The 55735-nt window shown below is 63.1% G+C and carries 56 protein-coding genes and 1 tRNA gene (1 of these 57 cut by a window edge); 27 read left to right on the top strand and 30 right to left on the bottom strand.

All coding sequences use genetic code 11. The annotated features are described in order from the left end of the window. Together BBD46_RS17545 and BBD46_RS17540 are read right to left on the bottom strand one after the other, a co-directional pair. A protein-coding gene (locus BBD46_RS17545; protein WP_071402976.1) for an endonuclease V crosses the window boundary here: on the bottom strand, positions 1-112 show its 5' portion. 761 nt of this gene lie to the left of the window's left edge; only the first 112 of its 873 coding nucleotides appear in the window; the start codon lies at positions 110-112; its stop codon lies beyond the left edge, outside the window. Positions 113-548: 436 nt separating this feature from the next. Continuing rightward, complete coding sequence (locus BBD46_RS17540) at positions 549-1514, bottom strand: rhomboid family intramembrane serine protease (protein WP_071402975.1); 966 nt, start codon at positions 1512-1514, stop codon at positions 549-551. Positions 1515-1852: 338 nt separating this feature from the next. On the opposite strand from BBD46_RS17540, the gene BBD46_RS17535 reads away from it, so the two are divergent. The 4 genes from BBD46_RS17535 to BBD46_RS17520 all read left to right on the top strand — a co-directional run bounded on the left by BBD46_RS17535 (position 1853) and on the right by BBD46_RS17520 (position 5413). Beyond that, a complete protein-coding gene (locus tag BBD46_RS17535; RefSeq protein WP_071403166.1) occupies positions 1853-2293 on the top strand; it encodes a DUF5788 family protein in 441 nt (146 codons plus the stop codon). A 5-nt stretch (positions 2294-2298) separates the two neighbouring features. After that, positions 2299-4050 (top strand): DNA polymerase/3'-5' exonuclease PolX, encoded by a 1752-nt coding sequence (polX, locus tag BBD46_RS17530; RefSeq protein ID WP_071403167.1) that lies wholly within the window; start codon positions 2299-2301, stop codon positions 4048-4050. A gap of 28 nt (positions 4051-4078) precedes the next feature. Further along, positions 4079-4585 (top strand): Mut7-C RNAse domain-containing protein, encoded by a 507-nt coding sequence (locus BBD46_RS17525; RefSeq protein WP_071402974.1) that lies wholly within the window; start codon positions 4079-4081, stop codon positions 4583-4585. A gap of 81 nt (positions 4586-4666) precedes the next feature. Then, positions 4667-5413 carry a 3-oxoacyl-ACP reductase family protein gene (locus tag BBD46_RS17520; RefSeq protein ID WP_071402973.1) on the top strand — a complete coding sequence of 249 codons (747 nt, stop codon included), beginning with the start codon at positions 4667-4669 and terminating at the stop codon, positions 5411-5413. A 33-nt stretch (positions 5414-5446) separates the two neighbouring features. Here BBD46_RS17520 and BBD46_RS17515 read toward each other — a convergent pair whose 3' ends face one another. Further along, positions 5447-6211 carry a PHP domain-containing protein gene (locus BBD46_RS17515; protein ID WP_084777812.1) on the bottom strand — a complete coding sequence of 255 codons (765 nt, stop codon included), beginning with the start codon at positions 6209-6211 and terminating at the stop codon, positions 5447-5449. Positions 6212-6349: 138 nt separating this feature from the next. Between BBD46_RS17515 and BBD46_RS17510 the strand changes: the two genes are divergently transcribed. Next, positions 6350-6649, top strand: coding sequence for a DUF7565 family protein (locus tag BBD46_RS17510; RefSeq protein ID WP_071402971.1), 300 nt, complete (start codon positions 6350-6352; stop codon positions 6647-6649). Positions 6650-6711: 62 nt separating this feature from the next. Here BBD46_RS17510 and BBD46_RS17505 read toward each other — a convergent pair whose 3' ends face one another. Next, a complete protein-coding gene (locus tag BBD46_RS17505; protein WP_006652073.1) occupies positions 6712-7149 on the bottom strand; it encodes a transcription elongation factor Spt5 in 438 nt (145 codons plus the stop codon). Further along, positions 7149-7328, bottom strand: a complete 180-nt coding sequence (locus BBD46_RS17500; protein ID WP_006167833.1) for a protein translocase SEC61 complex subunit gamma — start codon at positions 7326-7328, stop codon at positions 7149-7151. Before BBD46_RS17500 ends, BBD46_RS17505 begins: the two co-directional genes overlap by 1 nt. A gap of 221 nt (positions 7329-7549) precedes the next feature. On the opposite strand from BBD46_RS17500, the gene BBD46_RS17495 reads away from it, so the two are divergent. Then, positions 7550-8347, top strand: coding sequence for an alpha/beta fold hydrolase (locus tag BBD46_RS17495; RefSeq protein WP_071402970.1), 798 nt, complete (start codon positions 7550-7552; stop codon positions 8345-8347). 127 nt (positions 8348-8474) lie between these two features. Here BBD46_RS17495 and BBD46_RS17490 read toward each other — a convergent pair whose 3' ends face one another. Further along, positions 8475-9791, bottom strand: coding sequence for a purple acid phosphatase family protein (locus BBD46_RS17490; RefSeq protein ID WP_071402969.1), 1317 nt, complete (start codon positions 9789-9791; stop codon positions 8475-8477). A gap of 181 nt (positions 9792-9972) precedes the next feature. Between BBD46_RS17490 and BBD46_RS17485 the strand changes: the two genes are divergently transcribed. After that, on the top strand, positions 9973-10197 hold the full coding sequence (locus BBD46_RS17485; RefSeq protein WP_071402968.1) for a hypothetical protein: 225 nt from the start codon (positions 9973-9975) through the stop codon (positions 10195-10197). Positions 10198-10257: 60 nt separating this feature from the next. On the opposite strand, the gene BBD46_RS17480 is transcribed toward BBD46_RS17485, so the two are convergent. Together BBD46_RS17480 and BBD46_RS17475 are read right to left on the bottom strand one after the other, a co-directional pair. Continuing rightward, positions 10258-11214, bottom strand: a complete 957-nt coding sequence (locus BBD46_RS17480) for a TIGR03557 family F420-dependent LLM class oxidoreductase (RefSeq protein ID WP_071402967.1) — start codon at positions 11212-11214, stop codon at positions 10258-10260. Positions 11215-11286: 72 nt separating this feature from the next. Further along, positions 11287-12417, bottom strand: coding sequence for a S1C family serine protease (locus BBD46_RS17475; protein ID WP_071402966.1), 1131 nt, complete (start codon positions 12415-12417; stop codon positions 11287-11289). Positions 12418-12754: 337 nt separating this feature from the next. Here BBD46_RS17475 and BBD46_RS17470 point away from each other — a divergent pair, with 337 nt between their 5' ends. Continuing rightward, positions 12755-14803 (top strand): glycoside hydrolase family 15 protein, encoded by a 2049-nt coding sequence (locus BBD46_RS17470; RefSeq protein WP_071402965.1) that lies wholly within the window; start codon positions 12755-12757, stop codon positions 14801-14803. A gap of 168 nt (positions 14804-14971) precedes the next feature. On the opposite strand, the gene BBD46_RS17465 is transcribed toward BBD46_RS17470, so the two are convergent. From BBD46_RS17465 to BBD46_RS17450, 4 genes are all read right to left on the bottom strand, one after another. After that, complete coding sequence (locus BBD46_RS17465) at positions 14972-16210, bottom strand: mandelate racemase/muconate lactonizing enzyme family protein (protein ID WP_071402964.1); 1239 nt, start codon at positions 16208-16210, stop codon at positions 14972-14974. 122 nt (positions 16211-16332) lie between these two features. Further along, a complete protein-coding gene (locus BBD46_RS17460; RefSeq protein WP_071402963.1) occupies positions 16333-17400 on the bottom strand; it encodes a glucose 1-dehydrogenase in 1068 nt (355 codons plus the stop codon). 384 nt (positions 17401-17784) lie between these two features. Continuing rightward, complete coding sequence (locus tag BBD46_RS17455) at positions 17785-18432, bottom strand: bifunctional 4-hydroxy-2-oxoglutarate aldolase/2-dehydro-3-deoxy-phosphogluconate aldolase (protein WP_071402962.1); 648 nt, start codon at positions 18430-18432, stop codon at positions 17785-17787. Between the two features lie 138 nt (positions 18433-18570). Next, on the bottom strand, positions 18571-19662 hold the full coding sequence (locus tag BBD46_RS17450; RefSeq protein WP_071403165.1) for a TrmB family transcriptional regulator: 1092 nt from the start codon (positions 19660-19662) through the stop codon (positions 18571-18573). Between the two features lie 157 nt (positions 19663-19819). Here BBD46_RS17450 and BBD46_RS17445 point away from each other — a divergent pair, with 157 nt between their 5' ends. Then, the gene (locus BBD46_RS17445; RefSeq protein ID WP_071402961.1) at positions 19820-21958 is read left to right on the top strand and encodes a glucan 1,4-alpha-glucosidase; all 2139 of its coding nucleotides are present in this window, start codon (positions 19820-19822) and stop codon (positions 21956-21958) included. Positions 21959-22077: 119 nt separating this feature from the next. Here BBD46_RS17445 and BBD46_RS17440 read toward each other — a convergent pair whose 3' ends face one another. Then, entirely contained in the window at positions 22078-23217 is a 1140-nt protein-coding gene (locus BBD46_RS17440; RefSeq protein ID WP_071403164.1) for an ABC transporter ATP-binding protein, read from the bottom strand. Between the two features lie 262 nt (positions 23218-23479). Here BBD46_RS17440 and BBD46_RS17435 point away from each other — a divergent pair, with 262 nt between their 5' ends. The 3 genes from BBD46_RS17435 to BBD46_RS17425 are packed head-to-tail and all read left to right on the top strand — an operon-like array spanning position 23480 to position 26726. Beyond that, positions 23480-24676 carry an extracellular solute-binding protein gene (locus tag BBD46_RS17435; RefSeq protein WP_171908244.1) on the top strand — a complete coding sequence of 399 codons (1197 nt, stop codon included), beginning with the start codon at positions 23480-23482 and terminating at the stop codon, positions 24674-24676. 38 nt (positions 24677-24714) lie between these two features. Then, positions 24715-25749, top strand: a complete 1035-nt coding sequence (locus BBD46_RS17430; protein ID WP_071402959.1) for a carbohydrate ABC transporter permease — start codon at positions 24715-24717, stop codon at positions 25747-25749. Then, entirely contained in the window at positions 25746-26726 is a 981-nt protein-coding gene (locus tag BBD46_RS17425; protein ID WP_071402958.1) for a sugar ABC transporter permease, read from the top strand. The genes BBD46_RS17430 and BBD46_RS17425 overlap by 4 nt, the downstream gene beginning before the upstream one ends. Before the next feature lie 78 nt (positions 26727-26804). On the opposite strand, the gene BBD46_RS17420 is transcribed toward BBD46_RS17425, so the two are convergent. The 4 genes from BBD46_RS17420 to BBD46_RS17405 all read right to left on the bottom strand — a co-directional run bounded on the left by BBD46_RS17420 (position 26805) and on the right by BBD46_RS17405 (position 32459). Next, entirely contained in the window at positions 26805-29060 is a 2256-nt protein-coding gene (locus BBD46_RS17420; protein ID WP_071402957.1) for an alpha-amylase family glycosyl hydrolase, read from the bottom strand. Between the two features lie 46 nt (positions 29061-29106). Further along, entirely contained in the window at positions 29107-30345 is a 1239-nt protein-coding gene (locus BBD46_RS17415) for a mandelate racemase/muconate lactonizing enzyme family protein (RefSeq protein ID WP_071402956.1), read from the bottom strand. Between the two features lie 167 nt (positions 30346-30512). Further along, on the bottom strand, positions 30513-31844 hold the full coding sequence (locus tag BBD46_RS17410; protein ID WP_071402955.1) for an alanyl-tRNA editing protein: 1332 nt from the start codon (positions 31842-31844) through the stop codon (positions 30513-30515). A 90-nt stretch (positions 31845-31934) separates the two neighbouring features. Further along, positions 31935-32459 (bottom strand): helix-turn-helix domain-containing protein, encoded by a 525-nt coding sequence (locus BBD46_RS17405; RefSeq protein WP_071402954.1) that lies wholly within the window; start codon positions 32457-32459, stop codon positions 31935-31937. 141 nt (positions 32460-32600) lie between these two features. On the opposite strand from BBD46_RS17405, the gene BBD46_RS17400 reads away from it, so the two are divergent. Next, positions 32601-32685, top strand: a tRNA-Leu gene (locus tag BBD46_RS17400). Positions 32686-32927: 242 nt separating this feature from the next. Then, entirely contained in the window at positions 32928-33491 is a 564-nt protein-coding gene (locus BBD46_RS17395; protein ID WP_071402953.1) for a DUF420 domain-containing protein, read from the top strand. 56 nt (positions 33492-33547) lie between these two features. Here the strand turns inward: BBD46_RS17395 and BBD46_RS22775 are convergent, their stop codons facing one another. The 4 genes from BBD46_RS22775 to BBD46_RS17380 all read right to left on the bottom strand — a co-directional run bounded on the left by BBD46_RS22775 (position 33548) and on the right by BBD46_RS17380 (position 36295). Next, positions 33548-33691 (bottom strand): hypothetical protein, encoded by a 144-nt coding sequence (locus BBD46_RS22775; protein WP_006652051.1) that lies wholly within the window; start codon positions 33689-33691, stop codon positions 33548-33550. Between the two features lie 115 nt (positions 33692-33806). Next, the gene (gene purF, locus BBD46_RS17390; RefSeq protein ID WP_071402952.1) at positions 33807-35279 is read right to left on the bottom strand and encodes an amidophosphoribosyltransferase; all 1473 of its coding nucleotides are present in this window, start codon (positions 35277-35279) and stop codon (positions 33807-33809) included. 146 nt (positions 35280-35425) lie between these two features. Beyond that, positions 35426-35986 (bottom strand): hypothetical protein, encoded by a 561-nt coding sequence (locus tag BBD46_RS17385; protein WP_071402951.1) that lies wholly within the window; start codon positions 35984-35986, stop codon positions 35426-35428. A 111-nt stretch (positions 35987-36097) separates the two neighbouring features. Further along, on the bottom strand, positions 36098-36295 hold the full coding sequence (locus BBD46_RS17380; protein ID WP_071402950.1) for a hypothetical protein: 198 nt from the start codon (positions 36293-36295) through the stop codon (positions 36098-36100). Positions 36296-36417: 122 nt separating this feature from the next. Between BBD46_RS17380 and BBD46_RS17375 the strand changes: the two genes are divergently transcribed. Further along, positions 36418-38343 (top strand): MutS-related protein, encoded by a 1926-nt coding sequence (locus tag BBD46_RS17375; RefSeq protein ID WP_071402949.1) that lies wholly within the window; start codon positions 36418-36420, stop codon positions 38341-38343. A 12-nt stretch (positions 38344-38355) separates the two neighbouring features. On the opposite strand, the gene BBD46_RS17370 is transcribed toward BBD46_RS17375, so the two are convergent. Both BBD46_RS17370 and BBD46_RS23655 read right to left on the bottom strand, forming a co-directional pair. Continuing rightward, positions 38356-39036, bottom strand: coding sequence for a DUF6735 family protein (locus tag BBD46_RS17370; RefSeq protein WP_071402948.1), 681 nt, complete (start codon positions 39034-39036; stop codon positions 38356-38358). A gap of 346 nt (positions 39037-39382) precedes the next feature. Then, entirely contained in the window at positions 39383-39526 is a 144-nt protein-coding gene (locus tag BBD46_RS23655) for a DUF7577 domain-containing protein (RefSeq protein ID WP_420883937.1), read from the bottom strand. Between the two features lie 204 nt (positions 39527-39730). On the opposite strand from BBD46_RS23655, the gene BBD46_RS17365 reads away from it, so the two are divergent. Beyond that, on the top strand, positions 39731-40393 hold the full coding sequence (locus BBD46_RS17365) for an HAD family hydrolase (protein ID WP_071402947.1): 663 nt from the start codon (positions 39731-39733) through the stop codon (positions 40391-40393). A 4-nt stretch (positions 40394-40397) separates the two neighbouring features. Here the strand turns inward: BBD46_RS17365 and BBD46_RS17360 are convergent, their stop codons facing one another. Further along, the gene (locus tag BBD46_RS17360) at positions 40398-40844 is read right to left on the bottom strand and encodes an SRPBCC domain-containing protein (RefSeq protein ID WP_071402946.1); all 447 of its coding nucleotides are present in this window, start codon (positions 40842-40844) and stop codon (positions 40398-40400) included. Between the two features lie 125 nt (positions 40845-40969). Between BBD46_RS17360 and BBD46_RS17355 the strand changes: the two genes are divergently transcribed. From BBD46_RS17355 to BBD46_RS17345, 3 genes are all read left to right on the top strand, one after another. Beyond that, positions 40970-41740 (top strand): NAD-dependent epimerase/dehydratase family protein, encoded by a 771-nt coding sequence (locus tag BBD46_RS17355; protein ID WP_071402945.1) that lies wholly within the window; start codon positions 40970-40972, stop codon positions 41738-41740. 102 nt (positions 41741-41842) lie between these two features. Then, positions 41843-42286: a hypothetical protein gene (locus tag BBD46_RS17350; protein WP_071402944.1), complete on the top strand. Its 444-nt coding sequence runs from the start codon at positions 41843-41845 to the stop codon at positions 42284-42286. A gap of 111 nt (positions 42287-42397) precedes the next feature. Next, positions 42398-42643 (top strand): DUF7535 family protein, encoded by a 246-nt coding sequence (locus tag BBD46_RS17345; RefSeq protein WP_071402943.1) that lies wholly within the window; start codon positions 42398-42400, stop codon positions 42641-42643. 32 nt (positions 42644-42675) lie between these two features. On the opposite strand, the gene BBD46_RS17340 is transcribed toward BBD46_RS17345, so the two are convergent. Then, positions 42676-43704, bottom strand: a complete 1029-nt coding sequence (locus BBD46_RS17340; RefSeq protein WP_071402942.1) for a glutathione S-transferase family protein — start codon at positions 43702-43704, stop codon at positions 42676-42678. Between the two features lie 111 nt (positions 43705-43815). Between BBD46_RS17340 and BBD46_RS17335 the strand changes: the two genes are divergently transcribed. After that, positions 43816-45387 (top strand): Na+/H+ antiporter NhaC family protein, encoded by a 1572-nt coding sequence (locus BBD46_RS17335; protein ID WP_071402941.1) that lies wholly within the window; start codon positions 43816-43818, stop codon positions 45385-45387. Then, positions 45384-45659, top strand: a complete 276-nt coding sequence (locus BBD46_RS17330; RefSeq protein WP_071402940.1) for a DUF7513 family protein — start codon at positions 45384-45386, stop codon at positions 45657-45659. The genes BBD46_RS17335 and BBD46_RS17330 overlap by 4 nt, the downstream gene beginning before the upstream one ends. Positions 45660-45723: 64 nt before the next feature. Here BBD46_RS17330 and BBD46_RS17325 read toward each other — a convergent pair whose 3' ends face one another. Continuing rightward, a complete protein-coding gene (locus BBD46_RS17325) occupies positions 45724-45972 on the bottom strand; it encodes a bacteriophage holin (protein WP_071402939.1) in 249 nt (82 codons plus the stop codon). Positions 45973-46070: 98 nt separating this feature from the next. On the opposite strand from BBD46_RS17325, the gene BBD46_RS17320 reads away from it, so the two are divergent. After that, entirely contained in the window at positions 46071-47189 is a 1119-nt protein-coding gene (locus BBD46_RS17320; RefSeq protein ID WP_071402938.1) for a DNA methyltransferase, read from the top strand. Positions 47190-47297: 108 nt separating this feature from the next. Here BBD46_RS17320 and BBD46_RS17315 read toward each other — a convergent pair whose 3' ends face one another. Then, positions 47298-47948, bottom strand: coding sequence for a potassium channel family protein (locus BBD46_RS17315; protein WP_171908243.1), 651 nt, complete (start codon positions 47946-47948; stop codon positions 47298-47300). 193 nt (positions 47949-48141) lie between these two features. Here BBD46_RS17315 and BBD46_RS17310 point away from each other — a divergent pair, with 193 nt between their 5' ends. Beyond that, complete coding sequence (locus tag BBD46_RS17310) at positions 48142-49587, top strand: NCS2 family permease (protein ID WP_071402936.1); 1446 nt, start codon at positions 48142-48144, stop codon at positions 49585-49587. A gap of 202 nt (positions 49588-49789) precedes the next feature. Further along, a complete protein-coding gene (locus BBD46_RS17305) occupies positions 49790-50035 on the top strand; it encodes a glutaredoxin family protein (RefSeq protein WP_071402935.1) in 246 nt (81 codons plus the stop codon). 122 nt (positions 50036-50157) lie between these two features. On the opposite strand, the gene BBD46_RS17300 is transcribed toward BBD46_RS17305, so the two are convergent. Then, positions 50158-51123, bottom strand: a complete 966-nt coding sequence (locus BBD46_RS17300; protein ID WP_006652028.1) for a transcriptional regulator — start codon at positions 51121-51123, stop codon at positions 50158-50160. Between the two features lie 225 nt (positions 51124-51348). Here BBD46_RS17300 and BBD46_RS17295 point away from each other — a divergent pair, with 225 nt between their 5' ends. Both BBD46_RS17295 and BBD46_RS17290 read left to right on the top strand, forming a co-directional pair. After that, complete coding sequence (locus BBD46_RS17295) at positions 51349-52725, top strand: tRNA(Ile)(2)-agmatinylcytidine synthase (RefSeq protein ID WP_071402934.1); 1377 nt, start codon at positions 51349-51351, stop codon at positions 52723-52725. Between the two features lie 68 nt (positions 52726-52793). Further along, on the top strand, positions 52794-53009 hold the full coding sequence (locus tag BBD46_RS17290; RefSeq protein ID WP_071402933.1) for a hypothetical protein: 216 nt from the start codon (positions 52794-52796) through the stop codon (positions 53007-53009). Positions 53010-53103: 94 nt separating this feature from the next. Here the strand turns inward: BBD46_RS17290 and BBD46_RS17285 are convergent, their stop codons facing one another. Next, a complete protein-coding gene (locus BBD46_RS17285) occupies positions 53104-53307 on the bottom strand; it encodes a hypothetical protein (RefSeq protein WP_006652025.1) in 204 nt (67 codons plus the stop codon). A 163-nt stretch (positions 53308-53470) separates the two neighbouring features. Here BBD46_RS17285 and BBD46_RS17280 point away from each other — a divergent pair, with 163 nt between their 5' ends. Beyond that, positions 53471-54583 (top strand): OBG GTPase family GTP-binding protein, encoded by a 1113-nt coding sequence (locus BBD46_RS17280; RefSeq protein WP_071402932.1) that lies wholly within the window; start codon positions 53471-53473, stop codon positions 54581-54583. Positions 54584-54786: 203 nt separating this feature from the next. Here BBD46_RS17280 and BBD46_RS17275 read toward each other — a convergent pair. Then, the coding region (locus BBD46_RS17275; protein WP_071402931.1) for an RNA-guided endonuclease InsQ/TnpB family protein at positions 54787-55735 on the bottom strand (949 nt) is incomplete at its 5' end.

The following is a 55735-nucleotide window of genomic DNA, read 5'->3' as shown; positions in this document are numbered from 1 at the left end:
ACACCGCGGCATCGGCGATGTCGCGCTGCAGCGTTTCCATCTCCGCGCGGCTGAGGGATGGATCTGGCGCGAGGTCGGGACGTGGCTGCGATGTGCGGTGGGGAGCGGTCATTGATACGGGGTGGTACGGGCGGACGAAAATAGGCGTTGGGTCGAGCCGATCAGAGTATAGTTCGTATGGCTTCTCTGTGACTTCCCGACAAACGATAAGTACAGCAACCTCTTTTACCGGAGTCCTCCCTCGCTCGCGTTGCTCACTCGGTCGAACCCCGGCAAAACCCGTTGATGCCAAAAGGCCGCCGTCGCGGGGTTCCACCCCGCTCTGGCGGGAAACCGCTCGCTTCGCTCGCGGATGCCAAAGTCCTCCCGCAGCGTTCCATTCGCAGACCTACTCATCCGCTAGTTCACCGAGAGAACTGATGGAATCAATACCATGAGAAGGATTCTGTGGCGCAATCGCTGGGTTGGCTCGTGGAAGCTAAACGGTGTGTAGAATCAAATTCCGGTGTGAGAACGGGCTTTGGGAGATGCGTGGTGAGCGTTGTGAGTTAGAAGCGACGCCGTCCGCCTGGGCCGCCAGGGCCACCAGGACCGCCTGGGCCACCCGGTCCACCGCCACCGCCGCCGAGCTGGAACTGATTCGCGGTGCGGACGTTCTTCGTTCGCTTGATGTATACGCCGTAGGCCAGCCCGATGACGAGGCCAACGAGGTGGGCTGCGTGAGCGATGCCGCCGGCACCGCCCGCGCCGGTGCCGATGAAGCCGACACTGATAAGCGCTGTCCCCACCGCGAGCATCCAGAGTCGGACGGGGACGATCATGTAGAGGTAGACGGTGAGGTTGGGGTTCAGGACGGTGAGCACGCCCATGATCGCGAGGGCGGCACCGCTGGCTCCGAGGACGCCGCCGGTTCCGGGCAGCACCGGCCCCTGGTAGATCTGGATCGCAACCTGACTCAGGCCAGCGACAGCGCCGCTGACGAGGAACAGGATGAGGAAGTTCCGCGACCCGACGTAGCGCTCGACGAGCGGGCCGAAGAAGAATATCACGATGGCGTTGAACGCGATGTGGATGATGTCACCGTGGGCGAAAATCGAGGTTACCCAGGTCCAGACGTACTCCGGATTCTGCGGCGTCAACACGAACAGCGAGCGAGAGAGGTTGGCGGAGCCGAACGTGCCGACGAGCAACTGCGCGAGGAACGTGATCCCCATCAGCGCGAGGACCGTGTAGGTCATGTTCCCGCGGAAGTACGCGAGCGGTCCGCCGGGACCGGTGTCTATCGGCACCTTGTCGGCGATGCTCGCCGTTTTCGACGTGCTCCCGCTTGCACTCCCGCCGTTGACACTCTCGTCGAAACCGCTATCGAAGACGCCGCCCGGATCGTTCCAGTTTCGAAGCCCGGAACAGTCGTGGTTCTCCGGCAGCCGATGGTCGGCACAGTAGGTCCCCCCGCAGTGCCGACAGTTGTACGGCATGCTTTCGTCCTTCCGACACACGTCGCACTTGGCCATTGGCGGGGGGTATGTGCGGCGTCGCTAAGGGGTTTGGGGTTCCGCTCATCGACCGTTCAACGGTCGCCGGCGCGTCCGCTCGACGGCTGATTCGTCTTCATCACTCGCCGAGACGTTCATTTTCTCGTGACTGCTATGGATTTATGATTCGCGGCATGGGCGACTTCGATGTCCTCAAACGGCTCCGCGGGTGCGTCCTCAATCTCGAATCCGCGTCTCGAACCGACGTTGTCCTCGTCTCGGGGCGCGGTCTGGAGCGCGACGTGCGAACCAGCTTCGACCGCTGCGTCTGCCGACGACGGTGTACACTTTTGGCCCTCAGTCCCCAACACAGAGACGTGCAAGAGTTCGAGCGAAAGCAACTGCTCGAGCGCGTCGAGCGCGAGGGCGCGACCGTCGGCGCGGACATTCCCGAGACGATCACGGTGCAAGGTGAGGAGATCGACCTTCGAACCTTCGTCTTCGAGATCAAACGCCGCGAGACGGTTCCACCGGGCGAGCGCGACCGCGTCGAGCAGGCGAAACGAAACCTCAGACGAGAGCGCGTCGAGCGCATAGAGCGGATTGAGGACGGTGAGATCCCTCGTGCGGAGGGCGAAAAACTCGCCCAGAGCATCATCGGGATCGACCGCGCGCTGAACGCACTCGAGAACCTCGGCCCAACGGACATAGAGCGCGAACAGCAGGCCAAGCAGGCTGCCGACACCAAACGCTGGATGTCGTTCCTCAAGCAGGCGCTCGGCCGCGACGACGACCAGAGCGCACGGCGGGGGCGGTGATCACGGTGGCGACCAACGCCGAACTCGCCGGCCGCTTCGAGGAGTTCGCCGACTTGCTCGAGGCCGACGACGTGGAGTACAAACCCCGCGCGTACCGCCGTGCGGCTGAGAACATTCGTGCCCATCCCGTTCCGATCGGTGACCGCGTTGCAGACGGCGACGAGGAGATTCTCGACGAAATCGACGGCGTCGGCGACGCGATTTCCGCGAAGATCGTCGAGTACGTCGAGACCGGCGAGATCGAGGAACTCGAGGAACTCAAAGCCGAACTGCCGATCGACATCGCGGACATCACCCGAATCGAGGGCGTCGGCCCCAAGACGGCCGGCAAACTGTACCGCGAACTGGGGATCGAAACGCTGGACGATCTCGAGGACGCTGCTGAGGCCGGCGAGATTCAGGAAGTCAAGGGCTTCGGCCCGAAGACGGAGGAAAACATCCGCGACAACATCGAGTTCGCACGCGAGGTCGGTCAGCGCCAGTTGCTCGGCGAGGCCCGTCCGCTCGCCGACGACGTGCTTGCCTTTCTCGAGTCACTCGACGCCGTCGAGCGCTGCGAGGTGGCTGGCTCGATCCGGCGCTGGCGCGAGACCATCGGCGACGTGGACGTACTCGTTGCGACGGACGAGAACGAAACCGTCGTCGAGCAGTTCGTCGGCTGGGGCTCGGTCGACAGCGAAATCGAGTCCGGACCGGCGAAGGCGAGCGTACGAATCGGCGAGAGTCGCGTCGACCTCCGCGTGGTCGTCCCCGACGAGTTCGGCTCCGCGCTGCAGTACTTCACGGGAAGCAAGGACCACAACGTCCGGCTCCGTAACTACGCCATCGACCGCGACCTGAAGGTCAACGAGTACGGCGTCTTCGACGTCAGCGACCTCGAAGACGGAGACGAGGGCCAGCGCGTCGGCGAGCGCATCGCTGGCGAGACCGAGGAAGGGATGTACAACGCACTCGGGCTACCGTGGATTCCGCCGGAACTGCGAACCGACCGCGGCGAAATCGCGGCCGCCGAGAACGACGCTCTGCCGGACCTGCTCACACGCAAAGACATTCGCGGCGACCTCCACAGCCACACCGAGTGGTCCGACGGCAACACCTCCATCGAGGCGATGGTGGCGGCCGCCGAGGACCGGGGCTACGACTACTTCGGCCTCGCCGACCACGCCGAAGGCCCCGGTATCGTCGGCGGTATGGGGCTCTCGGACGCCGAAATTCTGGAGCAAGTCGAAGAAATCCGCGCGGTCGACGACGAGAGCGAGATCACCGTCTTCGCCGGCATCGAGGCGAACGTCGACGCCGAAGGTGAGATCGACCTCTCCGAGGAGGTCATCGACGCGCTCGACGTCATCGTCGCCTCGACCCACAGCGCGCTCGATCAGGACGCCGAGCGAGCAACCAAACGGCTCATCACCGCCGTCGAAAATCCCGCCATCGACGTCCTCGGCCACCCCAGCGGACGCATGCTGAACGAGCGCTCCGGCCTCGACTTCGACGCGAGCGCGCTCGGTGCGGCCGCCGCCGAGCACGACACCGCACTCGAGGTCAACGCCAATCCGCGCCGCCTCGACCTCTGGGGGAGCGCCGTCCAGGCCGCCATCGACGAGGGCGCAGTAATCGCCGTCAACACGGACTCTCATCAGCCGTCGACACTCGAGTACATGCGCTGGGGCGTCCACACGGCGCGGCGGGGGTGGGCCGAGCCCGCGGACGTGATCAACACGTGGGAACTTGCGGAGTTGCAGGCGTTCCTGCACTGAGCGCGCACCCAGGCGTTCCTTTCGACCTATGCGATTCCTCCTCGACACCATGTGCGGCGGGCTCGTCGCCTACCTTCGGATGTGCGACTACGACACGGTCTACGCGGGAGATCGCGAGCCGGTACTCGAGTCCGACGACGACCTGCTCGCCGTCGCGGCAGCCGAGGACCGCACGCTCGTCACGCGAGATACCGAACTCGCGGCCCGTGCTGCGGACGCGATTCTGCTGACGGCACTCGAAGTGGAGGAACAACTGGGAGAACTCAGCGAGGCGGGTGTGGAACTCGAGCTCGCGGCTGCGCCGTCGTACTGCGGGCGATGCAACGGTGGACTCGAGCGCGTCGATCCGTCGGCGGAGACGCCGGAGTATGCACCGAGTCCAGTTGCGGACCCAGTCGACGACAGTGGTGGCGAAGACGAGGACAGCGATGCGATGGCCGTCTGGCGCTGTCAGTCGTGCGGGCAGTACTTCTGGCGTGGGAGTCACTGGGATTGTGTCGCGCAGGTCCTGGCGCGTTACTCATCTCTCACCTGACGCGCTCAGTCGACGTCTACCAGATGAGACGCTGATATCTCCGGGTGGGTGTTAACGGGACCTCATCTGAACAGGGTGAGTATGGGAGCACTCGAGGACCAGTCGGCTCTGATTACCGGCGCATCGCGAAGTATCGGACGCGGGATTGCAGAAGCGTTCGGTCGCGAGGGTGCTGCGGTGGTCGTGAACTATCACTCGAACGAGGACGGTGCCGAAGAGACGGTCGAGATCATCGAGAACGAAGGCGGTTCCGCTATCTCCGTACAGGCAGACGTGAGCGACGAGGACGAGGCCCGGACACTCGTCGAGACGGCCGAAGAGGAGTTCGGCAGCATCGACGTCCTCGTGAATAACGCGGGCATTCTCGAACCGGCGACGCTCGACGAGATGGACATCGAAACGTGGGACCGGACCATTTCGACCGATCTCCGCGGGACGTTTTTGGTCACGCGGTTCGCTATCGAAGGGATGCTCGACCGGGGTAGCGGCCGGGTCATCAACGTCGCCTCGCAGCTGGGGATCAAGGGCGCTTCGGAACTCACGCACTACTCAGCCGCGAAGGGCGGCGTCATATCGTTCACACGGGCGCTTGCCCGTGAGGTCGCACCCGACGTGCAGGTCAACGCCATCGCACCCGGTCCCATCGAAACGGATATGCTCGACGACACTACCGAGGAGTGGCGTGAGCGCAAAGAAGCGGAGGTCCCTCTCGGTCGGATCGGTACCGTCGACGAGGTCGTTCCCACGGCGGTACTGCTCGCTGGAGAGGGCGGCGACTACTATACGGGGCAGACGCTCAGTCCCGACGGTGGGGATGCGATGCACTAACCCACGTTCGTCTAATCGCCGTTCACACAGCAGTTAGTACACCGCTGCATCGTCGAACCGCCCGTCGTAGGCGATGTGATCCGGATGCGTCGGCTCGGTCCCCGAGAGAAACAGCCGCTCCGCCTTCTTCCACGTGTTCTCGTAGCCGAGGTGGAGCAACTCGGCCGCCGTTGTCCGCCACCGGTCGAGTCCGTTCGAGCGGACGATCTGGCGCGGAGCATCGTTCTCGAACGCCTCACAGAGTTCCGCCTCGGACTCGATCGCCGATTCGAATGCCGTGTGGGCCACACCCACCGAACTCGGCAGGTGTGCATACGACGACGTAAACGGCGACAACTCGAGTTCGTCCGCTAACCAGCGCGCCCGTCGGTTGTGCCACGGCAGGTGTTTCGGGTTGAAAACCTCGACGGCATCGATCGTCTCGCGGTACTGGCGCAGGTCGGCCGGCGAGAGACTCACGTTCAAAAAGGCAGGGTGCGGAGCAAGCACCGTCGCGTCCTGTCGGTCGAACTCGGTCATCGCCGCCTCGAGTGTGATGAAATCCGGTACCGGCTCCTCGAGTCCGATCGCGAGCACGTGCTTGCGGTTGGACCAGGGACCGGTGAACACCTCGCGACCGGGGACGACCAGCAGGTCGTTACTCGAGTACCGTGTGGCCGTCTCCCGAATCTCCGGCAGCCGTTGGAAGTGCGGTGCGTAGACGATCACGTCGAGTCCCGCTCGCGTGGCGCGCTCGACGACGGTTTCGTCGAGCACCTTCACGTGACAGTCGACCTGAGACGACACTCCATCACTCACGACTGCTCGTTTCACGACCGGAGAGTTATGAATTCTGATTCGCCACGGGTCCAGCTACCGGGGTCGAACTCGTCTACTGGGTCACATGTACTACGAAAAGACCATTAGGGCGGCCCGTCCAGTTCGACGCGAAGACGAATGGGAACGGGACTAGCCTGGGAATGCGAGATCGACGGCTGCGGCGAGGTCTTCGCCGATATCGAGTCGGCTGTCACCCATCAGGCGACAGCACACGACCATCTCGAGTGCGAAATCTGTGACGCGCTCGTTCCCGATGGGTATCTCGCGATTCGCCACACGTTCACGGAACATAGCCGTGCGGAGTACGTCCGCGCCTACGGCGCGAACTCGGCCGACGTGCGCGAGCGTGAGGAGTTACTTGAGACAGTTGCGGATGTGGCTGATCCGGAGTCGCTTGGCTCCGAAGTCGAGGAATAATTAGTTCACAGACCGAAACGAACTGGCTGCCAGAGATACCGGCTCACTCGCTCGTCAGCGCGCTATCGCTCGTCGGAGTCGAGCACGCGGATCTGGTCGCCACGAACCGTCACCGGAATCGGGACCGTCGCCTCGTAGAGTTCGACCGTCACCTGATCCTTGCCTTCGTCGATACGCTGGACCTGTGCCTTCTCGCCCTTGAACGGGCCGGCGATGAGTTCGACGATGTCACCCTCTGCAATACCCTCGACGTCCGGCTTTGGCGAGAGGAAGTGCTCGACTTCCGAAATATCGGACTCGCCGGGGACGATACTGCGCGCGTGGGGGATGTCCTCGAGTACCCGGTTCAGGACGGCACTGCCCTCAGCTTCGACCATCACGTACGAGGTCAGCGAGTCGGGCGCGAGCGCGGCGTGAATCTCGGGTTCCTCACGGTTGATGATCATCTCCGCGACGGTACGCTCCTGGCTCGCCGTCGTTTTGACAGCGAAGATGCCCATTAGACACCACCACTACCGGTCAGCAACAGCATGATGCCGCCGATGATGAAGCCGAGGAAACCGACCAGTAGGATGCCTGCACCGGCGATCTTCGACACCTGGAGGAACTCCTGGGTGGTGGGTGTCGTCGCCATTTTCAACACCCGAACGTACGAGGTGAGATCGTAGGGAACGTCCATATTTGTCTGTTCACAACGCGGGGACTTTTATCTGTCTTTCGTGTTTTCCGAGAGATCGGTCGTGGCACTCGAGTCAATCGGCGCTGGAGGTCCCGTCTTGGCTAGCGGCTGTTTGGAATCGTTCCGATCGGTACAGAGGGCGCGAACAACGATTGTTCACTACTCGGATGTGTGCGTGTAGTTAACATAGGTTGGCGGTGTAGTCAGAGAGAAGAGGGACAATGGAGACAGTCACATCAGCAGACGGCACCGAGATTGCGTTCGAGCGGACGGGGAACGGACCACCGCTCGTGCTTGTGCATGGGAACGGCGACGTTCACACATTCTGGGATCTGGCTGGAGCGCGCCCCGCTCTCGCGGACCATTGCACGGTCTATGCTATTGAGCGGCGTGGTCGCGGTGAGAGCGGTGACGCTGCCGAGTACCGGCTGGAACAGGAAGCCGAGGACGTGGTTGCGGTCATCAATACGATCGACGAGCCAGTGGTCGTGGTCGGTCATTCCGGAGGTGCACTCTATTCGCTGGAGGCTACCCTCCGAACCAGCAATCTCCGCACGCTCATCCTGAACGAACCTCCCATTATGGTCCGCAATCACGAACTCGGTGTTGCAGCCGGAATTGCCGAAATGAATCGGTTGCTTGATGACGGCGATAACGAGAAGGTACTCGTGTTCTTCCTCCAAGAAGTCGCTGGACTCACGCCAGCTGAACTCGATACCGCTCGCGCCAGTCCGACCTGGCAACAGATGGTTGACGCAGCGCATACATTGCCCCGCGAGTTGCAAGCGATCGAAGAGTACGAGTTCGACAGTGCCCGGTTTGAGGAGATGACAGCGCCGACCTTGCTGATGATCGGCAGCGAGAGCCCTCCCCTCTTCGAGGATGCAATAGAAGCACTCAACGATGCGCTCCCGAACAGCAAGACCGTTACCTTCGACGGACACCAGCACGAACCGATGAACACCGCGCCAGACGACTTCGTAGACGAGGTACTCACGTTTATCCGGAAACCGAACTAGCGGAACTGCGACCGGGTCATTCGTTTTCATCGTCGGTCGATAGTCACCTGTCACGAGTGGACTGCCCCACGACGACATATCTCTGCAGCTGTAATCCGTCCAATAATCGTTCCGTCTCTACTCGTGGCTAGTCAGCTGGAAGATTCTCCAGTCCACTGTCCGGAGAACCATGAGCGGACTCGTAGTCGAACTGGTCGACACGGTTCTCATCGGGGCCGACCGCACGGAACTGCCGCGATCCGTCCGGCGAGAGGGCCACGCGTATCACGTGGAGTTCGCTTTCGCTCACCGCAAGATACGATCGTTCGTCGGGCGAGTGAACGTCGCGGGTACCCCGGCCCCATGCGCCATCGCCGAGATAGAGAACGCCGTCGGGGTCGGGTTCTCCGCCCGCGAGTCGATGGGTGCGTTTGTACGCGTGGTCGTCGTGTTCGAATGCGACGTCGACATCGTACTCGTCCAGTAGTGGCACCCAGTGCTGGCGCATCGCTTCTCTCCCTCGGTCGTCGATCTCCCTGACCGATGGGTAGATCGGGACGTGATAGACGGCAAGCAGGTGTTTACGGTCGGTTCGTTCAGCTAGGGCGTCTTCGACCCAGTCCGTCTGCTCACCGACAACCGCTGTCGTGTGGTTCGAGTCGAGGAGCAGGATCGAGAGCTCGTCAGCGACATCTAAGGCCCAGTACGCGTGTTCTCGATGGGGGTTGTCGAAGAGCGTGTAGAAGAACGGGGCTTCGTCCGGCGTTTCGCCCTGTCCACCCCGTACCTCGTGATTCCCGATGGCGGCGACCAGCGGGATGAGTCGGTTGCCGGACCGCATATATTCGTTCCAGTGTTCGAGGAACGCAATCCACCGACCCTCGTGCCAGCCGTCAGCGTAGGCCAGGTCCCCACCGACGACGGCAAAGAGGGGGTCCCACACGGCCGCCTGCTCGTGTAACGGCGGAACGTCCGACGAGGTTCCGACGTCACCGCCCTCTGCGAACGTAATCGGTTCGGTAACGTCCTCGGGAGCCGTTCGAACGGCACCTTCCAGTTCGGCTCCGTCGATAGCGATTCGATACCGCGCATCCGGCGCTAGATCAGTCACATCAGCGCGGTGGCGGTTCAAGTCTGACCCGCCGAACTGTGCTACCTCGGTCTGTACTCTTCTGGTGCTGGTATCGTCCTCTGGGGAGAGTTCGACGGAAACAGATTCGTCGAGTTCGGTCTCCGGAGTGAGCCATTGGAGCGTCATCGTCGTTGCTGGATCGTGGCCCCGCCACGTGGCGATGAGGGTCGAGAAGTCCGATTCCGGTTCGTCGGGGCCTCTATCTCTCGGATCGAACCGTCTCGGGTCGAGTTCCGTACACCCCGCGATTCCGAGCGTGCCGAGACTGGCACAGTGCAGAAAGCGTCTACGGGTGGATGAACTGCGCCCCGATCCGCGGTCATCCTGTGACATGGTGAGATAACCGGATTCGTGTTCCAACAAGGGAGCGCTTGCACAGTGAAACAAGGCAACCCAACGTCATGTGCAAACCGTTCCGCCAGTCACCAGTTGGCTCGGCTCAAATTATCAGTCGAACGACCCACGTTGCACTCGACGGCCGGCCGTCCAAACGGCTCGCGGCTGAAGTCGGAGTATGGCAGAAGACAACACCGATCGAACGGACGAGTACGAATCGGAGCGCAAGGCGGAGATCGAGGACGAACTCGAGCGCATCGACCGCGATCCGGACGAGGTCGACGAGGGGAGTACCGACGTTGGTTCCCAGAGCGCGCCGAGGCGGGACGAACGCGGCGAGCAGGACGAGCAGGAAGAAGAAGAGGGCGAGGAGGCAGCCGAACTCGAGGAGACTGAAGAGTAGCGAGCCGACTGCTTCTTGGCGGACCGACCGTTTCGTAGGCTGTCTTGAAAGGAGCCCGTCTCAATCGATCTCGGGAATGACTTCCTCCTCGTAGAACTCGATGAAGTCGGCCTGATTCGAGCCGATCTGGTGGATCGCGATGTGGTCGAAGCCGGCGTCGACGTACTCCTGGATCGTCTCGATGTGTGCGTCGGGATCTGGCCCGCAGACCACGAGGTCGGCGATGTCCCCCTCGGAGACGGCCTCGGTCGCCTGCTGAAAGTGTGCAGGTGTCGCGAGTTCCCAGAGCAGTTCGCCGGGGAGCGCCGCCTGCGGCCAGATTTCGTGGGCGGTCTCGATGGCTTCCTGTTCGTCCTCAGCGTAGCAGACGTCGACCTCGGCGTAGCGCGGCTTGTCCTCGCCGCCGCCATCTTCGAACGCCTCGACGAGTTCTTCGTCCGGCGCGACGGCCACGAGTCCGTCGCCGATCTCGCCCGCAGTGCGCGCCGTTTTCGGCCCGTCGGCGGCGATCGGAATCGGCGGCAGTTCGTCGGGCAGCGTGTAGAGGCGCGCGTTCTCGACGGTGTAGTACTCGCCGCGATAGCTCGTCGTCTCTCCTTCCCAGAGGGTGCGGATGAGGTCGACGGCTTCGCGGAGCATCTCGAGTCGGATCGCGTGTGGCGGCCAGCGGTCGCCGAAGACGTGCTCGCTCAGGTTCTCGCCGGTGCCGACGCCGAGGAAGAACTGGCCGGGAAGCTGGACGCCCGCCGTCGCGGCAGCCTGCGCGATGAGTCCGGGATGGTATCGGATGATCGGACACGTGATTGACGTGCCGAGGCGGAGGTCGTCGGTCGCCTGTGCAATCGCACCGATGACGTTCCAGACGAACGGACTCTCGCCCTGTGTCGAGGTCCAGGGGTGGAAGTGGTCCGAGATCATCGCGAACTCGAACGTGGACTGGTCAGCGAGTGTTGCATACTGGGTGAGATCGGTTGGGCCGTGCTCCTCGCAGATGAGTTTGTAGCCGAGTTGTGTCATGGGTGGTGTGGGGAATTGTCAGTTCTGGTGATAGTCATCTCGTCCTCGTCTGTCAGTCGTCCGTCACCGTCGCTATGGGAGGTCGACATCCGGTCGCTCCTCGAGTGTCACCTCTTCCTGCTGGGGCTCGCCCTCGCGGATGACCTCGAGTTCGACCGTCTCGCCGGGCGAGGTCTCGAGTGCCAGGACGGACGTGAGACGCGCCTCGTTCGGGATGTCTTCGTCCCCGATCGAGACGATGACATCGCCGCCGATCGGGACCGGAGCGCCATCGATGAGCGTTTCACCGTCGATCGGTTCGAGGACGCCGTCTGCCGGCGAATCGGGGACAACTTCGGAGACGAGAACGCCGCGGGCTTCTTCGAGATCGTTCGCCTCGGCGACCTGCGGTCCGACAGCCGAGACGCCGATCCCCATGTATGGGTGCTCGTACTCGCCGTCTTCGATGAGTGCCGGGATGACGCGGTCTGCGAGTTGTGCGGAGATCGCGAAGCCGATGGTCTGGCCGGCACCGGCGAAGACGACGCCGAGGACCTCGCCGTCGAGCGAGACGAGCGGGCCGCCGCTGTTGCCCGGGTTGACCGGCGCGTCGGTCTGGATCGCGGCCGGGATCGCAAAGCCGGTCGGGCTCGGAAGTTGGCGGTCGATGCCGCTGACGATCCCCTGCGAGAGCGAGGCGTCGAGTCCGAGCGGATTCCCGAGGACGAGGGCTTCCTGACCGATGACTGGATCGTCAGCCGTAAACGAGAGTCCGTCCGCGATATCCGGGAGGTCATCGACGGCGATCGCGGCGAGGTCGCTGTGGCTGTCGGTGCCGACCACCTCGCCCTCGCGCCACTGTTCGTCACGGAACTGGAGTTCGACGGTGCTGGCCTCCCTGACGACGTGGGCGTTGGTGACGACGTGATCGTCGACGACGAAACCGGAACCGATGCCGCCGGGGTCGTCGTCGAACGGATCGTCCGAACCGACGACGGTCACCAGGACGACGTCGTCGATGATATCGTCGTAAACGTCCGCGTAGGGGCCGCCGGCGTCGAACGGATCGTCCCCGTTCTCGGTGCCCTCGTTTCCGCCGTCCTGGATCCCTCGAGCACCGCCGGTTCCGACACCTGCGCTTGCGCCGATTCCGGCGAACGCGATACCGGTACCTGCACGAAGGAGCCGTCGCCGTGAGAGTGTGTGCTGTCGTTGCCGTCCCATCGTAGACTTCCACCTCGACGAGGGCCATAAAACGCCGCCCAGCACGCCATTGTTCCACGGCACCGGTCATACGACGAGATCGTGTACGCACCCCCTATTCGCCGCACCCGGCCGCTGCTGGCCGACACTTATTCTCGCACGCGGTAGACAACGTAACGAGTCACGGATACTCCGTGTGTGCAGTACCATATCCGATCACTCGATCACTGTTCGCCCACCGAGGACACAACGGACGTACTCATGTCTTACAGCCCGCAGCCCGCTCCCAGTCTGCTCACAGTCCAGGCCCGTGCCGTTGGTCCTGTCGACTGATCCGACCACCGCGTGACACGCAACGATGGAACACGACTATCCACCCCTTCGAGACTACGGCAGTATCGGCAACGACGACCGGTGTGCACTGGTCAGCAGATACGGCTCGATCGACTGGTGTTGTTTCCCCCACCTCGAGTCCCCGAGCGTGTTCGCCCGGTTGCTCGATGCAACTGACGGGGGACACTTCACCGTCTCTCCGACGGCAGACGACTTCGAGTCGAGTCATCAGTACGCCGACCGAACCAACGTCCTTCAAACCACCTTCGAGACGGAATCGGGCCAGGTGACACTGACCGATTTCATGCCCATCCAGAACGGGGATACAGCGGAGCAGCAATCTCGCAACCAGGACTCTGACGACCAGCACCGGGACCAGCACGAGCACCAACACCAACATCAACACTCACACCCCCAGCACGCAATCTACCGCCAACTCGAGTGCGACCGCGGTTCGATGGCGTGCCAGGTCGTGTTCGAACCCCGACTCGAGTACGCGCGAGTGACGCCGACGTTCGAGGCGGTCGGGGATGGTATTACGGCGAGGCGAGGAGGCGGTGAGGAGGCGGCTACTGGCGATATCGAGGAAAGCGACGATGGCGACGACTGGCTCGACCAGCGCCATAAGCCGGTCCACTACGTCGGCGACGCCGACCTCGAAATCGACCACGAGGAAGCGCGAGCGACCGGGACCGTCTCACTCGAGGCTGGTGACTCCTGCTGGGTTGGTATCCAGTACGGTGGCCAGGAGCCGCCGGCGTCGCCGTCGTATCAAGCGTGGCTCGACGAGACAAAGCGATACTGGCGCGAGTGGATCGGCAGTCGGGACGGCACAGCCGACTCGGTTCCGGAGCGCTGGCACGAGATGGTCGTCCGCGCGGAACTCGTCCTGAAACTCCTGATTCACCACGAGACGGGAGCCATTCCGGCTGCAGCGACCACATCGGTCCCGGAGAAAATCGGCTCAGAGCGAACGTGGGATTACCGGTACAACTGGATTCGCGACGCCAAATTCACCGTCCAGTCGCTACACGACACCGGCCATCGCCAGGAAGCCAGGAACTACTTCGACTGGTTCGTCGGTATCGCGACAGACCACCCAACCGAGATTCGACCGCTGTACGGACTCCACGGCGAACGCGACGACGAACTCGAAGAACGGACGCTCGATCATCTCTCCGGCTATCGGGACACAGCTCCGGTTCGGATCGGCAACGGTGCAGCATCACAGCTCCAGCTCGATGTCTACGGTACGTTCGTCCAGGCCATCTACGAAACCATCCAGTTCGACGAGGACGCCGGGCTGAGCGAGGACAGCTGGGACGCCGTCATCGAGAGCATCAACTACGTCTGTCGCAACTGGGACCAGCCGGACGCCGGCATCTGGGAGTTCCGCGAGGAACATCGTCACTTCCTACACTCGAAGCTGCTGTGCTGGGTCGCTCTCGATCGCGGTATCGCGCTGGCTGAGGCAAACGACTTCGACGCGCCGCTCGAACGCTGGAGAGGCACGCGCGACGAGGTTCGTGACGCCATCGAAACGCGCGGCTACAGCGAAGAGGCCGGCAGCTTCGTCCAGTACTTCGACAGTGACGAGGCGGTCGACGCGACGGCGCTTCTGATCCCCATTTACGAGTTCCTCCCGCCGGAGGACGAGCGCGTCCAGTCGACCATCGACACCGTCCTCGAGAAGCTCGCAACCGACGACGGGCTCGTCGTACGCTTCGTGGATACCAACGTTCGGGAAGACGAAGAAGAGGCGTTCCTGCTCTGTTCGTTCTGGCTCATCGACGCGCTCGTCCTCTCGAACCGACTCGAACTCGCAATAGAGTACTTCGAATCGCTACTCGAGTACGCCTCGCCGCTCGGGCTGTATTCGGAGAAGGTCGACCCCGACAGCGGCCGACTGCTCGGAAATTTCCCGCAGGCGTTCTCGCATCTAGGGTTGATCAACAGCGTGAGTTATCTCGCGCGGGCGATGGATTCGGAGGGAGACGTTTCACCCGAGGATTTCCATCCGGAGAATGTGGAGACGCTGTTTCGGCGCGTCGACGAGGACAGCGTCCCCAGATGAACGGTTTGCGGCGTCCGGGTCTCAGTCGCTGCGTTCGTTCGGTGTGCTTTCGTCTTGGTGATCAACGAGCAGCGACTAGCTAACAGCGACCACTAAATAGCGATCAGCGAATAGCGACTCAGCGAATAGCGACTCAGCGACCAGCAAAACGCTTCACGCGTGCCGGCGTTACGCTTCGTCAAAGAGCTCTTCGCCCTCGACCATGTGCTCCTCGACGGTATCCAGATCGAGCGTGACACCGAGCCCTGGCTTCTCGGGAATCTCGATGTAGCCGTCTTCGATTACAGTTTCCTCGACGAGATCCGACCACCACTCGAGTTCGTAGGAGTGGTACTCGACGGCGAGCGAGTTCGAGATGGCTGCGCCGACGTGGGCGCTGGCCATGGTCGCGACGGGCGAGGCGACGTTGTGCATCGCGACGGGGACGTAGTAGAGATCCGCGAGGTCGGCGATCTTCCGGGTTTCGCGCATCCCGCCGACCTTCGGCATGTCGGGGGCGATGATGTCGACAGCCTGCTCTTCGAGGAGGCGGCGCTGGCCGTGTTTGCGGTAGACGTTCTCGCCGACGGTGATGGGCGTGGTCGTCGACTGAGTGACTTCGCGCTGGACGTCGTGATTCTCCGGCGGGACGGGGTCTTCGAGCCACCAGACGTCGTACTCCTCGAGTCGCTTCGCGAGGCGCTTTGCGGAGCCACCGGAGAAGGTCCAGTGACAGTCGAAGGCCACGTCGGCACGCGAGCCGACGCGATCGGTGATGGCCTCGACGATCGAGGCCTTGTGTTCGATCTCGGGCTCTCGCAGGTGGCGGTTGGCGCGGTCTTTCTCGTGGCCGGAGGGGACGTCGAGGTCGAATTTGAGCGCGTCGTAGCCGAGCTCTTCGACGACGCGTTCTGCCTCGTCCGCACAAGAAATCGGGTCGGCCTCGTCCTCGGTGTGACAGTCGCAGTAGACGCGGACCTCGTCGCGGTACTTGCCGCCCAGCAGCTGGTAGGCTGGCACCTCGAGAATTTTGCCCGCGAGGTCGTGCAGGGCGACTTCGATGCCCGAAATCGCCGTCACGGTGACGCCGCCGATCGAGCCCTCGCCGGACATCTTCTGGACGAGGTGTTCGGTGAGCCGGTCGATATCGAGCGGGTTCTCGCCCCGCAGGAAAGGGGCCATGCGCTCGATGAGTTCCGGCGCACCCGCGCCCCAGTAGGCCTCGCCGGTGCCGACGATGCCCGCGTCCGTGTAGATTCGGACGAGCGTCCACGGGAAGTTTCCGTCGACCATCGTCGTTTGCACGTCGGTAATCTCGACGTCACGGCCGCCGCCGCGCTCGCGTGTCACGCCCATCGTTTCCGCCGAGAGCTCCCGCATCGTGTACTCGGCGTTCGGATCGTGGAGCCGCGTGTAATCTACACCCATGGAATGAATACTTACACCTATGATAGTAATAGTTTTGCATCCGGCGCGTGCGAACGCGCCTCGACGGTCTGTATTTCCGAGTCGCCCGTTGCAGTGCAGGCGCTCAAACGAACACTCCAAACTCAGACGCCGTCGAACTCGATCGCAGTCTTGACGACATCGTCCCCCGCGTCGAAGGCGTCCTGATAGTTCTCGAGGTCGTACACCCCGGCCGCGAGTTCCTCGGTGAACCAGTCGGGAAGCTGTGCGAGCGTGTCGATCGCGGCCTCGAAGTGCCCGCGGTGGGAGTTTACAGTGCCGAGCAGCGCCTTGTTGTGCAAGACGAGTTCGCGGTGGAGCCGGCCGCCGTCGACCTCGAACTCCCAGGGTTCGGGCACTCCCAGCAGGACGCCGACCCCGTTCGGCGCGAGCGCCTCGACCGTTTCGAAGGCGTGCTTTGCGTGCCCAGTCGCTTCGTAGACCAGGTCGACGGCCTCGTGTTCGGCCGGAATCTCTGCAACCGGTGTCTCCCGCGAATCGACGTAGGTGCCGCCAAGCTCCGAAACCAGTTCGACCGTCGGGTGCGACCGATCCCGACGACCGAGGCAGTAGGTCCGATCGAACTCGAGTACCGACTCGAACATCGCGAGGGTGATGAGCCCGAGCGGGCCGTTCCCGAGGACGAGCGCCGAGTTAGGTTCCCACTCGAACGCCGATCGGCTCGCGACGGCGTGCTCGAGCGCCTTCTCCGTGATGCTGATCGGTTCGACGAGGAAGCCAAGCGCTGCGAGTTCCGCGGGAATCGGAACGAGGTACTCCGCCGGGCTGGTGAAATATTCGGCCATGAAGCCGTGGGCACCGACGATTCCGCGCTCGACGTACGCACCGCTGGGGGCCATGTCTGGCTCGCCGCGTTCGAAGAACTCGTTGCTCTCACCGGGACGACGGCGCACGGTCGGGACGACGAACTGGCCGGACTCGAGTGCCGTGCCGTTCGGATCCTCGACGACGCCGACGGCTTCGTGGCCGAGAACGAGCTCGTCCGCTCCGTCTGGGAGATCGCCGTGGTGGCCCGCAATCACCTCGTGGTCGGTGCCGTCGATACCGACACGCAGTGTCCGGACGAGGGCTTCGCCTGGCTCGGGATCGGGGCGGGGCCGCTCGACGAGAGCGGGTTCGCCGGCCCCTGGGTCGACAGCGATCGCTTTCATACTCGACCAACGGAACCAGTGGGATAAAAATTTACCCTTCCAGTAGTAAACTTCTGAACAGCGCGATATGACCGCCAGTACTTATCCACGTTCCGACATATATGCACTCCTCGACGACTGCCCAATACGACCCTCAACCTTCGATTAACTAGTCTCGGAGTCGTATTCGGCCAATACACTCGAGTTGGCTGCTGTGTCAGTTTCAATAGATCGACTGATGTTCGAACAAATATCAGATTCGTTGGATCAAACACAGCACTGCTGCTGTCGGCAACGTACCACTTGTCGGCCAGCAAAACGGGTTTTGCTGGCAAACACTGCCATCGCTGATTAAATTGTGAACAGCGGCCCCGGGTCGGCAGTAACTATCGTGAGGGCCAACTACTATCGGGCGTCCTCGACCGCCGCAACGAACGCCTCGGCGGTTTCGCGGACCTGCTCCATGTCGCCGCGTTCGATAGCCTCGTCGTCGAGGATGGCACCACCCGCGCCGACGGCGACCGCACCTGCGTCGAAGAAGTCGGCGACGTTGTCGGGCGAGACACCACCCGTCGGAATGATGTCTACATCGCCGAGTGGGCCGCTGAGTGCACCAATGTGACTCGGCCCGACCGTCGAGGCGGGGAACATCTTCAACAGATCCGCGCCGGCTTCCATCGCCGTGACGGCCTCGGTCGGCGTCATGACACCGGGTGCTGCGAGCACGCCGTGGCGGTTGCACGTCCGCACGACGTCGGGACTGGTGTGTGGCGAGACGACGAACGTCGCGCCCGCGTCGATCACCGACTGGGCCGTCGCAGCGTCGAGGACGGTCCCCGCGCCGATCACGGCGTCAGTATCTGCGAGTTCGCGATCTACGTCGGCGATCATCTCGGCGGAACGGGTTCCATCGGCGGTGATCTCGAGCGCCTCGACGCCAGCGTCGGCGAGGGCGCGCGAGACGGGGACGATCTGGTCCTCGTCGACGCCGCGCAGGACGGCGATAACGCCGCTCTCGACGATACGGTCCTCGATGGTTCGTTTGTCGGTCATCGGGTCCCTCCACGTGGGCCCGACGGATAGTTCTCACCGGGCTGGCCGTTCCGGACGGACGTGTCACGGAGCGCGTCTCTAAACATCGACCCCGTCTTTCTGGCCACTAACCAAGAAATTTACTCACAGCCGACTCTATTACTCGCCGGTCAGTTCGCGGAGCGTCACCGACTCGGCCTCGAAGTCCTCGAGGAACGCGCCGGTGCCGCCGATCGTGTAGCGCTCGGTCGCGCCGTCTCGGTCGTCTGTAACCTCGATGGTGAACGAGTTCTCGATCGGAACGGACGACGTCTCCGGGCGAACGAGACTCTGACGCACGTCGACGACTCGGCCGGTGAGCGTTCCCGGGGCAGTCGAGGTGTCTCCGTCCCCAACGGGAGTACCGGTCACCGCTGCTTCGAGTGCGGTATCCGTCGCGCGGTGGAGTGCAATCTGGAACACGGCGTTCCGGAAGCCGTCGTAGGTTTCGGGCAGCGCGCGCGGCGTCGTCACGTAGCGCTCCTCGGCGGTCGGCCAGTAGTTCGCCAGAAACGAGCCCGCGAGCACCGGTACAAGCTGTTCTTGCGAGAGCGCAATCGCGCGCGTATCGCTCGTCGAACTCGTAAGCAGCTGACTCGGCGCGAGCAGGCCGTGCTGGCGGTCTACGGTGAGCATCGTTGGCACCAACGCGTCCCACGTCCGCACCGTACTCGCTGCGCCCGCAAGCGAGGCGATATCCTGTTCATCGCCACCCGTTGCACCGAGCAGAAGGAGCACGAGGACGCCGCGGTCGACGGTCTCCTCGAGCGTCGATCGAATCTGGGGGAGGATGCTGACGGGAATAGAGAGCGTCACTTCGGTATCGGCGCTCGCGAGCAGTTCCTCGAGTCGCTTGACGACGGTCTGGCGGGACTTGATCACCTCGAACTGCTCGCCGGTGCGTTCGGTCGCGGTGTAGCGTTCCCGGAGTTCGGGCTCGATGTCTTCGACGCTCCGGGTGAGTCGGTCGACGACGGTTTCGGGATCGACGGGTCTGATCACGGTCGGCACGGCATGGTCGTCGACCTCGACGAAGCCGCGGTTCTCGAGTTCCTCGCTGATGCTGTAGACGTAGCGCTTCGAGACGTCGGCGGCGTCGGCGATAGTGCTCGCCTTCGACGCGCCGTGGTCGAGAATCGCGAGGTAGGTGTCGATTTCCTTGTCAGAGAGTCCGAACCGTTCGAGGAGGTCGGCGAGCCCGTCAGTATCCATGAGTATACAGTACATCACGGATTGCGACGGTGCGTGAAAAAGTTTCACGGTTGCGCCGGACTCTCAAGCCGGTTACGGCCTCCAGGCGAGAACTCGAAAAGTGAGATTACATTTTACAACAAACTTTAATCGGTGGGGGTTGTAGTCGTTCGTCACGATGAAACTTCACAGCGCCCTGAACGACGTCAAGCGCTCACGGGGTGACGACCGCCGATTCCCCGGCGAGCGCCGGTCGACGACGGGCCGCTTCTCCGGCTTCGACGACAGGCTCGTCCACGTCGCACCGAACGGCGCGCTCAGTGACTACTCCTACCCGCTCTCGGGACTGGTTGGTATCGATCACTCGCGGTTCGGTCTCGAACTTGACGGCACACTCTACTGGCTCGACGAACCGGGCGACCAGCGCTACGTCGACGACACAGCGCTCGTGGAGACGACACACCAGGTCGCCGGCCACACGCTCACCCAGTACGATCTCACGCTCGGCCGCCTCCATCTCACACACTTCTCTCTCTCTACCGACGACGAGCACGACGACGCCGACCCGGACGCGACCCTCCACGCCTGCGTCGCCTTCGCCCCCGAAGACCGCGTCAGCCGCATCGGCCAGTTGCTCCACGGCGACGCCGTCGAAGTCCACCACGACCGCGAACACGACTTCCTGACCGCCGCGACCGACATCGAGGTCACCGGCCAGATCCCCGCGACATTTGCGGAGCTACTCGAGTCCGAGCCGACTGAACTCCCCCGCGGTGAGGACGACGGCCGGTACGAGGAGGCGCAACTGAGCCCGATCACGCTGGCCGAAGTCGAGCTCTCGGGATCGGATGCCTCGACGACCGTGGCGACGTTACTCGCCGATTTGGAGGGGGGTGACGAGTCACGAACTGGCGCGCTCAAACGCGCCCGCGCCGGCGCTGCGGAGCACGCGACTCGTGACGCACTCCTCAAGGCGGCTCAGGCACAGGCCGAAACCGCGTTCGAAGGCGTTCGAGCGGCGACAGACGACGGCGAGACCGTCGATATCGCCGATCCGATCGCCGACTTGCGAACGTTGCGCCTGCTTCGCGCGCCAACCGGGGCGCGCATTGCCGGTCCCGAGTTCGACCCGTTCTACCGCTACTCGGGCGGCTACGGCTACACGTGGTTCCGCGACGATGCCGAAATCGCCGGCTTCCTGCTCGCGGCTGATCAACGTGCCGGGCTCGGCCTCGAGCAGTGGCACCGCCAGAGCGCACACTTCTACACCACGAGCCAGCTCGCAGACGGAACCTGGCCCCACCGCGTCTGGCCGCGAAACGGACGGCTCGCACCCGGCTGGGCACACGGCCGCATCGAGGAAGCCGTTGACTCGACGGATTACCAGGCCGACCAGACCGCAAGCGTCGCGTCCTATCTCGCGACGTACCTCCGCACCGTCGACGCCGACGACGAGCAGGTCCGGGAGGCGCTCGTCGCCGCACTCGACGGCCTCGACGCGACGCTCGGCGAGGACGGCCTGCCGGAGCGCGTCCAGAACGCCTGGGAGAACATGACCGGCCGGTTCACCCACACCGCCGCGACGTTCCTCGAGGCCTATGCAGCAATCGCCCGCGCTCCCATCGCGGACGAGCACCGCGAACGCGCACGGGAACGGGCGCACACCGTCTACAGCGCGCTCGACGATCTCTGGGTCGCCGACCGCGGCTGCTACGCGCTCCGACTCGACGACGGCGACCTGGACGAGCGCCTCGACGGCAGCACCTTCGCGCTTGCTGCAGCCCACCGCGAGTTCGACGTACTCGAGCGCGAACAGTCAAACACTGACGGAACTGGCGAAAATGCTGATGTCGGCGTCGACGCTGACCGACTCGCCCGACTAGTAACCCATATCGAAACGACCATCGACGGACTCTACCGCGATCCCGAGGGGCCACTCGAGGGCATCGCTCGCTTCGAGGACGACCCGTGGCGCGTCGACGACCAGGCTGACGCCAAGATCTGGTCCGTGACGACGGCGTGGGGAGCACACGCCGCGGCCGAGATTGGGTCGCTGCTCGCCGCACACGACCACGAGGCCGCCTCGCGATTCGACGAGCGGGCGCGGGAGCTACTTGCACTCGTCGAACCGGGCGGACAGCTCCGACGCGATGGTGAGTACCTTCCCGAGCAGTTCTTCGACGACGGGACGGCCGATAGCGCGACGCCGCTTGGTTGGCCGCACGCACTGCGACTCGCGACGGCGGCGGAGCTAGCGACGGTCGAGCAGGAGCCGGCGTCAGCGATGAACTCGGATCGCGCGCCGGTGCAGGACTGACAGGGTCTCGGTTTCGTGTTTTCGGTGACTCGCTGCTGATCGGTCGGCAGACGATTCGAACAAAGAGCGCTTCGTCTTGCGGTTTTTCGAAGTGAATCTCGGCTCGTCGATCCGCCCCGTTACGGCGCTGTCGCCGGCTTGGACTCCGGATCGCGACCGAGGATTTCCGCGCCGGTTTCGACGTCGAACAGGTGGATGTCCGACTCGTCGAAGGTGATCGAAACCGTCTCACCGGCGTCGAGATCGACGTCGGATGGCACGCGAGCGATGAACTCCGGGCCGACGTCGAGATGGAGGAAGTTGTCCGACCCGACCGGTTCGACGACATCGACCCCAGCCGAGATCGTGTTCGCTGGCTGGCCGCGTGCGATTTCGACGTTCTCCGGTCGAATGCCAAGCGTGTAGCTGTCCATGCCGAGTGCCGCGTCGTTCGCGGTGGCGTACGCTGCGGACAGCGTGAACGAGAAGTCGCCGTCGGCGTCGGTTAGCTGGAGTCCGTCGCTGACCTGGTCGACGGTGACGTCGATGAAGTTCATCGACGGCGAGCCGATAAAGCCGCCGACGAACTTGTTCGTGGGGTTCTCGTAGACGTCGGTCGGTGCGCCCTGCTGTTGGAGTTCGCCGTCGTTCAGGATGACGATGCGATCGCCCATCGTCATCGCCTCGTGCTGGTCGTGCGTGACGTAGACCGCCGTAATGCCGAGTTCGTCCTGCAGGCGCTGGATCTCGGCCCGCATGGTCGTTCGGAGTTTGGCATCCAGATTACTCAGCGGCTCGTCGAACAGGAACAGGTCGGGCTCTCTGACGATTGCGCGCCCGAGTGCGACGCGCTGTTTCTGTCCACCCGAGAGCTCGTCGGGTTTGTCCTCGAGTAGGTTCTCGATATCCATCATCTCGGCGGTCTCGACGACGCGCCGTTCGCGCTCGTCCGCGTCGAGGTCGGTGCTCATCCGGAGCCCGAACGCCATGTTCTCGAAGACGCTCTTGTGCGGGTACAGCGCGTAGTTCTGGAACACCATCGCGACGTCCCGGTTCTTAGCATGCACGTCGGTGACGTCCTCGTCGCCGATCTCGATCCGACCGCTGGTCGGCTCCTCGAGTCCGGCCAGCATTCGAAGTGTCGTTGTCTTCCCACAGCCGGAGGGACCGACGACGGTGACGAACTCGCCGTCCTCGATTTCGAGGTTCAGATCGTCGACCGCGACGACCGTTCCAACGTCGTATTCCTTTCGGAGCGATTCGACCCTGACACGTGCCATTTCCGTGTTCGTTCGGTGAGCGAACATAAAGTCCTTTCCCAAAATCAGAGATGTTAGAAGAAATATTACACCACTAATTACAGTTCGATGGGTTGTGAGCTGGACTGAGTCGCTGTGTTCATCCGTCTCCGTTTCCGACGAGTAGCCAATTCGCGCGTACGAAACGGGCGCATGCGGGTCGCTTTCGGTCGGCAACCCGGGATACGGGATCCTAACAATTAAATATATGAAGATATAATTCATCACTGTTTCCACCATGCCAATGCAACGCAGGCAAGTCCTCGCGGGGATCGGGGGGGCCACGATGCTGACGGTCGCAGGATGTCTCGGCGACGAAGACCAGGGAACGACGCTCTGGAACGAGTTCGAAGATGCCGAGGAGGAGACGCTCGAAGAGCATCTCGAAGCGTTCAACGAGGGTCGCGAGAACGAGATCAGCGCGGACAACATCGCCGACATGGAAGACCAGCTCGAGACGGCGATTCCAGCCGGCGACGGGCCGGCGACGTTCGCATGGGCCCACGACTGGCTCGGGCGCTACCACGACCAGGAGTTCGGCTACGACGCGAGTGGCGACCTGAATATCGACCTCGAGAGCGAGTATACCGCTGACGCCGTCGAGGCGGTCCAGTGGGATGGCCACACCTACGGCCTCCCCTTCGCATCCGAGACGGTGACGCTCATGTACAATCCGGACCTGGTCGACGAGCCGCCGGAGACACTCGAGGAGATGGTCGAGATCATGGACGATTACCACGATCCTGCCAACAACCAGTGGGGACTCTCGTACCCGCCGGTCGATCCGTACTTCGTGAGCGGCTTCCTGCACGCCTTCGGCGGTCGAATCTTCCACGAGGACACCGGCGAGCTCGGTATCGAAGACGACGAGTTCATCGAGGGTCTCGAACTGCTCCAGGATAACCTCTGGGAGTACGTGCCGTCTGATCCGGAATACGGGTCACAGATGGCTCCGTTCAACGACGGCAACGCGCCGTTCGCGATCAACGGACCGTGGCAGGTCGGTGGCTTCCGTGACGCCGGTGTCGACGCGACGCTCGCGCCGCTGCCGGACGTCGACGGCGGTTCGCCGACGCCCTACACGGGCATTCAGGTCTGGTACTTCACCTCGGGGCTCGACGGCGCAGACGAGGAGACACTCGAGACGACCATCGACTGGGCGGAGTGGTACACGACCAACGAGGACGTGATCGTCGACAACGCCGAACGACACGGCCTGATTCCGGTCCACCAGGAGTACGCAGAGAGCGCGGACCTCGGTGAGGACGTCGAGACCTTCGTCGAGACCGTCGAGATGGGGACGCCGATGCCGGCCGACCCACGGATGGACCTCGTGTTCACGCCACTTGAGGAGGCACTCGAGCGCGTGTTCAACGAGAGCGAAGAGCCGGCCGAAGCGATGGAAGCGGCAGCCGAAGAGATCCGCGGTCGCTGGGACTAACCGTCGTCGGTCCCAGCTGTAGTTAGTACCTTCACGCCATGTCTACGTCATTCCTCGATCGCGTGTCTGCGGAGAGTCAGCGGTTGCTCCCGTTCGATACGCGCAACCTCAACCTGTTTGGGCTCTTGCTCGTCGCACCGGGTGCGGTGTTGTTCCTGTCGTTCATGCTGTTCCCGATCGCGTTTCTGGTCTATCTCTCGATGACCGACGCGACCCACGCAGGAACCGTCATCGGTGGCGACACGAACTTCGTCGGGTTCGACAACTACGTCGACCTCTTTACCGATAGTCAGTTCTGGACGTCCTTCGGGATAACCTGGCTGTTCCTGGCAGTGAGCCTGGTAATCAAGATCGTCGTCGGACTCGGCCTCGCGATGTTGTTGACGCATGCTCGCGTCGTCGGGAAGCGATACATGCGAGCGATTGTCATCATCCCGATGGGGCTCCCGGCGATTTTCATCATCACCGTCTGGCGCGGGATGTTCAGCGGTGCCAGATTCGGTCCGTTCAACGAACTGTTAGCGACGTACAACAGCGCCGTCACGACGCTTGCGGGCGTCGTCGACCAGGCGCTATTCTTCGTCGCCGTGTCGGTGCCGGAATTTCTGCTCGTGGACATGCCAGTGAGCTGGCTCAGCGGTCGCTGGAGTGCATTTATGGCGTACGTCACGACGGAGGTCTGGCTGGCGTATCCGTTCATGGTGATCATCATCGTGAGTGCGCTGCAGGACGTTCCGATGGAGCTACACGACGCAGCCAAGGTCGACGGTGCGGGGTACCTCCACCGGTTCGTTCACGTGACGCTTCCAGCGGTCAAGCGGCCGGTCATGTTCGCATCGATCCTGACCGCCGCGACCTCGTTCCAGCAGTTCCTCATCCCGTGGATCTTCAACTCGGGTGGTCCGTCACGCCAGAACGAGTTGCTTATCGTCTACGGTTATCGAGAGGCAATCGAACTCAATCAGTACGCCTACGCGTCTGCAATCATGGTCACCGCAATCGCATTCGTCGGTCTGTTCATGTGGCTCGCCGTCAGAAAGGGTAACCTCGCGGAGGGGGTGGATTCCGCATGATCGCGGTTGTCGCCCTCCTCGCGAACGTCATCGGCATGCTCACGACCTGGGTACACCAGAAGGTGACATGGCCGATGCGGGTCGCCAGAACGACCAGACTGACGCTCGAGCAGGTCCGAACCGGAAAGCGAAGCGTTCGCGACCTCGCCAAGACAGTGGCCGGGACCGCTGGTGCGATTGCCGTCCTCGTCGTGCTCATGTTCCCGATCTACTGGATCTTCACGGCCTCGCTCTCCGAGGGTGCGGGACTGATGAGCACCGAGGGCGTCTTCGCGGATCCGTCGACGTACAATCTCGATGCCTACCGCTGGGTGCTGTTCGAGTCGTCCTTCACGGACGCGCTGCTCAACAGCCTAATCGTCGTCTTCGTGACCGTCTCGGTCTCGATGTCGGTCGTTGTCCCCGGCGCGTACGCACTCTCACGCCACGAGTTCCGCGGCCGGAAGAAGATCCTCTACGGCTACGTCCTGTTCACGCAGGTCGGTGCGGGGCTGTCGATTGCGACGCTCATCGCACTCTACGTGTTGTTCGTCAACTTCGGCCTGAGTAACAACCTGCTCGTGCTCGGGTTGTTCTACGCCGCAGGCGCAATTCCGTTCAACACGTGGCTACTCAAGACGTTCATGGACAACATTCCGGTCTCCTACGAGGAGGCTGCCGTCATCGACGGTGCGGGGCGCTGGGAGGTCATCCGCGAGGTGATCCTGCCGCTCTCGAAGCCCGGGATCGCCGTCGTGCTGGTCTTTACCTTCCTCGCGGGTTGGAACGAGTTCATTGTCGCACGAACGCTACTCAGTCCCGAGAACTACACGCTCTCGGTCGAACTCTACGCGCTCGCAACGGCCGGTCAGTACGACACGCCGTGGACTCAGTTCTCGGCGTTCGCGATCCTGTTCGCGATGCCCGTCGCACTGATCTACTTCTTCGCCCAGAGCTACGTCGAGAGCGGACTCTCCTTTGGCGGGATGGAAGGCTAACGGCTGCAATCCGCCGCTCGAGTCACGTTTTTATCGACTTACACAACATCTCCAGGAACCAACAACCCGCCAGCAGCGCTACTCAATACCCGGTCCCGTGGACTCGAGTACCACCGCCGAATCGACAGTCACTGTTCGCTCCCATTCAGATCCGTCTCCGCCGCTCTCGTTGACCACCTGCTCGCCAGAGAGCAGATCCGGTCCCGAAACGCGCTCGTTCACCCGCACCGTCGTCGGCTCCGGGCTGAAATTGAGGACGACGAGGACGCGCTCTGGTCCGTCCTCGGCGTCCGCTTGATCCGCCTGCACCGCCCGATCCGCCGTCGATGCGTCACGCGCGTACGCAACTGCATACTTCGTCGACGCTTCGTAGGCCACCCGCTCGAGTGCCGCCGCACGCTGGAGCGCCGGCACTGACTGACGAAGATCCAGGAGTTGGTGGTAGTACTCGAGTAGCGCCGCATCGAACGAACCCCAGTTCATGGGTTCGCGGCGCTCGGTGAGACCGGTTTCCTGACCGTAGTAGAGCATCGGCGAGCCGGGAAGTGTGAAGGTCGCGGCGGCAGCGGCCTGCTGTGCGCCGCGTCCGTGTTCGGCGAGGAAGCGGTCGGTGTCGTGGTTTTCGACGTAAAGGAGCCACTCCGAGTCGGGGTGTGCGCCGCGACGTGCTCGTTCCGCGACGGCGTCGAGGATGGCGCTGGCGCCGTCGCTGGCGTCGACGGACATGTCGGAGAAGGTGTCGGCGACGGCGTCTTCGGTGTCTGTGTCGCTGTTTTCTGTTTCTGCGTCCGCTTCTTCGTTTTCCCCTTCTCTTCGCCATTCCCCCTCAACTCGATCAGCGTCGTCGGCCTCATCTCGAGATACAGCCGCCGTGGCAACCGACTCGAGTGTATCGTGCAGCACGTCGTCGTGATGCATGTGGAATCGGCCGCCGCCCATCTCGACGTCCGACGGGATGGTTTCATCGAGCAGGAAGAACTCCGCGTCGTACCGGCGCAGTCGGTCGGAAACCTCCGTCCAGAAGCCAAGCGGGACGCCCCAGGCGACGTCCGTGCGGAAGCCGTCGACCAGCGGGGCCCAGAAGTCGATCACCTCGAGTAAGTACGCGCGCATGGCTGGGTTGCTGTGATCGAGATTCGGGATCCCCTCCCAGCCGAAGTAGGTGTCCGCGTTTCGCTCCTCGAAGTCCTCCCAGCGGTACCAGTCGCGGTAGCGCTCGTGCCCTGGATGGGAGTCGTCGACGGCGGCCTGATAGAACGGATGCGTATCCCCGGTGTGGTTGATCACCAAGTCGAAAACGACCCGGATGTCGTGGTCGTGGCAGGTCTCGACCAGCGCCTCGAAATCGGCCATCGAACCCAGATCAGAGTCAACGCTGAGGTAATCGTCCGTGTGATAGCCGTGGGGTCCGCCCTGACTATCCGGCGTGCCGAAGCCGCGGTCCGTCTCGAGCATCGGTGTGAGCCAGAGCACGTCGATACCGAGGTCGGCGAGGTGGTCGACCCGATCCGCGATCGTCTCGAAGGTCGGGTCGTCCTGGTCCGGGAACCGACGCGTGAACATTTCGTAGACGATCGCGTCTTCGACCCAGGACGGGGGTTCGAAGGGGCGCTCGGGTTGGACACGGTCAGCGCCGGGTGCTGAATCGAGTTCCACTGCGTCAGGAATCGAATATCGGCCGTCGTCGGTAACCGCAACCGCGTAAACGCGGACGGGGTACTCGAGTTCCCGCTCGACGAGTTCGTCTGTGCGAATCCCGTTCTGTTCGTCCAACTCGAGTGCGCTCCGATCGTCGACGTAGTATTCGACGGTCAGGTCTGTTTGGGTTCCGTCCTCGTCGTCCACTGCAGCGTCGCTTCCCGCCAGTTTCGCCGTCGCGTCAAACTGTATTCGATCCGGGTCTTGATCCTGTACCTGGTCCCGATCCTGATTCGGGTCCCGATCCGCGTCAACGGTTGCCTCGAGTCGGACCTGCGGACGCGGCCGTTCGCCCCCGCCCCCGTCGTCCTGCTTCGGAAACGCACGAACTGTGAGTTCGTGCTTGCCGTCGGAAGCCTCGAGAACGAGCCTGTACTCGCCGGGAACGTCGGGGACGAACTCCGCGATTGGTGCGTCGGTGGGGGTAGCAGTCGAACCCTCTGGCGCGTCTGCGACGTGCCAGGCATAGTCGCCGTCGGGATTTCGGTCGAGATTCCACGGCGCGAGTTCGTCGCGCGTCTCCATCTCGTGCCCGTTCGGGTTGATCAGTCCCTCGCCGACGGTGACGAAACGCGGCGGGCCGGGATGGTGGGAACCGTCGCCGCTTTCGAGCCTGTCGGTGTGTTCGCGAGCCATACCTCCGATACGCGCGGCGGTTGTATAGTTATGGTGTACTATTACATCACGATTCGTCGAAGAGTTCTTCACCGTCGACCATACGCTCCGACACAGCGTCCATATCGAGTGTGACGCCCAGTCCCGGCTCCTCCGGCACCTCGATGTAGCCGTCTTCGATCACGTCCTCCTCAACTACGTCCGCCCACCAGCCCAGTTCGTAGGAGTGGTACTCGAGTGCCAGCGAGTTCGAGATCGAGGCGGCGACGTGGACGCCGCCCATGGTTGCAATCGGAGAGGCGACGTTGTGCATGGCGACGGGCATGTAGTAGAGATCCGCGAGGTCGGCGATCTTCTGTGTCTCGCGCATGCCGCCGACCTTCGGCATGTCGGGGGCGATAATATCGACAGCCTGTTCCTCGATGAGTCGGCGCTGGCCGTGGGTTCGGTAGACGTTCTCGCCGGCGGCGATCGGTGTCGACGTCTGGTGGGAAATCTCGCGCTGGACATCGTGGTTCTCCGGCGGGACGGGATCTTCGAGCCACCAGACGTCGTACTCCTCGAGCCGCCTGGCGAGGCGTTTTGCGCTGCCACCGGAGAACGTCCAGTGACAGTCGAAGGCCACGTCGGCTCGCGAGCCGACGCGCTCGGTGACAGCCTCGACGATGCTCGCTTTGTGCTCGATTTCGGGTTCGCGAAGGTGGCGGTTCGCGCGGTCCTTCTCGTGACCCGAGGGCACGTCGAGGTCGAATTTGAGGGCGTCGTACCCCAGTTCGTCTACGACGCGCTCGGCTTCGTCCGCGCAGGCGATCGGATCGGCTTCTTCTTCGGTGTGGCAGTCGCAGTAGACGCGGATATCGTCGCGGTACTTCCCACCCAACAACTGGTACGCCGGCACGTCGAGCACTTTGCCGGCCAGATCGTGAAGTGCGATTTCGATCCCCGAGATTGCCGTCACGGTGACACCGCCAATCGAGCCCTCACCAGACATCTTCTGGACGAGGTGCTCGGTGAGCCGGTCGATATCCAGCGGGTTTTCGCCACGGAGAAAGGGTGCCATGCGCTCGATGAGCTCCGGCGCGCCCGCACCCCAGTAGGCCTCGCCGGTGCCGACGATGCCCGCGTCGGTGTAGATTCGGACGAGCGTCCACGGAAAGTTGCCGTCGACCATCGTCGTCTGCACGTCGGTGATCTCGAGATCCCGATCGCCGCCACGCTCGCGCGTCACACCCATCGTCTCCGCCGAAAGTTCGCGCATCGTGTACTCAGCGTTCGGATCGCGAAGCTGCGAGTAATCGATTCCCATCGGGGCGTGTACACCGATGACGGGCATAATGCTGGGGGCACCAGCGCTCAGTTCGTTGGCACAGTCGCCTCGGAGACGACAAATCCGAAGCCGAATCCAAATCTGGACCCAGATCTGAATGGCAACACAAACGTAACCCAACCAAAACCGAAGTCTCAGCCAAAACCCTACTGGAACTCGACCGACTCGAGTACGTCCCGAATCTCGTCCTCGTCTGGCAACTCGGCAAAGCCACCAGCCTGTGCGAGCGCATCGGAGCCGCCGCCACCGCCGCCGAATTCGGCCGTCAGAGCGTCGATTACCGCGCTAGCCGAAATCGTCTCCTGTGCGTCTTCGGCTACACTCGCGACCGCGTACGGTGAGCCAGCCGAACCCGAAATGACGACGACGGCTGCCCGGTCACCTGCTTCGTCACGTGCGATTTCGCCCGCGTCGTTCGCGTCGATACCTGTGCTCTCGCCGCCTTCTCCACCGGCCGCGACGGCCAGCCACTCGAGTCCGTCCCGTTCGAACGAGTCGGCGGACTCGAGTTGGTGGTCGACCAGGTCGCGTTGGAGTGTCTGTACCTCGGCGGCGAGGTCGTCGCGTTCGTCCTGCAGGCGAGCCAGTTCGTCGCCGACCTCCTCGAGGGGAACGCCGAGTTCCTGGCGTGCGGTGAGTGCGACGGCCTTCTCCTCGCGCCGGCGGTCGATAGCCGTCGGGCCGACGCTGAACTCGACGCGCGTCATGCCTTCGCCGGGGTTCGATCGTCCGAGGACGGTGACGGGGCCGATTTCGCGCGTGTTTCGGACGTGCGTGCCGCCACAGGCGGCGATGTCCCAGGGCTCTGCCGAACCGTCGGTGCTCGTGGTGACGGTCGGCCCGGCAGACGATCTGTTTCGCGCACGTGTGCCGTTGCCGCCGTTTTCGTCCGCGCCGCCGATCGTGACGATGCGGACGCGGCCCTTCTGGAACGCGCCGTCCTCGGTGGCCTCGTTGAACGCGATATCTTCGCGCTCGCGTGCGTCGGCCACCGGGATGTCCTCCCAGGAAACAGGACGGGACTCCCAGACGGCTCTGTTCACGAGCGAGTCGAGTTCGAGCAGCGTCTCATCGTCGAGTTCACTGGTCGTCTCGAGGTCGACACGGACCTTCTCCTCGCCGATGTCGAAGCCGCCGTAGCCGAGGTCGTCGAGGAGCCGGCGGCCGGCTCCGTAGAGGGCGTGGCTGGCCGTGTGTGCACGCATGCAGTACATCCGGAACGACCAGTCGATCGAACAGAGGACGCGCTGGCCGGCCCGGAACGACGGCTCCGCGGCCAATACGTGAACCTGCTCACCGTCCTCGAGTTGGACGTCCTCGACTGCAGTCCCATCAATCGTCCCGCGGTCGGCCGGCTGGCCGCCGCTCTCGCCGTAGAAGTAGCTCGTCTCGAGCCAGACTCGTCGGCCGTCGATCGCCGTCACTTCGGTCTCGAACCGCGTGGCGTACGGCTCCGCTGCCGCCCGTTGCCCACTCATCGGTCTCACTCCGTCGCCTGGTACTAAAAAGCTGCTCGCCGATTGCGAGTGTTCCCTGCTCGGTCTCGATTCCGTTTGATCCCTCCGCTCTCACTCAGCCAGTTCGATATCGAGGTGCTCCTCGAGTGCATCGATCAGCCCGCCGCCGATGCCAGCCTGCGTTGCGCGGCCCTGTTCGACCGCGAGGAGATCCTTCTCGGGGACCTCGAGCTCGTCGGCGAGTTCGGAGCGCTGGAGGCCAGCCTCCTGCCGGGCCTCGGTGAGTTCGTCGCCGTAGTTCGAGACGAGGTACGGCAGCGGGTCGTCGTCGTAGTTCGTGCCGTCTTTCTCCCAGTGCTCGGAGTCGCCGTCCCAGACGGGGTTCGCCTTCGCGACGTTCTGGGCGGCCTTCTGCTTGCGGCTCGGCTCGTCCTGTGAGCGCGACCCGCCCGAGTCCTGCGAGGAGCGTCGGCGACTCGACGTTTGCTGGGTATCATCGTGGGGCGCACAGTCGGGGCAGACCTCGAGTTCCGCACCGGCGACGGACGCCAGCCGCAGGGAGTCGCTTTCGGCACCACAGAGTTCGCAGTTCGTCCCGCCACCGCCGCCGGACGAACCGGTCGAGTATTTAGCCATGGTATGCTTTGGCAATTGCGCCATTTGAAATCTCCGTTCCAATCGGTCCCGTGTGACCCCGCCGCAGACGCAAGCACAAAGGAAAGGGCTTTTATAATCACACTGGATACGATTGAGTGCAGACAAAGAACGAAAACGCGAGCGTGGGTAGCCAAGCCAGGCCAACGGCGCAGCGTTGAGGGCGCTGTCCCGTAGGGGTCCGCCGGTTCGAATCCGGTCCCACGCATCGCATGCGCGGTACATCGTACCGCGAAACGCGAGGCGGTTTCACCGCCGAGCAACACGATGCAGGTGATTTCCCTTCGTGGACATCACCCACGCATAATCCTTTCAGGAAACTACACCAAAGAGCGACAGTGCCAGTGTTGTAATTCGGGAATATCGCAACACCCACTCTCACTCGAGAGCACCGCTGCACGCAAAGTCGATACGCACTTCCTCGTTCCGTCCAACACTCACCTATAGACAATGGAGTACGTCTCGCGCGACCGTGTTACCCCACTCACTGCTGTCCTGAGCGTCGTCTCACTCATCGTCGTCTTTGCTGCCGCAGGCGGCCGCATTCCACAGTCGGCCGTCCCCGCTGCGCCTGGATGGGTACTCGAGTCCATTCCACATCTCAACGTCGTGATCAGCGCGACGGCGATCGCGACGATCGCGGTGGGGTGGCGAGCGATCCGCCGTGGTAACGTGGTTGCACACCGACGGGCGATGCTCGCTTCGTTCGCCCTCTTTGGGGCGTTTCTCACGTTCTACCTCTATCGATTGATCGCGACCGGTGGCCCGGATCCGTTCCCTGGCCCTGAGACGGTTTATCTCACCGTCTACCTGCCGGTTCTGGCGATCCACATCCTCCTCGCAGTCGTCTGTATTCCGCTCGTGTACTATGTGCTGTTGCTGGCGGTTTCGCGCCCGATTTCCGAGCTTCGACAGACGAGCCACGCTCGTATCGGACGAATCGCGGCGAGCCTCTGGCTGATTTCGTTTTCGCTGGGAATCGTGGTGTACGTGCTCGGTCACGTACTGTATTGAGCGATCCTGGTAGAACGATTCTGGGCGTCGACGGAGGAACGCTGTGAGTCCGGGGGCTACGAGATCAGCTCCTGGAAGAAGTCACTGAACAGTATCAGGAACAGTCCAGCGATGATGATCAGTAACAGGAACCCAAAGAAGATGATCGCTGCCTGTCGTCCCGTCAGATTGTGCCCCTCGAGGAACTCGTTTAAGTCCATAGTGAGGTGTTCACGCGTCTCTATGTTAAAATTAGCGCAGCGTTTTGATGACTGTCATATTTCGGCAACAGGCACGGCCGTAGCCGGCCGTAGCCGCCCGTAACCGCCAGCGATCCTAGTCGTCTGCCGACAGCTGCCGGCTGGCGAGTTGCGGTCGCTGGACGTCCCGGTCGGTTTCCTCGCCCTCGATATCGTAGGGGTACTCGCCGGTAACACAGCCCAGACAGAGGTCAAGGCGCTCTTTCCCGAGGACATCTGCGACGGCATCGGTCGAGAGGTACGCCAGGCTGTCGGCGCTGATCGCGTCCCGAATCTCGTCGGTCGACTTGTCCGAGGCGATCAGTTCTTCCCGAGTAGCCATGTCGATTCCCATGTAACACGGGGCGACGATTTCCGGCGCACCGATCCGGACGTGAACCTCTGCCGCACCGCAGTCTTTCAGGAGCTGGACGAGCTGCGTCGAGGTCGTCCCGCGGACGATCGAGTCGTCGATGACGGTGACGGTTTTCCCCTCGATCGTGGACTTGATCGGGTTGAGCTTCAGCCGGACGGCGCGTTCGCGCTCGTCTTGGGTCGGCATGATGAACGTCCGCCCGACGTAGCGGTTCTTCATCAGGCCTTCGGCGAATTCGACGCCGTCATCCTCCTCGGCTCGAATCTCACCGTCGGCGGTCGTCTCGGTCGCCGCGTCGGCGTAGCCCGAGGCGAACGCGCGCCCGGAGTCAGGCACCGGCATGACGACGTCCGTCTCGACGCCGCTTTCCTCCCAGAGCTTGCGCCCGAGGTTCCGGCGCGCCTCGTAGACGAGCGTCTCGTCGATGACGCTGTCCGGGCGCGCGAAGTAGACGTGCTCGAAGAAGCAATGGGCCGTGTTATCCTTCTCGACGAGCTGGTAGGAGTCGAAGCCGTCGCCGTCTTCCTGCAGGACGACGAGTTCGCCCGGCCGAACGTCACGGACCAGTTCGCCGTCGAGCGTGTCGATCGCAGCCGACTCGGAGGCGAGGATGTAGCCGTCCTCGAGTTCGCCGATACAGAGCGGCCGGTTCCCCTGTGGGTCGCGGACGCCGAGGACGGTGTCGTCGTGGCTGATCGTCAGCGCGTAGGAGCCGTGGATGCGCCCCATCGTGCGTTTGACGGCGCGCACGAGGTCTTCTTCCAGGAGGTTGCGCGCGAGGTCGTGTGCGATGACCTCGGTGTCGCCGTCGCTCGTGAACGCGTGGCCGAGGGCGGCCAACTCGTCCCGGATCTCGTCGGCGTTGACGAGGTTGCCGTTGTGCGAGAGGCCGAGCGAGCCGCTCTTGAACGAGACGGAGAAGGGCTGTGCACACGAGGAGTCGACGGAACCGGCGGTCGGATAGCGGACGTGGCCGATCCCGGCCGAGCCGGCGAGTGGATCGAGGTCGCCCTCGCCGAAGACATCGCCGACGAGGCCCATGTCGACGTGGCTGTGCTGCTGGAAGCCGTCGTGCGTGACGATTCCGGCGGACTCCTGGCCGCGGTGCTGGAGTGCGTAGAGCGCGTAGTACAACGGTCGTGCCGCGTCTCGACCGTCCAGTGAGACGCCGACGACGCCGCACTTTTCGGTCATTCCTGTTCGCCGGGGAGTTTCGCCCCGCCCATCAGTCATGCTCGTCCATAGGTGCCCGCCCGGATAAAAATCCCCGTGTTTGTGCGCTCCAGAGACGGTTCATCACACAATATTATACACGAATGTGCATATAGTCGAACAGACCGCTACCTGTACTCGTCGAGATCGACCGTCGCCGACGAAATCGACTCACTCCCCGAGCGAACGTCGACCGTCAACACGTCCTGGTCCTGATGAATCCAGCTCCAGTGCACCTCGATCGCTGCCGTCCCACCGGACTCGAGTGCCACCGCCTCGATCGGCGCGCTCTTTTCGGGATCGTCGTCGAACGTGAGCCCTGCACGGTCGACCGTCAGCGGCTCAGTACCGCGGTTTTCGACGGTGACGACGAACGATTCGACGGCGTGTTTCGTCTGGGCGGACTCGAGTACGAGTTTGACATCGACGATCTCACCTGTCTGTGCAGCCGGGTCAGACCCTCGGTTGGGTTTCGATGGAGACTCCGACGAGCTGTCTGGTTCCGGCGATCCGTCTGTTTCCGCTGACCCGTCCGCTCCGCGGTGGCGCGCGATTACGCGATCCGGTACGTCTTCGAGGTCGAGTTCGACCCAGCGCATTCGGGTGGTGTCGTACTGTCGAACCATCCCGTCGCTGGCACCCGCCTCATCCCAGCCGGAGTACTGCCGTTCGTGACGCCGGTTTGCCATTACTCGATACGTTGTCGGTGGCCGCTTAAATCTACGGTCGAGTGTACTCGAGTACACCCCATTCGAGAATTCCTGCCCTGGCACACACCGCGCTGAGCACAGCCCTGCCTGCTACGAGCGAGGTGCACTGGAACGGACGATTCCGTAGAGTCCGAGTCCGATCAGCAGGGTGGTTGCGAGGAGGAACGGCCAGTTGCCCTGTTCTGCCGTGCCGTCGGACAGCCGACCGGCTGTAAACGCCAGCACGACGCCACAGCAGTAGACGAATCCGAGCCTGATAGCAGTCGGGTTCGGGGTTCCTGTTGACATGGAAGAATGTATGAAGAGGTAATATATGTTTGTATGCACGCCTGTATCTGCGCCGACACGCGCCAGCGGGTAGCCGATGGCACAGTATTCAAGCGTACTGACTCGAATGCGATGCGTATACTATGCGACTCGAGGAGTACTGGGGCGTCGGCCCGAAGACGAGGGAGACACTTGTGTCGGAGCTGGGACGGGACCGCGCGATCCGGGCGATCGAGAGCGGCGACGTTCGCGAACTCGCGACAGCCGGCCTCGCTCGCGGCAGAGCAACGCGCATCCTGCGGCGGGCGACCGGCGGCGACGGAATCGACATGCTGGCGACGAGCGACGCACGCGCGGCGTACAAAGATCTACTCGATCTGGCGGTCGAGCACGCGGTCACGCAGCGCGCGGCCGACCGAATCCGCGTGCTCACGCCGCTGACCAGCCGCGAGGAGATGGAATCGCGACTCGACGACGTGCTCGCAGCCCGCGACGCCTGGGCGGCACTCGAGAAGGCAGACCGCGAGGCCGTCCTCGAAGCCTACGAGCGCTACGACGAGCGCGACGAGAGCGAACGCGCCGCCGTCGAAACCGCGCTCGCTCTGCTCGAGGCCGGGGTCGACTCCGGCCCGTTCGAAACCGTCGCCGAACTCGAGCGCGACACGCTCGCAACCGCCGCCGACGCGCTCTCCGCGTTCGCGGACGACGGCGGCCAGGGTCGACTCGTCCGCGGTGCCGACGACGAACTCGACCGCCTGCGCGACGCCCTCGGTACTGTCGAGGACATGGACGCGAACGCACTCGAGTTGATCGAGGAGTTGCGGGACGACGGCGTCCGCGACGTGGGGCAGTTCCGCGAGGCGTTCGAGGATCACCTGCTCTCGGAGACGGCGGTGACGGTCGACCAGGTTCGCGAGGCGATGCCGACGGACGCGACCGACGCGACGGATTTCGTGGGGAGTACGCTCCGGACCTTGCGCGGCGATCTCACGGCGGCGATCGACGAACGCGAAGAGCAGGTCGCTGGGGAGTTGCGGGCTGAACTCGAGGGCGCTCGCGCCGCCATCAACCAGGCGGTCGCGGCGGTCGACGACATCGCGTTACACCTCTCGCTCGCGCGCTTCGCGCTCGCGTACGACTGTACTCGGCCGACGTTCGTCGAGGGCGAGTCGGCTGCGGTGTCGGTCGTCGAGGCGCGGAATCTGACGCTCGCCTCGCCGGCGACCGACTCGGGTGTCGACCAGCGCGATGGTGGTCGGAGTGAGAGTGGCGACCAGGTCCAGCCGATCACCTACGCACTGGGTGCGCACGGGCTCACTGAGGCGGATGCGATCTCCGGCCGAGACGGGATCGGTACCGACGTTGGCACTGGTATCAGCGTCGGCAGCGGAACCGGCGCCGGCACCGGCACCGATACCAATGACGACGCCAGCGCAAACGCAGTTCCCGGACGGGAACGTGTCTCCGTCCTCACCGGCGCGAACAGCGGCGGGAAAACCACCCTCCTCGAGACGCTCTGTCAGGTCGTCCTGCTCGCCTCGATGGGGCTGCCCGTCCCCGCCGAGCGCGCCGAGGTGACGCCCGTCGACTCGCTCGTGTTCCACCGTCGCCACGCCAGTTTCAACGCGGGGGTACTCGAGTCCACCCTGCGCTCGGTCGTGCCGCCGCTGTCCTCGGATGGCCGGACGCTAATGTTAGTCGACGAGTTCGAGGCGATCACGGAGCCGGGAAGTGCGGCCGATCTGTTGCACGGACTCGTGACGCTGACCGTCGATCGCGACGCGCTCGGCGTCTTCGTCACGCACCTCGCAGACGATCTGGAGCCGCTGCCGCCCGAGGCTCGCGTGGACGGCATTTTCGCCGAGGGACTGAGTCCGGAACTCGAGTTGCTCGTGGATTACCAGCCGCGGTTCGACACGGTGGGGCGGTCGACGCCGGAGTTCATCGTCTCGCGACTGGTGGCGAACGCGGACGACCGGGCCGAGCGTTCGGGCTTCGAGACGCTCGGTGAGGCGGTCGGCAACGACGTGGTCCAGCGGACGTTGGCGGACGCTCGCTGGAGCGGCTGAGTCGATGGGTGGCTACGACCAGTCTGGGCCTCGGTCGTCGTCTTGCTCGTCGTCGGTTCGGTCGTCGTACGGCGGGAGGGAGTCGAAGGATGTCTCGTCGAACCAGCCGCGAAGCTCCGGCGGGAATCGATCCCCCTTCGGGAGTGAGGTCGGCTGGACCGACGGTTCGCCGGCGGGTTCGGACCGGTCCGTCTCCGCCGACCCGGGAGTCGTCCCCGTGTAGGTGTAGACGACGCCCGCGTACTCCTCGCAGACGCGTGCCTCGAGATACACCTTCGCGGCTCGCTGTGAGAGGACTCCCATCTCGAGTACGTCCGAGAGAGTCGTCTTGGTCGCGCGAAACCACGTTCTGACGAAGTCGTCGGTCTGGTCAGTTCCGATGAGCGCACCACGCCCGTCCTCGTGGCCGTCACCCCATTCGAGCCAGCAGACGTAGTAGGGTGTGACCTCGTAGCCGGCACTGGGTTCGACGAGAAACAGCATCTCGTGGACGCAGGGATCGAGGTGGTCGGTGAGGATGCGGTCGCGGGCGATCGAGTCGGCGAGCAGGCTCGCGGAGACGGTGCCGTCGGCGAGCGGTGTGTCGGCGGTGATTTCGGCCGCGAGCGAGGGGTCGGTGCCGCCCCAGTGGCTGTATCGCAGGTCGTAGAGCCCGTCCGGCCGGCGGTAGCCGACGAGTGCTCTATGTCCCACGCGTTCCCTCCAGGTCGCCCGTGATTGCTGCAGTTCCGCTCCTGTCCCTGAGGGAGTTCGCGCTCGGTGGTCGTCGGTGTCTCCGGTGTCTGTCGTCGCTGAGTCGGTTACTCGGTGTCGGTGGCAGCGTCGGTATCGGCATCGACATTGTCGACTCTGGTTGCCTTTCGGTATTTGAACCTCAGGACCGGAGAGCGATGTGCCAACGGACGAACAAGAGCAGCGGGTCAATCGACGAGCGGGAGCAGCCGGACCAGTGGACGAGCAGGTACAGCCGGACCAGTCGACGAACGGGAGCAGACGGATCAGTCGACAAGTGAGACCTGGTGTCTCCAACCGGGGCCCGTCAGTGAGGCGAGTGACGCCGCGCGTTACTCGGTAACTCCTGCAGACAGTTCCGGCAGAACGTATAGAAGAAGTCGTTTTCCGCCGAACAGTACGGGCACGCACCCTGTACCGTCGATTTACCGGAGGCCGTTGTCTCTCGCATACACATCGCTCCGCCCGTCCCGGGAAAAAGACTGGCTCCGGCATGCGAAGGCACCGTCACTAGCAGGGTAGGAGATACCGACCACCAGCTCTTCTCGAGTCCTTCTCGAATCTCCCCGCGTCACCGTACCGAGTTCACGTCGGTTCGCCGGCGACGCGTCGAAACACCGAACTGGCTCGCCCCCTTCTCTCGAACTGAAACCGAATGGATACGGACCGCTCGTACGACGCGATCCTCTTCGACAACGACGGCGTGTTGACCACCCCGACGGACCGAGAGGTCCTCCTCGAGGCCATGACCGAGGCGTTCGCGACCGTCGGCGTCTCGAACCCGCCCCGAGCAGCCATCGAGACCCTTCTCAGCCCGGATGTCGACTCGCTCCGGACGATCGCGGCCGAGCACGGCGTCGAACCGCAGACGCTCTGGACCGCCCGCGAGGAGGCCGCCATCGCCGCCCAGCGCGCCGAACTCACCGCCGGCCGCAAACGGTGCTACGACGACACGGCCGCACTCGAGTCCCTTCCCCAGCCGACAGCGATCGTGAGCAACAACCAGCACGAGACGATCGGGAACATTCTGGACGAACTGGACCTCCCGCCGTTCGAGGTCTGGTACGGGCGGGAACCGACACTCGAGGGGATCAACCGCAAGAAGCCGCGGCCGTACTATCTCGAGCAGGCGATCGACGAACTGGGTGCGACGGAGCCGCTCTACGTGGGTGACAGCTACGTCGATGTTGCGGCCGCGGATGCGCTCGGTATCGATGTCGCCTTTATTCGGCGGGAGCATCGCGAGGGCTACTCCCTCGACGGTCCCGCTCGACCGACGTTCGAAATCGAGTCCCTGCGAGCGCTGTCACGACAATAGCGACTTAGCTCGACGCCGCAACCCGCGCCTCGGCACGCTCCTTGATCGCCTCGTTCATCGACCGAAAGCCGCGCTCGAGGCGATCTTGGTTGGCGAGCAGCGGAACGAGCGCGCCGCGGAACGTTTCTCGCTGCAGAAATCTCGTTCGCTCGGCTCTGTCGATCGGCTCTAACCGGAATTCGTGGTAGCCGTCGAACGCGAAAGGGACAACCAGCCGACCGAACCAGGCCAGCCGTCGCTGGTCCTCGAATGCGACGACCTCCGGTTTAAACGTCATTCCACGGCCGCCGGGCGGCTGGATTCGAACCCGTAACTGCTCTCCCTCCGCCGGTGTCCCCTCGATCGACTGCACGAACGGGTTCCACTCCGGGTAGCGCTCGAACTCGAGTAGTACGTCCCAGACGACATCGGGCGGAGCGTTGATTTCCTCGAAGACCTCGATCTGTTTCATGTGTTATGTGAACGCGCCGAATGGGTATGATCGTCACGGTCAGTCGAGTCCGCGAGCGGGTCGCAACCGCTGCCACCGGAACGCGCTGGCCCGAGCTATTTCCCCGCGGTCGGTGACCTCCTGCTATGACGAACGTTGCGATCACCGGTGCATCTGGACGGGTCGGCAGGGAAACCATCGAGGCATTTGCGGACCGCGAGGAAACGCTCACGCTCTTCTCGCACAGCGAAACCGAGGACCTCGAGACGACTCCAATCGAGATCGGCAACCGCGAGGAAGTCACGGACGCACTCGACGGACAGGATATCGTCGTCCACCTCGCAGCTAATCCCGACCCGCGCGCCGAGTGGGACGCGGTGAGCGAGCCGAACATCGAAGGCGTCTACAACGTCTACGCGGCCGCGGTCGAGCACGACCTCCAGCGCGTCATCTTCGCGAGTTCGAACCACGCGGTCAACATGGGAAACACCGTCTCACCCACCCGTCCGGAGTCGACCGTCGGCACGCCGACCGCCGTCCGTCCGGACGATTCGATGGACCCGGACACGTACTACGGCGTCACCAAAGTCTTCGGCGAGGCGATGGGCTCCTACTACGCCACACGACACGGGCTCGACGTAATCAACCTCCGAATCGGCTGGCTGCTCTCACGCGAGGAACTGGCAGCCGAAATCGCCGATCGCGACGGTGCCGGCGAACGCTACGCCCGCGCGATGTGGCTCAGTCCCGACGACTGCCAGCGACTCATGGAGGCTGCTGTGACGAGTTCGCTCCCGAACACACCGTTTACCGCCCACGGCATCTCGAACAACTCGGAGCGATTCCTCTCGCTCACCGAAACCATGCTCGGGCTCGAGTACCAACCCCAGGACGATTCGGCGCGGGTACTCGAGTAGTCCCCGTTCGCAGACCCTGATTGTAGCGTGTCGGATTCTGTGCGGACGGGATGTCACACGTACGTTTTTATAGGAATACGTGAAAGATCAGAATCGATACGAATGGGGGAGACTGACGGGTCGTTGGCGCGATTCGTAGACTACGGACTCGCCGTGCTCGTGCTGGGTGTTGCAGCCGTGGTGTTTACGGATATTCCGCGACCGTATCCGGTGTGGCTGAGCGCTGGCTCCGTCCCCGTTCCCGTTTCGGTCGAACTCGTCGCCGCTGGCTCGCTTGGCCTCGTGGTGTTACACCGCTTGCAAACGGCCGAGATGCGGGGTGTAACGCCGATCACCGTCTTACTGGGAACGCTGACGCTGTTTCTTGCCGTGTTGGCGACGTATCTCCGGTGGGTGGGGGCCGGCGAGGGAAGCGGTGTGATCGTCATCGTGGCGTTCACCCTGATCTGTGGGGTGGTCCTCGCGGGAGTCGTGCTGGCTGAGGCGCTCGTTCGTGCTGGCCGATACTGGCAGCAACAGCGAGGACAGTCGGTATCTCCGCGGTGAGGCGCTACACGAATGGAGCCGATACTCGCACTTTCAGAACGCGGTTCAGGAGTCCGTCGAGTCGTCGCTGGGATCGAAAGACCGAATATCGGAACGTTTCTACTAGGCCGTATGTCCACGAAAGTGTCCGAGTCGACGGGCTACGTGCCGAACCTGCAGATGTCGGCGTTCGGCTACGTGATGGCGGTGGCGATCGCACTACTGCTTTTGCCGGCGCTCCCCGTCATCGCTGTCGTCTGGCTTCTCTGGCGTGCCTTCGTCGCCGAGGACCCGCCGGAGTCGAGTTACGAACGCTGGCGAACCGAGACGGCGAACCGAGAACGAGACCGCGAGCCCAACTCGCCGAACGGCGCCTGATCGCGACGGACTGGCTCTTTCTGCCCGCCGAATCACTGGTTTGCAGACGAGACGAGCGCAGCCGGCGGCCCGCCGGCCAGTTCGTCCCGGCCGTGTGGTGCCTCGAAGTCGAGGTCGGGTCCGCGGGCGACGATCCGGTGTGGGTTCACGTCCGGATGGGTCGTGTAGTAGTGTTCCGTGATGTGGTCCATGTCTACTGTCTCGGCAACACCCGATGCCCCTGACTGGTCGGTGACGCCCGTCTGATAGAGGTCCCGGAGGTAGGGCCACAGATTGTCGAACTCGCGGATGTACTGGACGTTGCACATGAAGTGCGTGTGATAGACGTTGTCGAATCGGACCAGCGTCGTGAACATCGCGATATCGGCCTCGGTCAGCCGGTCGCCGGCGAGATAGCGCTGGTCTGCGAGCACGTCGTCCCAGTGGGTGAGTGCACCGAACAGTTCGTCGACCGCCTCGTCGTAGGGTTCCTGTTCGGTCGCGAAGCCGGCCCGGTAGACACCGTTGTTGATCGGTTCGTAGATGTCGTCGATGATCCGGTCGACCTCCGCCTGATCTCCGTCTGGATAGAGGTCGACTGTGTGCTCCGCGAACTCGTCGAACTCGGTGTCGAGCATCCGCATGATCTCTTCCGATTCGTTGTTGACGATGGTGTCTTCCTCGGTGTCCCAGAGGACCGGCACCGTTACACGGCAGGTCACGTCCGGATCGGCCCGAACGTATAGCTCGCGCAGGTAGTCGGCGTCGTGAACGTGATCCGGCGTACAGCCGTCCTTTTCGGGCGTAAACTGCCAGCCGCCCTCGCCGCGGTAGGGGTCGACCACCGACACCGAGATTGCGTCTTCGAGTCCCTTCAGCGCGCGCGTGACGAGCGTCCGGTGGGCCCAGGGACACGCGTAGGAGACGTAGAGGTGGTATCGGCCCGATTCGGGCTGAAAGCGGGCGTCAGGATCGTCCTGTACCCAGTCGCGGAACGTGGTTTCCTGACGCTCGAACGAGCCGTCGCCATCAGTCAACTCGTGTGCATCCGTCCGCCACTCGCCGTCGACGAGCATGTTCATGCCTGTTCGTAGTGCTTCGAGACGTAAAGCATACAGCCAGCGTGCCAACACCGTGCCAAGCGAATCGACAACACTTTGCCTGGCTTTCTGAAACGACCGTCGTGTGTTACGATGAATACTGATAGCAGTGACTCACCCGACGCGGATCCGAGTGAGTCATTCGTGCAGGGCGCTGACGACGGCGGACCACAGATCGAGTTCTACGGCGGTCGTGGTATGAGCGCGTTCCCTATCGCGTTCTTCATCGTCTGGGCGATCGCACAGACCGCACTCTGGCGCATCTCAGACACCGGTGGCCTCGTCGTCGGCATTCTGGTTGGATTGATTCTGGGCATGTTCTTCGCGCGCGGCAACTGGAAACACTACGCCAATACGATCTTCGAAGGCATGACCCAGCCCGTCGCCGTGACGGCCATCGTCGCCTGGATCTGGGCCGGCATGTTCGCCGAAGTGTTGCAGGACGGCGGCTTCGTCGACGGTCTCGTCTGGCTCGCCGACGTCGGCGGCATCGGCGCAACGCTATTCCCCGCCATCACCTTCGTCCTCGCTGCGCTGTTCACGACAGGAATCGGAACAGGGTATGGTGCAGCCATCGCGTTCGTCACCCTGTTCTTCCCCGCCGGCCTGTTGCTCGGCGCGGACCCCGTCCTCCTGTTCGGGGCGATCCTCTCGGGTGCGATCTTCGGCGACAATCTCGCACCCGTAAGCGACACCACCATTGTCAGCGCCGTCACACAAGACTCCGACATCGGTGGCGTCGTCGCCTCGCGGTTCAAGTACGTCATCGTCGCCGCAGTCATCGCGTTCGCCGGCTACCTCGTCGCCGGCCAGTTCATGACCGGCCTCGACATCGGCGGTAACGCCCAGCAACCGCTCGTCGAGGAGAGTAACCCCATCGGGCTGATCCACCTCATCTCGATGGGCGTCGTTATCGGCGCTGCCGTCGCCGGTCGTCACATCGTCGAAGCCATCTCGTGGGGCATCGTCGTCGCCGTCATCTCGAGTCTCACGCTCAACCTGATGACGGTCGGCGACATCGTCTCCTTCAACGCACCGGCGGACGCGCCGTTTGCAGAGCCACTCGAGTTCCTGCCGTTCCTGACGATCGTCGACGATCCCGACGCGGTCAGCGTCGGCGGGAGCCTCATCGAGGGGGCGTCGGGCTTCTTCGAGCTGGCGATTCTCGTCTTGCTGATCATCGCGGCGGCCCAGATTATGATTCGCGGCGGTGCCTTCCAGGCGATTCTGGACTGGTCGATCGAGAATCTGGCGACGAACGTTCGCAACGCCGAGCTCACGATGGTCGGCTCGGCAGCGCTAATCAATGCGGTCATCACGATCAACACGGCTGCAGAGGTCGCGATCGGGCCGTACATCTCGAAGATCGGGGAGCGGTTCAATCTGAACGGCTACCGGCGGGCGAACATTCTGGACGCCCAGACGGCAGCGCTTGGGTATATTTTCCCGTGGTCGGGCGGCGTGCTCGCGGGGTATACCGCGATGCAAGATCTCCCGGACAGTTACGATTGGTTCGACACCGGGATGCTGGTGACGCCGATCGACGTCGTTCCGTTCGTCTTCCAGGGCTGGCTGCTGGTCGCAGTCTTCGTCCTTGCGGCGCTCACCGGCTTCGGCCGTGAGTACGTAATCGACCGCGAGAGTGAGGAGGTGGCACGCATATGAGCATCTTCACGAAGTACCTCAAAGGATGGCAGTTCCGCGATACGACGCCGTCGCTCGCGGTGGGCGACGAACTCGACGTCTTCGTCGCGGAGTCGAACAGTGACGGAAATGGCCACGTATACATCGGCGACACACACCTGCTCGTCGAGGACGCGGGACCGGCGACAGTCGAAAAGCGCGTTCGCGTTCGCGTGACCGAGTTCGACGAGACAGACGCTACTGGACGCGCCGAGTTCATCGAGATCGTCGGCGAGAGCTCGTACACGAGCTAATCTGCGACCCGCGGCCCGCGATCCGCGATCCGCGGTCTGTGGCTCGCAACTTACGACTCGCGGCTCACTCCGCGAGACGGTTGTACAGCCAACCAAACGCGAATGCGGCACTGAACCCATCTACGAACGCCAGCGTCGTTCCCCAGAGGAGGTCACCGGGCGTTCGATCGTAGCCCGGATAAATATCCTCGAAGAGCAACCGCCACCGTTCTCCATACCGGGTGTCGGCCGTCAGTTCGAGGGCGGCGACGAGAAGCGCCCAGAAAATGCCGGACGCGAGTCCGAGTGCGCGGGTATCGATCGGTCCAGCCATGGCTGGACAGACGAGGTGTTGACAGCTATGGCTGGTGGCTGCAATCGAAAGCCCAGTGTTCGGCATTTAAGTGGACTGGGCGTTCACTCCGGGACAAGATGGCAGACGAGGGTGACGGGACAGGGAAACACCGACAGAGCCGACTCCTGACCGACGACGACGGCACGTTCGACGCCGAACGCGCCCGTGACGAGTCCCTGCCGGTCGAAGACGGCGAGGTCATCGACACCGACGACCTCGCTGAGCATCAGCACTACGTCGAGGGACGAGGCATCTACGACGAGCGAAATCGAGTCAACGACCTCACCGGCAAGGAGTGGAAGTACGCGACCAAGTCCGTGATCGCGGAGGGCTACCCGCCCGCCGTCCAGCACGACCTGCGAAGCGAACACGGCGGGCAGAAACCGCCCCGACTCTGTGCGGAACTCATCGGCCGGTTCAGCAAAGCTGGTGACACCGTGCTGGACCCGTTCGCCGGCGTCGGCGGCACCCTCCTCGGTGCGAGTTTCTGCGAACACGAGGGAACCGGTCTCAGGGACGCGATCGGCTTCGAACGCACCGAGCGTTGGACCGAGATCTACGCCCAGGTACTCGAGTGCGAAAACGAGGAGCGTCGCGCCCGCGGGGAACCCGAACTCGCCACGCAGGAGATGCGCCACGGCGACTGTGCGGACCTGATCGAGGAGGTCGACGACGATAGCGTCGACCTCCTGCTGACCGACGTCCCCTACTGGCATATGGACGAACTCGAGCAGACGCGCAATGTCAACGAGACCCGAGAGAGCAAGTTGGGGTCGTTCGATGTGGATGAAGCGGGGGATTCCGGAACTGAGGCAGAAGACGAGGAGGTCACTGGTGACGAAGCCGAATTTGCGGGAGACGCGGCCGAAACCACAGGAGACGCAGCCGAAACCGCAACAAAAGACGACTGGCTCGCCGACATGGCCACCAAGTTCGACCGCTTCACCGACGCCGTCGCCCCCGACGGCCACATCGTCGTCTTCATCGGCGACATGTACCGCGACCAGTCCTACAAGTTCCTCTCGGCCGACCTTGCACGAGCCATCGAATCGACCGCACCCGTCACCCTCGCGGCCAATCTGGTCTGGTACGATCCGACGAAAGACCTCCACGTCTACGGCTATCCGTTCTCGTTCGTCCCCTCGATGGTTCACCAGAATATCCTCGTGTTCCGCCCGGACGAGACCGATGAGTGACGGTTGATCGGTGATTTGTTGTGTGTACTCGGGTACTCGTCCGATCCCAACCCATCCCAACCTATCCCAACCCTAACCCCTACAGCACAATCCGTTCCTCGGCCGCCACTACTGTAACGCCGTTCGCACCTCGTCCGCACTGCTCGTCTCCGTCACAACCGCCACCTCGTCACCCGCCTCGAGTTCCGTCCCAGGCAGCGGAATCGTCAACGACTCGCGGGCTCGCCCGTGTGCATAGATCCGCGCCGACTCGGGTAACTCGAGTTCACTCATGCGCTTTCCGACCGCCGCTGAGCCATCGGGGATCTCGAGGACGGTAAGCTGTAGATTTGTCGCGAGGTCGGTAACGACGTTGAAATCGCCGCCGAGCATGGCGGTTTTCGCGCCGGCAGCGCCGAGTCGCTCGGGGTAGATGATCTCGTCGACTTCGTCGGCGTATCTGGCGTAGATTTCCTCGCGATAGTCTTCGTCGATTCGCAGGGCGGTCCGACAGTCGTGGTGGTCGCCGACCATGCAGGCGGCGAAGTTGGCGTTGAGGTCTGGCGTGAACGCGCCGATCGCGTCGGCGGTTTCGATGCCGGCGTCGACCAGGACGGCCTCGTCCGCGCCGTCGCCCTGAACGGTTTCGAAGCCGTCGTCAGCGGCTCGGTCGATTCGGTCGGGGTCGTTGTCGACGACGACGACGTCGTGCCCCTCCTCGCTGAGGATCCGACTGGTTCGAGAGCCCACGCGACCGTACCCAACGATGACGAACTTCATGATAACACAGTACATGCTCCGAGATGAAATACGTTCGTCCCACGTCGTGTTGCGAACTGCGCCCCACTCGTGTCAATCATTACACGAGCATTTCTGCTACGGTGCCCGAATGTATGCACGAATATGGGGTGTTTTTCCGAAACCGAGACAAGAACTTTTAACTAAGCGCTGTGGATATGCTTGACCATCCAATATGGGGGTTACCGAAACGATCGCGGACTACTTTGGATTCGACGAGTACGACACCAACCTGTCGACCGAGGCGGTCGCCGGGCTGACGACGTTCCTGGCGATGTCGTACATCATCGTCGTCAACCCGATGATTCTGGCCGAAGCGATCCAGATCGACGGTTACGACCAGACACAGACACTGCAGATGATCGCCGTCGCGACGATTCTCGCGTCGATCGTCGCGACGATCGTGATGGCGTTCTGGGCGGATCGGCCGTTCGGACTCGCACCCGGGATGGGGCTGAACGCCTTCTTCGCCTTCACCGTCGTCCTCGGACTCGGCGTTCCCTGGGAAGTCGCTCTCGCCGCCGTGTTCGTCGAAGGGATCATCTTCATTGCACTGACTGCGGTCGGTGCGCGTCGCTACATCATCGAACTGTTCCCGGAACCCGTCAAGTTCGCCGTCGGGGCCGGTATCGGTGTCTTCTTGCTCTTCCTCGGGCTGCAAGAGATCGAACTCGTCGTCGCTGATCCGGAAACGCTGGTCTACCTCGGAAACGTCGCGACGAGTCCCGTCGCCGCACTCTCGCTCGTCGGCCTGGTGCTAACGTTCATCCTCTACGCCCGCGGCATCCGCGGTGGGATCGTCCTCGGTATTCTCTTCACCGCGATTAGCGGCTGGCTGCTCACCTTGCTCGGCTTCGTTGCACCCGGTGAACTCACGCCCGAAGACGAGTACAACCAGATCACGAACGAGGGACTGAGCGGCATCGCCGAAATGATCACGACCGTCCAGTACGACTTCACGCCGCTCATCTACGGCTTCGTGGACGGCCTGGGGATGATCACCGACGAGCCACTCGTCTTCGCACTGGTCGTCTTCACGTTCTTCTTCGTCGACTTCTTCGACACCGCCGGCACGCTCATCGGCGTCTCCCAGATCGGTGGCTTCCTCGACGAGGAGGGCAACCTGCCCGAGATGGAGCGCCCGCTAATGGCCGACGCAGTCGGTACGACCGTCGGCGCAATGATCGGCACCTCGACCGTGACGACGTTTATCGAATCCTCGGCCGGACTCGAGGAGGGCGGTCGAACCGGCTTCACCGCGCTGGTCGTCGCCGGCCTCTTCGCGCTCTCGCTGCTGGTCGTCCCGCTGATGGGTGCGATTCCGCAGTACGCGACCTACATCGCGCTGGTCGTGGTCGGTATCATCATGCTCCAGGGCGTTGCCGACATCGACTGGAGCGATCCAGCCTGGCTGATCTCGAGTGGCCTCACGATCACGATCATGCCGCTGACGGCCTCGATCGCGAACGGACTGGCCGCCGGGATCATGAGCTACCCGCTGATCAAGACCGCCGTAGGCGAACGCGCTGACGTCTCGCTCGGCCAGTGGGCACTCGTCGTCGCGTTCATCGTCTACTACATTGCCTACTTCGCGACGGATGCTGGCATGCTGGCGTTCTGATGGCTGCTGGCTGGTAACTGAGGGCTGCGGCTGACAACTGACGGTTGACGCCTGCCGCTAAACGCCGCCGTTAAACGCTGAAGGCGGACACTATCGTCGACGCCTCTGTTACCCGTTACTCACCTTTTGCTACACCACACCGTACAACCAACTACCTACCGCGACCGGTGCGCTCATACACCTCCATCCGTTAGCACTCCGTATGGCTGACATCACACTGTACAATCTCCCCGGCTGTCCGTTCTGCGCAAAGGTCCGTACGAAACTCGACGACCTCGAACTCGAGTACGACGTTGTCGACGTGCCACGCTCGCACGGCGAGCGAACCGAAGTCGAAGAGGTAAGCGGCCAGACGGGCGTGCCGGTCATCACCGACGAGGACCAGGGTGTCGAGGGGATGCACGAGAGCGACGATATCGTCGAGTATCTGGAAGAGACGTACGCCTAACCCGCCGTACTGTCGGATTCTCGTCGTTGATCACTGTACGTGAGAGAGCCGTCGCTGATGTGCAGTTCGACTGCCGTACACTCTCGTCTCGAAAACTGACCCACCGACCCGAGTCGCTGTGTTCAGGCCGCTTCCTCGTACTCTGCACGCTCGCGAATCACGTCACGGAGTTCGTCCGTATCGCGAAGGTTCTCGAGTTCCTCGCGTTCGACGAGCGCCGTGCCGTCGACGGACTCCTGCTTGGCACGGTCGACGACGTACACCGATCGCGTGCGGGTGACTTGGCCGATCGAACTCATGATGCGGGCGCGCTTCTCTGCGGCCTTGGTGAACTCCGAGTGGCCGGTGAGGACGACCTCGCTGTCGTCTTCGTCCTTGCTGATCGCCTTGAACGGCGAGCGGATCGTCGGGTGGACGCTGTAGCCGGCCCGTGTGAGGACGGCGACGACCTGTTTGTCGTCGGGATCGGCCTCGGGGTCGTCCGGCGTGTCGTCGGTCTCGTGGACGTCGTCTGCACCCTCGAGCACGTCGACGGGACTCGTCAGTGGTTCGTTGAACAGGTCCTCCAGCGCCATCGCGACTTCGACGGAGGCGTTCATCCCGTCTTCGTACTTCGAGACGGTGCGCCGGGAGACGCCGAGTTCGGTCGCGAGTTGGCCGAGACTCCAGTCGCGGTCCTCGCGTTCGTCGGCGAGCAGGTCGCCGTCGATGTTGACGTAGAGGCCGCCGGGCGCGGCGTAGATCAGCGGCGGCACGTCCTCGATGAACAGGTTGTACGCGGTGTCGGGACTCAGGACCGGAACGCCGTGACGGAAGTAGACGACATCTGGCTTGAGATCCTCGTCGCGACTGCGCAGACCGAGCACGAGCGGCGTCGCCTGGAGATAGGTCCCGAGACGGCGCATCTCGTGGCCCGTCGCCTCGTTGAACGCGTCGATATTGCCGAGAATCTTGACGAGCAACAGATCTTCGCCGCGGCGCGCGGCGATATCGAAACTCTTCGGGCGGATCGCACACCGGTCACTGACGACGAATCCCGCGTCCTCTAACATCGCGGTCACGTTGCCGACCAGTGCGGAGCGGGACATAGGGTATTGTAAGCGATTCCTCATACAAGAGCGTTTCCCCGAGATAGCTACCTGCGGTGTCGCGATTTGGGGGTGTATCAGCAGTATACTTATATAGGGCTGACAGTGCTCGTGTATAATTGTTCGTCTCGCTCACGTACTGCTTCTGTGGCTACGGTCGATGCAGTCTACTGGAACAGCTGACACACCGAAAGGCGTTACTCACAGCCGTCACAAGACTCGCTGATGACGATCGTCGGGCTCGATGACACCGACTCCCGCGAACACGGGATGTGTACGACCTACGTCGCAGCGCGAGTTGCAAAGCGACTGCGTCGCGAGGCCGACGCCGCGGTCGCTCGAACCCTGCTCGTCCGGCTCAACCCCGCCGTCGAGTACAAAACGCGCGGTAACGCCGCGCTCGCGATCCACACCGACTGCGATCCTGCTCGCGCGTTCGATATTGCTCGGGAGGTACTCGAGTCCCTCGCAGAAACACGCGACGAGCGGACGAATCCGGGACTGGTCGTCGCAGACGTCAATCCTGACACTGGCGAGGACGCGATTCCAGTGTCACTCGCCCGCTTTTCGATGCGCGCGATCCGCGATCATCTCTCGCGCGCTGGGGCAGAAGCCCTGATCGACGACCACGGCTACCAGTCCTGGCACGCAGGGAACGGCCGCGGGCGAATCGGCGCGGTGGCTGCCATCGGTGCCTGGCGCGCGCTTTCTGACTGGACATACGAACAGATCACCTACCGCGAACCTGAACGCTGGGGGACGACACGTGAGGTCGACCACGACAGCGTCTTCGCGGCCGCAGCATCCGGCTATCCCGATGTCTGGGATACCGTCGACCGCGGCGAGAACGAAACCGTCTGCGTACCCCACACGCCGGGACCGATCCTCCACGGGATCCGTGGCGACGACCCCCAGGCCGTCCGCCGCATCGCCGAACAGATCGACAGCGAGCCGGTGTACTCGAGTCACCCGTTCGTGACGAACCAGGGAACGGACGTCCATTTGCGGGATGTGACTGTGGGCGCTGACAGTGACTCGGGGACTAACGGATCGGATACCGGTGCAGCGACCGCGACCCCCCTGCAGGACGGCCGCGCCTACCGACTCGACGCACGAGTTGTCTCCGAGCCGGAGACGCGACGCGGCGGCCACGTCTTCGTCGACGTTGCGCCGGAGGGTGTGGCAGCCGGCGATGCGGACAACGCCGCTAGCTCGCCGGCGAAACTTCCCTGCGCCGCCTTCGAACCCACCAAACGCTTTCGCGACCACGTTCGCGCACTGCGACCCGGCGACCGCCTCACCGTCTGCGGCGAACTCGCCGACGGCACGCTCAAACTCGAGAAGGTCGCCGTCCGAGGCCTCAATACTACCGACCTCGTGACACCGGTCTGTCCCGACTGCGAGCGCACGATGGAGAGCGCCGGCCGCGACCAGGGCTATCGCTGCCGAGACTGTGGAACCGACGCACCCGGGAAGGAACGCACTGAGATCGAGCGGGTACTCGAGTTGGGTTGGTACGAGGTGCCGCCGTGTGCGCGGAGACATATTGCGAAGCCGCTGGTTCGTGGCGGGTTCGACGGGCCGGTGCATCCGGAGCGCTAGGGGCGCGTTGGAGCGGAGTCACCGAAACGCGACCGGAGATTCTTTGTTCCCGCCGTCGTGCAGCCGATATGGGACTGTCGACGAGTGCGGACCCCAAGCCGCCGGGTGTGTTCGCGTTCGAGATGCTGATAGCGCTCCTCGTTCCGCCGCTGGTCGGTGGCGTTGGACTCGCAGCGGTGAGCGGGACTGAGAATTTCCTTCCGGGCTTCGGTATCGGACTTCTTTTGGGGGTTATGCTTGCATCGCTCAGACGAGAGATTCGTGGCGAACGAGGCGGTGAATGAATCGAGTGTGCAAGGAGAGACAGTGAAGGAGGCTAGCGTCGAGCAGCTCACACTGTGAAAGCAGCCGATGGGACACTCACACTGCGAAACCAGCCTACGGGACACTCACACCGCGTCGAGCCAGGAACTCGCTCACGGCCTTGATCTCGACCGGGCTGCCAATGATTCGACAGTAGTTTTCGCCTTCCGGAAACACCGTGACGGTAAACTCCTCGGTGAGCTGTGGCTCGAGGCTCTCGACAGCCTCTGCCGGAAGGACGATTTGCGTGCTGTCACGCAGCCGTGTCGGATCTGGCATCTGTCTACGCTGCGGTTTCGCCTAGTCCCGTTTACCTGTGTCGGAATTCAGTTTGTATTGGTAATAGACTCGGGAACAGTGAACAGGAACGGGGACTCAAACACGACTCGCCGTTCCCTCGCATGGAAAGTGTTTTTCGGGACGACCGGCTGGGTATAGACAAATGGGGCTCGAGGAGGACATCCAGGAGATCGAGGACGAAATCGCCAACACGCCCTACAACAAGTCGACCGAGGCCCACATCGGTCGACTGAAGTCCAAGCTCGCCGAGAAAAAAGAGAAACTCGAAAAGCAACAGTCCGGCTCGGGCGGTGGCGGTGGCTACTCCGTCGAGAAACACGGCGACGCCACGGTCGCGCTGGTCGGCTTCCCGAGCGTCGGGAAATCATCGCTGTTGAACTCAGTAACCAACGCGGAGAGCGAGACCGGCTCGTACGAGTTCACGACGCTCGACGTGAACCCCGGCATGCTCAACCATCGCGGGGCGAACATCCAGATGCTGGACGTGCCCGGGCTGATCGAAGGCGCAGCGACGGGGCGTGGCGACGGCAAGCAAGTGCTCGCGGTCGTTCGAAACGCCGACCTGATCGTGTACGTACTGTCGGTGTTCGAAATCGAGCAGTACGACCGCCTACAGCAGGAGCTGTACGACATCAACATTCGCGTCGACGAGGAGCCGCCGGGCGTGACGGTTCGCCCGAAGATCAAAGACGGGATCAAGATTACCTCGAGTACCGAGCAGGACTTAGACGAAGAGACGATTTCGGACGTTCTCCGCGATCAGGGCTACGTCAACGCCGACCTCAACCTCCAGGAGAACGTCTCTATCGACCGCCTGATCGACGGGCTGATGGACAACCGCGAGTACATCCCGTCGATCACGTGCGTCAACAAGGTCGACCTCATCGAACCCGACTACAAGGAGACGGTCGACGAACAACTTCGCGAGCGCGACCTCGACCCCGAGGAGGTGACGTTCATCAGCGCCGAGATGGAGAAAGGACTCGAGGCGCTCAAGGATCGCATCTGGAACAATTTAGACCTCATCCGCGTCTACATGGAAAAACCCGGTCGCGGCGTCGACTGGGACGAGCCGCTGGTCATCGAGCGCGGTTCCACCGTTGGTGAAGCCATCGCGAAACTCGGCGGCGAGATGGAAGAGCGGTTCCGCTTCGCTCGCGTCAGCGGCCCCAGCGCAACCCACGACGAACAGCAGGTTGGAGAAGAGCACGTACTCGAGGACGAGGACGTGCTGAAGTTGATTCTGCGCCGCTAACGGAACACAGAGAGTTCCGCGCATTCGGATACTCGGACACCCACAGCCAGCATTCGGTTCGCATCGCGACTGACCTGATCCCATCGAATACACACGAGCGAGTGGCTGCAATAGACAGTACACGGTGCTGTGACTTCCTCCCCACCCTACTCGCTCACGGCTTGCGCCGTTCGCTCCTTGAGGGTAGCGTGAGACCAAAGGTCTCACGGACCATGCGAACGGGCGCTTCGCGCCCGTAAGCAGATGGGGCTTCCTGTTTCCACGACGCGCTTTGCAGGAACCGAATCGGTTCCCGTAGGGAGCGCAGTCTCCGCAGGCGTTCGAAAATCGTCTGCCGATTTTCGCAGCCCATCAGAATCTTTCGATTCTGAGGACGTTGATTCGGGACAGCCCGTCCCTACTTGCTTCAGTCCGCGCACCAAGATGTTGTAGGCCGCGTTCCAGTCCCTGTCGGACGTGAAACCGCACGACGGGCAGGAGTGTTCGCGGACCCACAGCGGCTTGTCGGTCTCGACACCACAGGCCGCACATTCTTTGGTCGTCCCGGCCGGATCGACAGCTACGAAGTGGGTGCCTTCGCGTTCGCACTTGTACTCGAGCATTCGGAGGAAAGTCCCCCACGCCGCCCCGGCACGGTTGCGGCTGTTCGACGGGAGTTCCATCAACCCCTTGGCGTCGAGATCTTCGACGGCTACGAGGTCGTACTCTCGAGCGTAGTAGTTCGAGAGCTTGTGTAAGAAGTCCTGCCGCTTCCGTTGCAGGTCGGCGTGGCGTTTGGCGACGGTACGCTGTTGCTTGCGGTAGTTCGCGGAACCGTGTTCTTTGCGTGAGAGTTTCCGTTGCTCGCGTTCCAGCCGGTCGCGTTCGTCGGACAGGTCGGGTCGTTCGACTGCGGTGCCGTCGGTGTCGTGAGCGTACTTCAGGATTCCCACGTCGATCCCGACACAGTCCTCGAGTTTCTTGGGCTTCGGCGGCGCGTCGTCCTCGGTTTCGATCCCGAGCACGGCGAACCATTCGCCGGTCGGCTCCTGCTTGACGACGACCTCTTTGATCGTGGCATCGTCGGGAACGTCGCGGTGGTAGACCATTGGAATATCGCCGATTTTGGAAAGAGAAAGCACAGTTCGGCCACTCGTGTTTTTGAGTTCGAAG

This window comes from Natrialba sp. SSL1 (assembly GCF_001861355.1).
Taxonomy (GTDB): domain Archaea; phylum Halobacteriota; class Halobacteria; order Halobacteriales; family Natrialbaceae; genus Natrialba.
Note: the sequence above shows the minus strand (reverse complement) of the source record. Positions and strands in the feature narration are given on the sequence as shown.

Bases quoted from the DNA above. Each gene is read 5' to 3' on its own strand.
- BBD46_RS17410 (WP_071402955.1), bottom strand. From the start codon at position 31,844: ATGAGTGGGCAACGGGCGGCAGCGGAGCCGTACGCCACGCGGTTCGAG.
- BBD46_RS17495 (WP_071402970.1), top strand. From the start codon at position 7,550: ATGGAGACAGTCACATCAGCAGACGGCACCGAGATTGCGTTCGAGCGG.
- BBD46_RS17300 (WP_006652028.1), bottom strand. From the start codon at position 51,123: ATGTCCCGCTCCGCACTGGTCGGCAACGTGACCGCGATGTTAGAGGAC.
- BBD46_RS17280 (WP_071402932.1), top strand. From the start codon at position 53,471: ATGGGGCTCGAGGAGGACATCCAGGAGATCGAGGACGAAATCGCCAAC.
- BBD46_RS17360 (WP_071402946.1), bottom strand. From the start codon at position 40,844: ATGAAACAGATCGAGGTCTTCGAGGAAATCAACGCTCCGCCCGATGTC.
- BBD46_RS17375 (WP_071402949.1), top strand. From the start codon at position 36,418: ATGCGACTCGAGGAGTACTGGGGCGTCGGCCCGAAGACGAGGGAGACA.
- BBD46_RS17420 (WP_071402957.1), bottom strand. From the start codon at position 29,060: ATGGCTCGCGAACACACCGACAGGCTCGAAAGCGGCGACGGTTCCCAC.
- BBD46_RS17365 (WP_071402947.1), top strand. From the start codon at position 39,731: ATGGATACGGACCGCTCGTACGACGCGATCCTCTTCGACAACGACGGC.
- BBD46_RS17505 (WP_006652073.1), bottom strand. From the start codon at position 7,149: ATGGGCATCTTCGCTGTCAAAACGACGGCGAGCCAGGAGCGTACCGTC.
- BBD46_RS17510 (WP_071402971.1), top strand. From the start codon at position 6,350: ATGGGAACGGGACTAGCCTGGGAATGCGAGATCGACGGCTGCGGCGAG.
- BBD46_RS17405 (WP_071402954.1), bottom strand. From the start codon at position 32,459: ATGGCTAAATACTCGACCGGTTCGTCCGGCGGCGGTGGCGGGACGAAC.
- BBD46_RS17315 (WP_171908243.1), bottom strand. From the start codon at position 47,948: ATGAAGTTCGTCATCGTTGGGTACGGTCGCGTGGGCTCTCGAACCAGT.
- BBD46_RS17470 (WP_071402965.1), top strand. From the start codon at position 12,755: ATGGAACACGACTATCCACCCCTTCGAGACTACGGCAGTATCGGCAAC.
- BBD46_RS17525 (WP_071402974.1), top strand. From the start codon at position 4,079: ATGCGATTCCTCCTCGACACCATGTGCGGCGGGCTCGTCGCCTACCTT.
- BBD46_RS17415 (WP_071402956.1), bottom strand. From the start codon at position 30,345: ATGGGAATCGATTACTCGCAGCTTCGCGATCCGAACGCTGAGTACACG.
- BBD46_RS17430 (WP_071402959.1), top strand. From the start codon at position 24,715: ATGTCTACGTCATTCCTCGATCGCGTGTCTGCGGAGAGTCAGCGGTTG.
- BBD46_RS17320 (WP_071402938.1), top strand. From the start codon at position 46,071: ATGGCAGACGAGGGTGACGGGACAGGGAAACACCGACAGAGCCGACTC.
- purF (WP_071402952.1), bottom strand. From the start codon at position 35,279: ATGACCGAAAAGTGCGGCGTCGTCGGCGTCTCACTGGACGGTCGAGAC.
- BBD46_RS17285 (WP_006652025.1), bottom strand. From the start codon at position 53,307: ATGCCAGATCCGACACGGCTGCGTGACAGCACGCAAATCGTCCTTCCG.
- BBD46_RS22775 (WP_006652051.1), bottom strand. From the start codon at position 33,691: ATGGACTTAAACGAGTTCCTCGAGGGGCACAATCTGACGGGACGACAG.
- BBD46_RS17380 (WP_071402950.1), bottom strand. From the start codon at position 36,295: ATGTCAACAGGAACCCCGAACCCGACTGCTATCAGGCTCGGATTCGTC.
- BBD46_RS23655 (WP_420883937.1), bottom strand. From the start codon at position 39,526: ATGCGAGAGACAACGGCCTCCGGTAAATCGACGGTACAGGGTGCGTGC.
- BBD46_RS17465 (WP_071402964.1), bottom strand. From the start codon at position 16,210: ATGGGTGTAGATTACACGCGGCTCCACGATCCGAACGCCGAGTACACG.
- BBD46_RS17500 (WP_006167833.1), bottom strand. From the start codon at position 7,328: ATGGACGTTCCCTACGATCTCACCTCGTACGTTCGGGTGTTGAAAATG.
- BBD46_RS17480 (WP_071402967.1), bottom strand. From the start codon at position 11,214: ATGACACAACTCGGCTACAAACTCATCTGCGAGGAGCACGGCCCAACC.
- BBD46_RS17540 (WP_071402975.1), bottom strand. From the start codon at position 1,514: ATGGCCAAGTGCGACGTGTGTCGGAAGGACGAAAGCATGCCGTACAAC.
- BBD46_RS17435 (WP_171908244.1), top strand. From the start codon at position 23,480: ATGCAACGCAGGCAAGTCCTCGCGGGGATCGGGGGGGCCACGATGCTG.
- BBD46_RS17425 (WP_071402958.1), top strand. From the start codon at position 25,746: ATGATCGCGGTTGTCGCCCTCCTCGCGAACGTCATCGGCATGCTCACG.
- BBD46_RS17460 (WP_071402963.1), bottom strand. From the start codon at position 17,400: ATGAAAGCGATCGCTGTCGACCCAGGGGCCGGCGAACCCGCTCTCGTC.
- BBD46_RS17395 (WP_071402953.1), top strand. From the start codon at position 32,928: ATGGAGTACGTCTCGCGCGACCGTGTTACCCCACTCACTGCTGTCCTG.
- BBD46_RS17290 (WP_071402933.1), top strand. From the start codon at position 52,794: ATGGGACTGTCGACGAGTGCGGACCCCAAGCCGCCGGGTGTGTTCGCG.
- BBD46_RS17330 (WP_071402940.1), top strand. From the start codon at position 45,384: ATGAGCATCTTCACGAAGTACCTCAAAGGATGGCAGTTCCGCGATACG.
- BBD46_RS17385 (WP_071402951.1), bottom strand. From the start codon at position 35,986: ATGGCAAACCGGCGTCACGAACGGCAGTACTCCGGCTGGGATGAGGCG.
- BBD46_RS17310 (WP_071402936.1), top strand. From the start codon at position 48,142: ATGGGGGTTACCGAAACGATCGCGGACTACTTTGGATTCGACGAGTAC.
- BBD46_RS17445 (WP_071402961.1), top strand. From the start codon at position 19,820: ATGAAACTTCACAGCGCCCTGAACGACGTCAAGCGCTCACGGGGTGAC.
- BBD46_RS17325 (WP_071402939.1), bottom strand. From the start codon at position 45,972: ATGGCTGGACCGATCGATACCCGCGCACTCGGACTCGCGTCCGGCATT.
- BBD46_RS17295 (WP_071402934.1), top strand. From the start codon at position 51,349: ATGACGATCGTCGGGCTCGATGACACCGACTCCCGCGAACACGGGATG.
- BBD46_RS17345 (WP_071402943.1), top strand. From the start codon at position 42,398: ATGTCCACGAAAGTGTCCGAGTCGACGGGCTACGTGCCGAACCTGCAG.
- BBD46_RS17440 (WP_071403164.1), bottom strand. From the start codon at position 23,217: ATGGCACGTGTCAGGGTCGAATCGCTCCGAAAGGAATACGACGTTGGA.
- BBD46_RS17485 (WP_071402968.1), top strand. From the start codon at position 9,973: ATGGCAGAAGACAACACCGATCGAACGGACGAGTACGAATCGGAGCGC.
- BBD46_RS17335 (WP_071402941.1), top strand. From the start codon at position 43,816: ATGAATACTGATAGCAGTGACTCACCCGACGCGGATCCGAGTGAGTCA.
- BBD46_RS17450 (WP_071403165.1), bottom strand. From the start codon at position 19,662: ATGGATACTGACGGGCTCGCCGACCTCCTCGAACGGTTCGGACTCTCT.
- BBD46_RS17455 (WP_071402962.1), bottom strand. From the start codon at position 18,432: ATGACCGACAAACGAACCATCGAGGACCGTATCGTCGAGAGCGGCGTT.
- BBD46_RS17490 (WP_071402969.1), bottom strand. From the start codon at position 9,791: ATGTCACAGGATGACCGCGGATCGGGGCGCAGTTCATCCACCCGTAGA.
- BBD46_RS17475 (WP_071402966.1), bottom strand. From the start codon at position 12,417: ATGGGACGGCAACGACAGCACACACTCTCACGGCGACGGCTCCTTCGT.
- BBD46_RS17520 (WP_071402973.1), top strand. From the start codon at position 4,667: ATGGGAGCACTCGAGGACCAGTCGGCTCTGATTACCGGCGCATCGCGA.
- BBD46_RS17350 (WP_071402944.1), top strand. From the start codon at position 41,843: ATGGGGGAGACTGACGGGTCGTTGGCGCGATTCGTAGACTACGGACTC.
- BBD46_RS17340 (WP_071402942.1), bottom strand. From the start codon at position 43,704: ATGAACATGCTCGTCGACGGCGAGTGGCGGACGGATGCACACGAGTTG.
- BBD46_RS17305 (WP_071402935.1), top strand. From the start codon at position 49,790: ATGGCTGACATCACACTGTACAATCTCCCCGGCTGTCCGTTCTGCGCA.
- BBD46_RS17355 (WP_071402945.1), top strand. From the start codon at position 40,970: ATGACGAACGTTGCGATCACCGGTGCATCTGGACGGGTCGGCAGGGAA.